Below are 56237 nucleotides of genomic sequence, written 5' to 3'. Positions count from 1 at the left end.
CGAGTGGCGCTTCGAGGAGCGGGTCGCCGAACTGGAGGCCGACCTCGAGGAGTCCCGCGAGCTGCGCGCCAAGCTGGAGCAGCGGCTGCGCGCCAAGCGCACCGAACTGGCCGGGCTGCGCAACGAGCACGCCTCTCTGCTGCGCCGGTACGCCACCGCCGAGACCGAGCGGGCGAGCGTCCTGGAGGAACGCCGCGTGCTGGAGATCGAGGCGACGGCTCCGGTACGGGCCGCGCTGCCCGCGGGGGCGGCTCAGGCGGCGGACGCTCCGGCGGAGGCGGACGAGGAGGCTGCCACCACCGCAGCCGGGGGCCTCGCCGTCGACGAGCAGAGGGCGATTCCCGCCGTGTTCTCGCCGGAGGGTTCCCGGCTGTTCCTGCGGGCCGCGGCGGCGCTCGCCCGGCTCGACAGCGACTCCGCCCCGGACCCGGACGGGGGCGGCGACGGCGACGGCGTACCGAAGGGCGACGACGCGGAGCCCGCGGGGGACGACCGGAAGGACGACCAGCGGGAGCAGTCGGAGGAGGCCGAGGAGGACGAGCCGCAGCAGGAGCGGTCCGAGGCGGTCACCGGGCACGAGCGGGCGACCGCCGGCACCTCCACGGAGGCCGGCACCTCCACGGAGGCCGGCACCTCCACGGAGGCCGGCACCTCCACGGAGGCCGGGACCTCCACGGCGGTCGGCACCGAGGCCGAGCGCCTTCCGCAGCCTGCCACTTCGGGGCACTACACCGTGCCGACCGCCGTGGCCGTGGCACCGCAGACGCCGGTGCGGCGCCCGCTGTCCGAAGGCGGGTTCGACTTCTTCGGTACCAAGCAGGGGACGTCACGTGCCGCCCTGGAGGCCGTGCAGAACGAGGACCTGGCCGATGTCGTCGGCCAGGAGGCTCTCGCGCTGCACAAGGCCGAGGCGGAGGCCGGGTACAAGCCCGCGGACGAGGAGTCGCGCGGGATCGGCCAGGTCATCGACCTGACGGCGCATGACGAGACGGAACAGATCGATGTGCAGGGGCTGCGGAGCGCGGTTTCCTGACACAGCACTTCTTCCTGACGCAGCACTTAAAAGGCCCCCGGCCACGGCTGGGGGCCTTTCCGCGTCATGTCACGCCATCCAGCGGTCCGGCCGCGCGTCCCTGCGTCCCGTCCGTGACCGCTCCGCCTGTGCCGCCAGCAGCTCGCGTGCCTCGGCCGCGTCGCGCAGCCGTGCCCGCACCGTCTTGTTCGCGCCCGTGTCCACACACACGTCGGCCACGCCCCTGGCCCGCTCCCACGGCCCCTGCGTCATCCGTACGCTCTGCACCTTCGCGTGCGGCACCAGGGCGAGGCTGCGCCGCAGCAGCCCGGACCGCGCAGCGAACACCGCGTCCGTGACGGCGAGCCCGTACCCGCGCCACCACACCGGCACGCACCACCGGGCCCGGCGCGGCGACGGCGACAGGGCCGCCTGCCCCGGCACGGTCACTCCGGGCAGCACGCGCGCGACGACCACCTCCGCGATCTCGCGCGGGGCGACCGGCACCAGCACCGAGTTGGAGGACCCCGCCACGTCCAGCTCCACGCGCACCCAGCCGCGCCGCCGCCACAGCAGCGGCTCCACGATCCGCACGGTCTGCACCCGCCCGGGCGGCACCGTCTCATGGGCCCGGTCCAGCAGGCCGTGGTCGATGCGCAGCCCGTCGGGCGACTCGGCCACCGTCCAGTCGTACTCCCCGACGAACCGCCCCACGCTGCTCGCGCCCGCGGCACCCAGCAGCGGCAGGGCGACGGCCAGGACGGTCCACACGCTCTCCGTGGCCAGCCACAGCACCGGCGGCACGACGAGCGCCGCGGCCAGCGACCCCCACGTCGCCCCGCTCAGCAGCAGCGACACCGCCAGGACGCCGGGCGGCACCCGCAGCATCTGCCGGGACGGCGCCTCCCCGACCTCGTGCGCGGTCTCCGGCGCGAATCCCGCCGCCCGGGCGAGCAGTTCGGCCCGCAGCGCACGCGCCTCGTCCGCGCCCAGGAAGGCCAGCTCGTCCTTTGTGTCGGTGCCTATGACGTCGAGTTTGAGCTTGGCGACGCCCGCGACCCGCGCGAGCAGCGGCTGGGTGACGTCGATGGCCTGGATCCGCTCCAGCCTGATGTGCGCGGTGCGGCGGAAGAAGAGGCCGGTGCGGATGCGCAGTTCGGTCTCGGTCACGGCGAAGTGCGTGAACCACCAGGAGCAGAAGCCGTACAGGGCCGCCGCCGGGACGAGCACGGCGAGGCCGATGAGGAGCGTGGTCGTGGTCAGCCGGGTCAGATGGCGCTGTGCCCCGTCCGGGTCGTGCACGGCCCAGCCGATGAGGACGGCGACGGGGGCCCAGGCCCGCCTCAGCGGGGTGACGGGGTGCAGCCGCCGCTCGGCGATCCCGTTCCCGGCCTCGGCGGGCTCGGCGGGCTCGGCGGCCTCAGCGGCGTCGGGCGCTGTCACAGCCCCGCCGATCGGGCCTCGCCCAGCTCGGTGAGCCGGTCGCGCAGCCGTTCGGCCTCGGCCGGGTCCAGGCCCGGGATGGTCGCGTCGGTCGCCGCGGCGGCCGTGTGCAGCTGCACGCTGGCCAGCCCGAAGTGCCGCTCCACGGGCCCGGAGGTGACCTCGACCAGCTGCATCCGCCCGTACGGCACGACCGTCTCCTCGCGCCACAGCACACCGCGGCTGATCAGCAGGTCGTCGGCGCGCTCGGCGTACCGCCAGGAGCGCCAGTTGCGGCCGATCAGCACCCAGCCCCAGGCCATCAGCGCGAGTGGCGGCAGCGCGAAGGCCGCCCAGGCGGGCCCGGCCACCAGACCTGGCACCAGCCCGGCGGCCAGGCTGATCAGCCCCAGCCACACCACCAGCAGCAACCGCCGCATCTTGAGCAGCCCCGGCGGCAGCGCGATCCACACCGGCCCGTCTTCGACGGCTGCGGCGCCTTCGGCAGCCTCTGCGGCCCCTTCTGCGGCTTTCGCCGCGCTCTGCGCCTCCACGGCGCCCGGTGCCCCCGCCGCGCCCTCTGTCCCCGTCGGCCCCGTGTCCTGCGGGCTCCCCGTCTCCATGAGGCCAGCGTACGTAGGAGAGACTGTGTCCATGACTCCTACGACGGAGACCATGGTCGGAATCGGCGGCGCCGCGGAGAGCACCGACATGGTGCTCAACATCGGGCCGCAGCACCCGTCCACGCACGGTGTGCTGCGGCTGAAGCTCGTGCTGGACGGCGAGCGCATCACGCACGCGGAGCCCGTGATCGGCTATATGCACCGCGGCGCGGAGAAGCTGTTCGAGGCACGCGACTACCGCCAGATCATCATGCTCGCCAACCGCCACGACTGGCTGTCGGCCTTCTCCAACGAGCTGGGCGTCGTGCTCGCCGTGGAGCGGATGCTCGGCATGGAGGTCCCCGAGCGCGCGGTGTGGCTGCGTACGCTGCTCGCCGAGCTGAACCGGGTGCTCAACCACCTGATGTTCCTGGGCTCGTACCCGCTGGAGCTCGGCGGGATCACCCCGATCTTCTACGCCTTCCGGGAGCGTGAGGAGCTCCAGCACGTCATGGAGGAGGTCTCCGGCGGGCGGATGCACTACATGTTCAACCGCGTGGGCGGTCTCAAGGAGGACCTGCCGGCCGGCTGGACCACGCGCGCGCGTGCCGCCGTCGCCGACGTCCGTTCCCGGATGGACCGGTTCGACGACCTGGTGCTCGGCAACGAGATCTTCCGGGGCCGCACCCGCGGGGTGGGCACGCTCTCGCCGGAGGCCGTGCACGCGTACGGGGTGAGCGGGCCGATCGGCCGGGCCTCGGGCGTCGATTTCGACCTGCGCCGGGACGAGCCGTATCTCGCCTACGGGGAGCTGGGCGACGTCCTGAAGGTGGTGACCCGGCAGGAGGGCGACTGTCTCGCCCGCTTCGAGTGCCTCCTGGAACAGACGCACAACGCGCTGGACCTGGCCGACGCCTGCCTCGACCGGCTCGCCGAGCTGCCGCCCGGGCCGGTCAACCAGCGGCTCCCCAAGGTCCTGAAGGCACCCGAGGGCCACACGTACGCCTGGACCGAGAACCCGCTCGGCATCAACGGCTACTACCTGGTCAGCAAGGGCGACAAGACCCCGTACCGGCTGAAGCTGCGCTCGGCCTCGTACAACAACATCCAGGCGCTGACGGAGCTGCTGCCGGGGACGCTGGTCGCGGACATGGTGGCGATCCTGGGGTCGATGTTCTTCGTCGTGGGCGACATCGACAAGTAGCGTCCCGGGCCCCGCGAGCAGTGTCCCCGGCTCTGCGAGCAGCGTCCGGGCCCTGCCCTAGAGCGGGTCCTCGATCCCGACCGGCTGCACCAGCCACCCGAAGTCGCCCAGACCCCCCGCCGCGGTGAGCTCGGCGGCCTCTCCGGCGCTCGCGAGGGCGCGTACGTAGGCGGCGGGGTCGGTGGACGCCAGCGTGAGCGGGGGACGTGCGCCGCTCACGCCGAGGACCCGCAGCGCCTCGCGCTGCGGGAGCAGCCGCCCGCCGGGCAGCGCGCACGCGTCGAGTGCCACATGGGCCGTGATGTCGCACGAGCCGTCCGGCACGGCCGCCGTCTCGCGGCCCTCCCGGAATCCGGTGAGCGTCCCGAACGGCGGCCGCGTGTCCGCCGTGTGCGCGTAGTCCACGGCGACGGCGAGCCCCCGGTCGAGCGTGGCGACCGCCGAGGCCCAGGCCTCGTCCCTGGGCAGGCCGATCTCGGCCCGCAGCCCCGTCTCGCCGGGCAGCGGCCACCAGCGCGCCAGCCACCGCGCCTGCGCCCCGTCGACCGGCTCCCCGAGCCGCTCGGCCCCGTCACCCCGGACCAGCACCAGCCGCGCCACGCCCGCGGGGTCCACCTCGGCGACCTCCACCGGCACGTTGTCCAGCCACTCGTTGGCGAACAGCAGCCCGGTCACGCCCTGCGGCGGCTCGGCCCGCCACTCGATCCGGTGATCCAGGTCCGCGGGTCGCCCGGCGACTTCGACGGCGTACGCGCGCGTGCGGGCCGCCACGTCGGCCGGGAGCGCGGCGAGCACCCCGGCGGCCAGCTCGCCCCGCCCGGCCGCCATGTCGACGAAGTCCAGCGTCGCGGGCCGTCCCAGCGCCTCGTCGACCCGGCACAACAGCTCCGCCACGGCCCGTGCGAACAGCGGCGACACGTGCACGGACGTACGGAAGTGCCCGGCCGGCCCCTCGGCCCGGCGGTAGAAACCGCCCGGCCCGTACAGGGCCTCCTGAGCCGCCGCGCGCCACCCGCGCCACCGGAGCCCCGCCGGTCCCTCGTCCCTCGTCACTGCTGTCACGGGGCCAGGCTATGCGGACACAACGAACGCAACTCCACCTTGCGGAGTACACGCGCCCGGTGCGGATCGGCCCTCCGGTTGACCCCTGCACCTATCCCGCTTCCCTACGCTGGGTTACGTGCAGCGCCTCTATGACTTCCTCCGCAGGCACCCGATGTGGGTCGACGGCTCGTGGGCCGTGGTCCTCCTCGGGATTTCCGTGGTCGGCGGAGCGTCGGGCGGATTCGGCTCCCCGGCCGTCGCCGTTCCGCTCTCGCTGTTGTTGTGCCTGGTGATCGCGCTGCGCCGCCGCATGCCGGAGAAGATGCTGCTGCTCGCGACCGCGGTCGGTCTGGCCCAGCTGATCACCGATGTCGAGATGGGCCCCCACGACTTCGCCCTGCTGGTGATCGTCTACACGGTGGCCGCGGAGGGCGCGCGCTGGGCTTCCCGTTTCGCGCTGGTCGCCGGCCTGTGCGCGGCCCCCGTGGCCCACCTGCGCTGGCCGAACGACCAGACGAGTGTCGCGACCGGCATCGCCGCGGCGGTGTTCATGACCGTGCCCTTCGCCCTCGCCTGGGTGCTCGGCGACTCCATCCGCACCCGCCGCGCCTACTTCGCGCAGCTGGAGGAGCGTGCCGCCCGCCTGGAGCGGGAGCGCGAGGCACAGTCCAAGGTCGCCGTCGCCGCCGAACGCGCCCGCATCGCCCGCGAGTTGCATGACGTCGTCGCGCACAACGTCTCGGTGATGGTGGTGCAGGCCGACGGCGCCGCCTACGTCCTCGACGCCGCCCCCGACCAGGCCAAGAAGGCCCTGGAGACCATCTCCTCCACCGGCCGTCAGGCCCTCGCCGAGATGCGCCGCCTGCTCGGCGTGCTGCGCACCGGGGAGCACGAGGAGGGCGGCGAGTACGTGCCGCAGCCCGACGTCCAGCAGATCGAGGACCTCGTCGAGCAGTGCCGCGGGCACGGACTGCCCGTCGACTTCAAGGTCGAGGGCACCCCCCGCCCGCTGCCCAGCGGCGTCGAGCTCACCGCCTACCGCATCGTGCAGGAGGCGCTCACCAACACCCGCAAGCACGGCGGACCCAACGCGGGCGCGAGCGTGCGCCTGGTCTACTTCGACGACGGCCTCGGCCTGCTCGTCGAGGACGACGGCAAGGGCGCCCCGCACGAGCTGTACGAGGAGGGCGGGTTCGACGGCCAGGGCCACGGCCTGATCGGCATGCGGGAACGGGTCGGCATGGTCGGCGGCACCCTGGACGCCGGCCCGCGCCCGGGCGGAGGATTCCGCATCAGTGCCCTGCTGCCGCTCAAACCCGCCGGCTGACCACGGCACACGCCCCTCGCTGACACCTGTAACGCTCCCACCTGCAAAAGAGACTGGAAGAGGCTCCGATGACGATCCGCGTGATGCTCGTCGACGACCAGGTGCTGCTGCGCACCGGTTTCCGGATGGTGCTCGCCGCCCAGCCGGACATGGAGGTCGTGGCGGAGGCGGGCGACGGTGTCGAGGCCCTCCAGGTGCTGCGCTCGACCGAGGTCGACGTGGTGCTGATGGACGTGCGCATGCCAAAGCTGGACGGGGTGGAGGCGACCCGCCGGATCTGCTCGGACACCGACCCGCCGAAAGTGCTCATCCTGACCACGTTCGATCTCGACGAGTACGCCTTCTCCGGACTGAAGGCGGGCGCCTCCGGCTTCATGCTCAAGGACGTGCCGCCCGGGGAGCTCCTCGCCGCGATCCGCTCCGTGCACAGCGGGGACGCGGTCGTCGCGCCCTCCACCACCCGGCGGCTCCTGGACCGCTTCGCGCCGATGCTGCCGGGCACCGCGAAGGAGCCCCAGCACCAGGAGCTGGAGCGGCTCACCGGACGCGAACGCGAGGTCATGGTGCTGGTCGCGCAGGGCCTGTCCAACGGCGAGATCGCGGCCCGGCTGGTGCTCTCCGAGGCGACCGTGAAGACACACGTGGGCCGCATCCTGACCAAGCTGGGGCTCCGGGACCGGGTGCAGGTGGTGGTGCTCGCCTACGAGACGGGACTGGTACGGGCCGGCGGGCACGCCTGACCCGGGCACGCCTGACCCGGGCACGCCTGACCCGGGCACGCTTGCTCCGGACACCGGGCCCGCTACCTGAGGATCCCCTCCAGGAACTCGCTGCCGAGCCGGGCGACCACCGTCACGTCCAGCTGGTGCAGGACGTACCGCCCGCGGCGGCGGGTGGTGAGCAGGCCCGCCCTCTTCAGCACGGCCAGATGCCGGGATATCTCCGGGGCCGTCATGCCGTGCGCCTGCGCCAGCTCACCGGTGGTGTACGCGCTGCGGGCCAGATTGCGGCAGATGCTCATGCGCACGGGGTGGGACAGGGCGGTCATCCGCAGGGCCAGCTGCTCCAGCGTGGGCGGGGCGGCGAGCTCGGGGGAGCCGACCGGGTAGTGCAGCACCGGCTGCCAGCCGTACCGGTGCAGGACCGTCAGATGCGGCCAGCCCAGGCTCGTCGGGACCAGCAGCAGGCCGCCGTCGCCCGTGGTCGTACGGCCCTCGCCCAGCTTGTCGACCGCGATGTCGCCGGCGGCCTCGTCGAGCGTGACCGCCGGGGACACCGCGGCGAGCGCCTCGGCCAGGCCCTTGTGCCTGAGCAGGTCCGTCTTGTGGCGGGCGTCCGCCGCCAGCTGGTGGCGCAGCCGGGCCCAGGCCTCCGCGAAGAACGCCGCGTCGCAGTCCTGGAGGAACTGCCGCAGCCAGGCCCGGATCCTGGGCGGGTCGGCCAGCAGCCGCTCGCTGAACCGCAGCTGCTGCGGCCCCCGCGCGGCGGCCAGGTCCAGCGACCGGCGGCGCAGCTCCGGGTCGGTCAGCGAGGTGGGCCCGCACGAGCCGTACCCGACGGCACAGGTGAACTCCAGTGCCGCGTCGACGAACTGCTCGTCCGTCAGCTTGTCCAGCAGGTCCAGTTCCTCGGCGAGCGTGGCGCCCGGCAGTGTGCTGCGGCCCGGGAGGCCGGCGAAGGGCATGAACAGGTCCGAGAACGTCGTCCGCCACAGGAAGTCGGCCTCGCACATCCGGTCGGCCAGATGCGGGTCGAGCCGGGCGGTCACTCCCGTCACCCAGCCCTGCAGGCCCGGGTGGTGTCCCGGCTCGGACAGCGCGTGCAGCGCCATGCCCAGCTCGGCCAGGGGCGAGGGCACGACGGCGACCTGCTCCGGCCTCAGCCCTGCGATGTCGATGTGCACGCTCATGACCTCATGGTGCACCCCGCCACTGACAACGCTCCGCTCGATTGACGGGCCTCGTCAATCGACGCGACGCCGCCCTCGGCACGGGCGCACGGTGGGACCACCGGGGCAGCCGCGGAGCCTTCGGACCTCCATCACCCCGTCCCGCAGAGGCGATCCACCATGAGCATCGCGCAGCAGTACCTCCTCGACAGCTACCGCGCCCACTCCCTCGGGGAGCCCGCCCCGCCCGCGCCGGGTACGCACGACGGGCAGGTCGTACGGGAGTGGCGCGACGAACGGCAGTTCCGGGCGGTCCTCGCCGGGCGCCCGGCCCGCCGGCGGAAGCGGATCCGGCACGCCCTGGGCCGGTGGCTGCCCTCCAGGCGCCGTGCTACCGGCTGATCCGCCCGGGCAGCCGGGCGACGAAGTCGGCGACGGCCGTCTTCACGTCCTCGGCCGTCCACTCAAGACCGGCGGACCGCACCTGCACCTCCGTGCGGGCCAGGCCCGGGCCGCCCCGGTCCCAGGCGAAGGAGAACAGGGCGGTGCCGGTCTCCTCGGCCGTCCGCACCGCCGCCTCCGAGAGGACGTCGGCGTCGTAGGGCAGCCACACCTGGAAGTCGTGGGTGTGCGGCACCTCCGGGTGCACGCGCGCCCACGGCACCCCGGCCGCCGCGAACCCCTCGCGCAGGGCGGCGGCCACCACGCGCGCGTGGGCGACGAACTCCGGCAGGCGGGGCAGTTGCCGCTCCAGCCCGGCCAGCGCCGACAGGGCCGCCGGGAACTGCTGGAAGACCAGGCCGCCGTAGCGGTGCCGCCAGGCCTTCGCCTCCTCCACGAGCTCCCCCGGCCCGGCGAGCGCCGCACCGCCGAAGCCCTCCAGCGACTTGTAGAACGACACGTAGACGCTGTCGGCCAGGCCCGCGATCTCCTCCAGGGGCCGGCCGAAGTGGACCGTGGACTCCCACAGGCGGGCCCCGTCGAAGTGCACCACCGCGTCCCGCTCCCGGGCGGCCGCCACCACCTCGGTGAGCTCCTCCCAGGAGGGCAGCACGAAACCGGCGTCCCGCAAGGGGAGTTCCAGCATCAGCGCACCGAAGGGCTCCTCGAAGTCGCGCACCTCGGCTGCGGTGGGCAGCCGCGGCTCGCCCGTCACGCGCACCGGGCGCAGGCCGCCGACCTCGCTGAACGCGTTCCGCTCGTGCACCTCGGGATGGCTGAGCGAGTGCAGGGCGACGGTCGGGTTGCCGGTGCGGCCCGCCCAGCAGCGCAGCGCCACCTGCTGGGCCATCGTGCCCGTCGGGAAGAACGCGGCGGCCTCGGTGCCGAGCAGCCCGGCGACCTTCGTCTCCAGCGCCTCGACGACGCCGTCGCCGTACACGTCGGACCGCTCGTCCAGGTCGTACAGGTCCTGCACGCCGTCCAGCTCCGCCAGTCGCTCCCGGAGCGTCTTGTGGAAGGCGAAGCGCGCGAACACGCGCTGTGCGCCCCGGTGGGCGGCCAGCCGCCGCTCACGGAGCTGTGACCTGAGGTCCTCGTCCGGCCGGTCCTGCTCCGGCAGTTGCCCGGCCGCCCGCTCGTCCTGCTCGTCCCGTTCCGCCGTGTCGCTCATGGCCCGGATCATCCCCCGCGCGCGTGCGGCCGGGCACCCGGATTTCCGTACGCCCGTGCAGGGGTTCCCCTGCGCCCGTGCCCGCGTGTGATGCACACCCTGTGGACGACCGAACACCCCTCGAACCGATCGCGTTAACATGACGAGAAATCGTCCGGTACCCGGAGCGGACTGGAACGGGAAGGCCGCCGTCGAGTGAACACAACCCCACAGCCAGACCCCAGGGACCGCCCCGCGCGGCTCACCGTCGGCGTCGTCGGCGCCGGCCGCGTGGGACCCGCACTGGCTGCGTCCCTGCAGCTCGCCGGGCACCGCCCGGTCGCCGTCTCCGCGGTCTCGGAGGTCTCCCGGCGCCGCGCCGCGCAACTGCTGCCGGACGTGCCGGTGATGCCGCCCGCAGAGGTCCTCCAGCGGTCCGAGCTGGTCCTGCTGACGGTTCCGGACGACGCCCTGCCCGAGCTGGTCGCGGGCCTCGCCGACACCGGGTCCGTACGGCCGGGACAACTGCTCGTCCACACCTCCGGGCGGTACGGCGCGCGGGTGCTCGACCCCGCCCTGCGCGCGGGCGCCCTGCCGCTGGCCCTGCACCCCGCGATGACCTTCACCGGCACGCCCGTGGACGTCCAGCGGCTGGCCGGCTGCTCCTTCGGCGTCACCGCGCCCGAGGAGCTGCGGCTGGCCGCCGAGGCCCTGGTCATCGAGATGGGCGGCGAGCCGGAATGGATCGCCGAGGAGAACCGGCCGCTCTACCACGCGGCCCTCGCGCTCGGCGCCAACCACCTGGTCACCCTGGTCGCCCAGTCCCTGGAGCTGCTGCGCACGGCCGGCGTCTCGGCCCCCGACCGGATGCTCGGCCCGCTGCTCGGCGCGGCCCTGGACAACGCCCTGCGCTCCGGCGACGCGGCCCTCACGGGCCCGGTCGCGCGCGGCGACGCGGGCACGGTCGCCGCGCATGTCACCGAGCTGCGCCGGCACGCCCCGCAGGCCGTCGACGGCTACCTGGCGATGGCCCGCGCGACCGCCGACCGGGCCCTGGCCCACGGCCTGCTGAAGCCGGAGCTCGCCGAGGACCTCCTCGGGGTACTCGCCCACGGGACCGACGGCACCGAAGGGGACGCCCGATGACCACGACCCTGCTCAGCACCGCCGCCGAACTGCACGCACGCGCGCGTGGGGGCCGCCGCGCCGTGGTGATGACCATGGGCGCGCTGCACGAGGGGCACGCCACGCTGATCCGCACCGCGCGCGCCCTCGCCGGACCCGACGGCGAGGTCGTCGTCACCGTCTTCGTCAATCCGCTCCAGTTCGGCGCGGGCGAGGACCTCGACCGCTACCCGCGCACCCTGGACGCCGATGTGAAGCTGGCCGGGGAGTCGGGCGCCGACGTCGTGTTCGCCCCGGCCGTCGACGAGGTCTACCCCGGCGGCGAGCCCCAGGTCCGCATCACCGCGGGCCCCATGGGCGAGCGGCTGGAGGGCGCCTCCCGCCCCGGCCACTTCGACGGCATGCTCACGGTCGTCGCCAAGCTGCTGCACCTCACCCGCCCCGACGTCGCCCTGTACGGCCAGAAGGACGCCCAGCAGCTCGCGCTGATCCGCCGCATGGTGCGGGACCTGAACTTCGGCGTGGAGATCGTCGGCGTCCCCACCGTCCGCGAGGAGGACGGCCTGGCCCTGTCCAGCCGCAACCGCTACCTCTCACCCGCCGAGCGGCGCACCGCCCTCGCGCTGTCCAGCGCCCTGTTCGCGGGCCAGGACCGGCACGCCGCGCAGGAGGCGCTGCGCGCCCGGGCCCGCGAGGTGCCCGCCACGCGCGCGCGTGCCGAGGCCCTCAGCGCCATAGGCGAGTCCCGCGCGGCAGCGGACGCGCACGCCGTCGCGACGGCCGTCCCGGGCAGTCCGGCCGCCGTCCGCGCGGCCGCCCGCCAGGTCCTCGACGACGCCGCCCGCCTCGATCCGCCGCTCGTGCTGGACTACCTCGCCCTCGTCGACCCGTCCGACTTCACCGAGATCGGGGACGACTTCACCGGCGAGGCGGTCCTCGCCGTCGCCGCCCGGGTCGGGACGACCCGGCTGATCGACAACGTTCGCCTCACCTTCGGAGCCGCCTCGTGAGCAGCACAGGCATACGACTGCACGCGCCCGCCCCCGGGTGGTCCATCTCCGCGGACGTCGTCGTCGTCGGCTCCGGTGTCGCCGGGCTCACCGCCGCCCTGCGCTGCGAGGCGGCCGGCCTCACCACCGTCGTCGTCACCAAGGCCCGCCTGGACGACGGCTCCACCCGCTGGGCCCAGGGCGGCATCGCCGCGGCCCTCGGCGAGGGCGACACCCCCGACCAGCACCTGGACGACACCCTGGTCGCGGGCGCCGGCCTGTGCGACGAGGAAGCGGTCCGCATCCTCGTCACCGAGGGCCCCGACGCCGTCCGCCGCCTCATCGAGACCGGCGCCCAGTTCGACGAGTCCTCCGAGGGCGGCCTGGAACTCACCCGCGAGGGCGGCCACCACCGCCGCCGCATCGCCCACGCCGGCGGTGACGCAACCGGTGCCGAGATCTCCAGGGCCCTCGTCGAGGCGGTACGCGCGCGTGGTCTGCGCACGGTCGAGAACGCGCTCGTCCTGGACCTCCTCACGGACGCCGAGGGCCGCACGGCGGGCGTCACCCTGCACGTCATGGGCGAGGGCCAGCACGACGGCGTGGGCGCGGTCCACGCCCCTGCAGTGGTCCTGGCGACCGGCGGCATGGGCCAGGTCTTCTCGGCGACGACCAACCCGTCCGTCTCCACGGGTGACGGCGTGGCCCTGGCGCTGCGCGCGGGCGCCGAGGTGAGCGACCTGGAGTTCGTCCAGTTCCACCCGACGGTCCTCTTCCTGGGCTCCGACGCGGAGGGCCAGCAGCCCCTGGTCTCCGAGGCGGTACGCGGCGAGGGCGCCCACCTGGTCGACGCCGACGGCGTGCGCTTCATGCAGGGGCAGCACGAACTGGCCGAGCTCGCCCCGCGGGACATCGTCGCCAAGGGCATCACGCGCCGCATGCAGGAGCAGGACGCCGAGCACATGTTCCTCGACGCCCGGCACTTCGGTGCCGACATGTGGGAACACCGCTTCCCGACGATCCTCGCCGCCTGCCGCGCCCACGGCATCGACCCGGTCACCGAGCCCATCCCGGTCGCCCCGGCCGCCCACTACGCCTCCGGCGGCGTCCGCACCGACTCCCGGGGCCGTACGACCGTCCCCGGCCTGTACGCGTGCGGCGAGGTCGCCTGCACCGGTGTGCACGGCGCCAACCGCCTGGCCTCCAACTCCCTTCTCGAAGGCCTCGTCTACGCCGAGCGCATCGCGGCCGACATCGCGGCGAACGGCCTGGAAGCGCGCGTGCCGCAGCCACTGCCGCACCCGGAGACCCCCGAGCATCCCCTGCTCACCCCGGAGGCCCGCTTCACGATCCAGCGGATCATGACGAACGGGGCCGGTGTCCTGCGCTCCGCCGAGTCCCTCACCAAGGCCGCCGACCAGCTCCAGCAACTGCACACCGACGCCCGCGACGCCCTCGCCGAGAACGGCAAGACGGCGGAGGCAGGCGTCGACACCTGGGAGGCCACCAACCTGCTGTGCGTGGCCCGAGTCCTGGTCACCGCGGCCCGGCTGCGCGAGGAGACCCGCGGCTGCCACTGGCGCGAGGACCACCCCGAGCGCGACGACACCACCTGGCGGCGCCACGTCGTCGTACGCCTGAACCCCGACCGCACGCTGGCCGTGCACACCACCGACACCACACACTTCCCTACGACCCTCCCGCCCCAGGCCCCCCAGGAGCAGTGACCGACGTGAGCACCCCCGACCTTCCCCTCGCCTCGTCCGGAGGCTGCGGCGACGGCTGCGCCTGCGGCGCGGACGAGGAGGCATACCTGGAGTGCGGGCTGGACCCCGCACTCGCCCAGCTCCTGGCCGACGCCGGCCTCGACCCCGTCGAGGTCGAGGACATCGCCAACGTGGCCCTCCAGGAGGACCTCGCCCACGGCGTGGACGTGACGACGGTGGCGACGATCCCCGAGGACGCGGTGTCCACCGCCGACTTCACGGCCCGCGAGGCGGGCGTCGTGGCCGGCCTGCGCGTCGCCGAAGCGGTCATCTCGGTCGTCTGCGAGGAGGAGCTCGAGATCGAGCGCCACGCGGAGGACGGCGACCGCGTCGAGGCGGGCCAGAAGCTCCTGTCGGTCACCACTCGCACCCGTGACCTCCTCACGGCCGAGCGCAGCGCGCTGAACATCCTGTGCCGTCTGTCGGGCATCGCGACGGCCACGCGCGCGTGGGCGGACGCCCTGGCAGGCACGAAGGCCAGGGTCCGCGACACCCGCAAGACGACACCCGGCCTGCGCTCCCTGGAGAAGTACGCGGTCCGCTGCGGCGGCGGCGTCAACCACCGCATGTCCCTCTCGGACGCGGCCCTCGTCAAGGACAACCACGTGGTCGCCGCGGGCGGCGTCGCCGAGGCCTTCAAGGCGGTCCGCGAACGCTTCCCCGAGGTCCCCATCGAGGTCGAGGTCGACACCCTGCACCAGCTCCGCGAGGTCCTGGCCGCCGGCGCCGACCTGATCCTCCTGGACAACTTCACGCCGGGCGAGTGCGAGGAGGCGGTAGCCCTCGTCCAGGGCCGCGCCGCCCTGGAGGCCTCGGGCCGCCTGACCCTCGACAACGCCAAGGCCTACGCGGACACCGGCGTCGACTACCTGGCCGTCGGAGCCCTCACCCACTCCTCGCCGATCCTGGACATCGGCCTGGACCTGCGGCCGGCGGAGTAGGGGAGCGGGTACGGGCCATGCTGCTGACGATCGACGTAGGCAACACCCACACCGTCCTGGGCCTGTTCGACGGCGAGGACATCGTCGAACACTGGCGCATCTCCACGGACGCGCGCCGCACCGCGGACGAACTGGCGGTCCTCCTCCAGGGCCTGATGGGCATGCACCCGCTCCTCGGCGACGAACTCGGCGACGGCATCGACGGCATCGCCATCTGCGCGACCGTCCCCTCGGTCCTGCACGAGCTCCGCGAGGTGACGCGCCGCTACTACGGCGACGTCCCGGCGGTCCTCGTCGAACCGGGCGTCAAGACGGGCGTCCCGATCCTCATGGACAACCCCAAGGAGGTCGGCGCGGACCGCATCATCAACGCGGTCGCGGCGGTCGAGCTCTACGGCGGCCCCGCGATCGTCGTCGACTTCGGCACGGCGACGACGTTCGACGCGGTCAGCGCGCGCGGCGAGTACGTCGGCGGGGTCATCGCCCCCGGCATCGAGATCTCCGTCGAGGCCCTCGGCGTCCGCGGCGCCCAGCTCCGCAAGATCGAGGTGGCCCGGCCGCGCAGCGTCATCGGCAAGAACACGGTCGAGGCGATGCAGTCGGGCATCATCTATGGCTTCGCCGGCCAGGTCGACGGGGTCGTCAACCGCGTGGCCCGCGAGCTGGCGGAGGACCCGGAGGATGTCACGGTCATCGCGACGGGCGGTCTGGCACCGATGGTCCTGGGCGAGTCGTCGGTCATCGACGAGCATGAGCCGTGGCTGACGCTGATCGGGCTGCGACTGGTGTACGAGCGGAACGTGTCGCGCATGTGACGACGCGCCGTCGCTGGGGCCGGGTGGGTGCGCGGCCCGGCGGAGCGGGGTGACGCTGCGCCCACCCGTGCCGCCTGGGGGGACCTCCCACGCCTTGAGGCACTGGGGCAGGCGCGACTGCCCGCATCTTGGGGCAATCACGACGCAGCCGCACCAGCCGACGGCGCGGTCCCGACCCACCAGCCCGCCGCAGGCGCCCGCGCCCGCCCACCCGGGTGGTCCCTCACGCCACACGCGCCCGATATGCGGGATTTGTCTGATTAGCGCGTATCGTCGCAGCATGCCCACGCCATACGGATCCCGCGGCGGCATGGCGTTCGGCGTGGAGGAGCTGCGTGTGCTCCGCCGCGCTCTCGCCCTCGCCCTCCACCCCACCTCCGCCTCGGCCGACGACGTCCAGGACTGCCTCCGCCTCGCAGAGTCGCTCGACGAGGCGATGCGGGAGGGAGCCAGGCTGCGTGCCTTCCTCGTGGCCGACCTCGGCCGGTACCGCGCCGCCCTCCCCGGCACCGCCGCCGGCTACCTCACGCTCCTGGACGAGGCACTGGGTGCCGGATACCGCCCCCAGACCGACGACCTCGCCGCCCTCGGCGCCCTGTGCGGCAACCCCACCGCAGCCGCCCTCCTGGACCGCTGCCATCTGCTCACCGGGCAGCAGCCCGTGCGCGCCGCCCGCTCGCCCATCCCCTCCCCGCTCGCCCAACCGCCCGCCCGCCCGGCCGCCCCCGGCGTTCCGGCCGTTCCCACCGTCCCCGCCTCCCGCTCGCGCCTCCGTCTCCTGCCCGTCCCCGGCGGCCTCTCCGCCGTCGCCGAGGACACTCCGGAGAAGCAGCCGGAGAAGAAGCCCGCGCGGAAGCCGGCGGCTCCGAAGCCCGCCCCCAAGCCCACCCCGGCCCCCGCCCCGGGCACCCCGAAACCCGGCCGTCCGATCCCCACCCCGGGCGAGGTCTTCCCGCGCCGCAAGCCCACCCCGCCGCCACCCCCGTCCAACCCCCAGCAGCTCGCCGCGGGCTGACGTGGCTAGTCTGGATCCATGGACTACGTCTCCGCGCTCCTGCCCCCGGTCGTCATGGCCATCTTCTTCATCGGCGTGATCCGGGTGATCGTGAAGACACAGGGCGGTGCCAACAAGGCCAAGGAGGACGCGGCCGTCGACGCCGCCCTCGCGCGCGTGGAGGGCGCCCGGCAGTCCTCCGCGACGCCCCCGAAGGCCGAAGCCTGACCCGAGCGTGCCGCCCCCGGGCGCAGCGCTCCGACGGCGTACGACTCCGTGCGGCCGGCCCCGGCGAGGCCCGCACTTTCGAGTCGTACGCCCTTTTTGTTCCCGTTCGCCGGTGAAGCGCACGTCCGCCACGCCATTACCCAGATCTCCCACTATTGTTCTGAGGTGTGCCTCGCCCATTGGGAGAACTCGAAGACGCGGTCATGTCGCGGGTGTGGAAGTGGAACCGCCCGGTGACCGTTCGAGAAGTCCTGGAAGATCTTCAGAAGGAGCGGTCCATCGCGTACACCACCGTGATGACCGTTTTGGACAATCTCCATCAGAAGGGCTGGGTGCGCCGCGAGGCGGAAGGCCGCGCCTATCGATATGAGGCGGTCTCCACACGAGCCGCCTACGCCGCCTCCCTGATGAACGAGGCCTGGTCGCAGAGCGACAACCCCGCAGCGGCTCTCGTCGCCTTCTTCGGCATGATGAGCGAGGAACAGCGAGAGACTCTCCGCGATGCCGTACGCATCGCCCAGGTCCCGGAAACCCAGAAACCGACCGGACCGTCGGAACTGGCCGAACCGCCGGAACGAAGCGAACCCTCGGAACGAACGGAACCCCCGGAACGAACGGGACCGCCGGAGAACCCCGCCTCTGCTCAGGACCCCGGCGGGCGATAGCGTCCCGGTCATGTCCGCGAAGAGCCCTGAAGCCCCCGCAAAAGCCATCACCGTCCGCCGGGCACGTACCAGCGATGTCCCGGCCGTGCGCCGCCTCCTCGACGCCTACGTCCGCGGCGGCATCCTGCTCGACAAAGCAACGGTGACGCTTTACGAGGACATCCAGGAGTTCTGGGTCGCGGAACGCGACGACAACGCAGAGGTCGTCGGCTGCGGCGCCCTGCACGTGATGTGGGAAGACCTCGCCGAAGTCCGCACTCTCGCCGTGAAGCCCGGCCTGAAGGGCGCGGGTGTCGGGCACCAGTTGCTGGAGAAGTTGCTCCACACCGCCCGCTGGCTCGGCGTTCGCCGTGTTTTCTGTCTGACCTTCGAAGTGGACTTCTTCGCCAAGCACGGCTTCGTGGAGATCGGCGAGACGCCTGTCGACACGGATGTCTACGCGGAGCTGCTGCGTTCCTATGACGAGGGTGTCGCGGAGTTCCTCGGACTCGAACGAGTGAAACCGAACACCTTGGGCAACAGCCGGATGCTTCTGCATCTGTGATCACCAGGACGGACACACAAGCCAGTTGCAAGCCAGTCGCAAGACCAGGGTGCCCTATGTCCGAAACGCGCACGTTTTCGGACGGGGGTGGGGGCGCCGGTCTCTGCCGAGGGTTTGTGTTTTTCCGGCAAAAGCGGTTTGCTTTCCGAGGTACTGCAGTACTGCATATAACAGGGGACGGCGATACGGCGGACGCCGGCACACCCCGGCCCTGAAGATATCGATGAAAGGAAATCCGGTGGCACAGAAGGTTCAGGTCCTTCTTGTCGACGACCTCGACGGCGGCGAGGCGGACGAGACCGTCACGTTCGCGCTGGACGGCAAGACGTACGAGATCGATCTCACCACCGCTAATGCGGACAAGCTCCGCGGCCTTCTCGAGCCTTACGTGAAGGGCGGTCGTCGTACCGGAGGCCGTGCTTCGGGCGGGCGCGGAAAGGCGCGTGCGGCTTCGAGCGGCAGCCAGGACACCGCGGCCATCCGCGCCTGGGCGAAGGAGAACGGTTACGAGGTCAACGACCGCGGCCGTGTTCCCGCGACCATCCGCGAGGCCTACGAGAAGGCCAACGGCTGAACAGCGGCACTACCGACCCTGCGCGCGCGAGGCCGGCGGCTGGGCAGACGCGCGCCGCAGCCGGACCCGGTGGCACTGTGTGGCCACGGTGTTCACCAGCCGTACGAGATCGGGGGCGTCTCCACCACCCCCCAACGCCGACAGCGTCGGCAGCGAGGTCTCGACCTCGCATCCCGGCTCGGGGGGCCGCAGCCAGATGGCGGCCCCCTGGGAACCGAACCGGCCCAGGGGAAGCGGCCGGCCACGACAGGAGCCGGACGCGGGGGACAACGCGCCGTCCGCCTCGGAAGCCGACGGCGCGAACCCCTGCCGGGCCCGCCCGGTTCCCGGCGCCATGACCCCCTCGGCGACGCCCTCCTCACGGGCCCCTGCTCCACCCGCCCCACACAGGAACGCCGCACCACCCTCACAGGGCAGCCTCCCGCCGCTCCCGCCGGGCACCGCCCCACCCGCCTCGCGCGGCATCAAGTCGCCCGCCTCGCGGAAGCATGGCGCACCCGTGCCGCAGGACAGCCCCCCGCCCGCTTCGTCAGGCAGCGGCCGGCCGCACTCACGCCGCAGGGCCCCGCCCGCGTCGCGGAAGCACGGCGCACCTCTGCCGCAGGGCAGTGCCCCGCCCGCTTCGCGGAGCCACAGCGCGTCCGTCTCGCAAGGCAGTGGCCCACCCCTGTCACCCGACCCCGAGCCGCCCGCCCGGCGCAAGAACAGGGCGTCCGTCTCGCAGGGCAGCCCCCTGTCCCTCTCGCTCGGCCCCGAGCCGCCCGCCCCGCGCAAGAACCACGCGTCGGCCCCCTGCGGCGGCACCCCGCCGCCCGCCGCCCCCAGGCACAGCCGCTCGCCCCTCTCGCAGGCCGGAGGCGGATCCGGCCATGGTGGCCGGGGCGCCTCCATCGTGGTGCCCGTTCCGATCGCCGTCAGGTCGAGCGGCAGTGTTCCCCACTCCAGCCACTCCAGCAGCCCGGGCAGTTCCTCCGCCGTGCCCGCCGCCACCAGGAATCGCATCCGGTCGCCGAGCACGGCCACCGGAGAGCCCGATGCCAGGCGCCGCAGGGCCGCGTGTCCCGCCTCGACGGGCACCTCCAGGACGTCGTAGCGCACCCCCACCACCAGTCGCAGAGGATCGCCGGGCACCGTCGGCCAGCCCAGTTCGTTCTCGTACCACCGCCGGACCCGGCAGCTCGCGTCGAGCGGGCGACGGGGGAGCGGGACGGGGAGGGGGGCGCCGAACATGCCAAGTGCAACAGCCGGAAGGATGTGCGGGTTACGCTGAGTGGCGTCACGAGGGCACACCGTGGCCGAATGGGGGCGTGCGGGGGGCGCGGGAAGGCGCAAGGTTGTTCGCCCGTAGCGGAGGGAAGGGGGGCGCTCGGCATGGACTTCCGGTCCGTGCGGGTAAGACATCCCTAGTGGGAGGGGGCGACACGCAGGAAAGGCTGTCTCACGTTCGCCATGGGCGTACTGACGAAGGGGGTAACTGCCTGGCCTGCGGGAACATCGTCTCGCACCATCGGGTTGGAGCAGATGTCGGCGTTCGGGGTCAGGAGGCCAAGGACGGTGTCGGCAGTTGGAATGAGCGGTCCCCGCTTGCGGGACTAAGCTGCGGAAGGACAGGGAGGGGAAGTTCCCCCCACTGCCTGACCGCTCTGAGGAGCGATTAACGATGTTCGAGAGGTTCACCGACCGCGCGCGGCGGGTTGTCGTCCTGGCTCAGGAAGAAGCCCGGATGCTCAACCACAACTACATCGGCACTGAACACATCCTCCTGGGCCTGATCCACGAGGGTGAAGGTGTCGCCGCCAAGGCCCTTGAGAGCCTCGGGATTTCGCTCGAGGCGGTCCGCCAGCAGGTGGAGGAGATCATCGGGCAGGGCCAGCAGGCCCCGTCGGGTCACATCCCCTTCACCCCCCGTGCCAAGAAGGTCCTGGAGCTGTCGCTCCGCGAGGCCCTTCAGCTGGGCCACAACTACATCGGCACGGAGCACATCCTGCTCGGCCTGATCCGCGAGGGCGAGGGCGTCGCCGCCCAGGTCCTGGTCAAGCTGGGCGCAGATCTCAACCGGGTGCGGCAGCAGGTCATCCAGCTGCTCTCCGGTTACCAGGGCAAGGAGACCGCCGCCGCCGGCGGGCCTGCCGAGGGCACCCCCTCGACGTCCCTGGTCCTCGACCAGTTCGGCCGGAACCTCACCCAGGCCGCTCGTGAGTCCAAGCTCGACCCGGTCATCGGGCGCGAGAAGGAGATCGAGCGGGTCATGCAGGTGCTGTCCCGCCGTACCAAGAACAACCCGGTCCTGATCGGTGAGCCCGGCGTCGGCAAGACCGCCGTCGTCGAGGGCCTCGCCCAGGCCATCGTCAAGGGCGAGGTGCCCGAGACCCTCAAGGACAAGCACCTCTACACCCTGGACCTCGGCGCGCTGGTCGCCGGCTCCCGCTACCGCGGTGACTTCGAGGAGCGCCTGAAGAAGGTGCTCAAGGAGATCCGCACCCGCGGCGACATCATCCTGTTCATCGACGAGCTCCACACGCTCGTCGGTGCGGGTGCCGCCGAGGGCGCCATCGACGCGGCCTCCATCCTGAAGCCGATGCTGGCCCGCGGTGAGCTGCAGACCATCGGTGCGACCACGCTGGACGAGTACCGCAAGCACCTGGAGAAGGACGCGGCCCTCGAGCGCCGCTTCCAGCCCATCCAGGTCGCCGAGCCGTCCCTGCCGCACACGATCGAGATCCTCAAGGGTCTGCGTGACCGCTACGAGGCGCACCACCGCGTCTCCATCACGGACGAGGCGCTGGTCCAGGCCGCCACGCTGGCCGACCGGTACATCTCGGACCGCTTCCTGCCGGACAAGGCGATCGACCTGATCGACGAGGCCGGATCGAGGATGCGCATCCGCCGGATGACCGCGCCGCCGGACCTGCGCGAGTTCGACGAGAAGATCGCCGGTGTCCGCCGCGACAAGGAGTCCGCGATCGACTCGCAGGACTTCGAGAAGGCCGCCTCCCTGCGCGACAAGGAGAAGCAGCTCCTGGCCGCCAAGGCCAAGCGGGAGAAGGAGTGGAAGGCCGGCGACATGGACGTCGTCGCCGAGGTCGACGGCGAGCTGATCGCCGAGGTCCTCGCCACGGCCACGGGCATCCCGGTCTTCAAGCTGACCGAGGAGGAGTCCTCCCGCCTGCTGCGCATGGAGGACGAGCTCCACAAGCGGGTCATCGGCCAGAACGACGCCGTCAAGGCGCTGTCGAAGGCGATCCGCCGTACGCGTGCCGGTCTGAAGGACCCGAAGCGTCCCGGTGGCTCGTTCATCTTCGCCGGCCCGTCCGGTGTCGGTAAGACCGAGCTGTCCAAGGCGCTCGCCGAGTTCCTCTTCGGTGACGAGGACGCGCTGATCTCCCTCGACATGTCGGAGTTCAGCGAGAAGCACACGGTGTCGCGTCTCTTCGGTTCGCCCCCCGGTTACGTGGGCTACGAGGAGGGCGGCCAGCTGACGGAGAAGGTCCGCCGCAAGCCGTTCTCGGTCGTCCTCTTCGACGAGGTCGAGAAGGCCCACCCGGACATCTTCAACTCGCTGCTGCAGATCCTGGAGGACGGTCGCCTGACCGACTCCCAGGGCCGGGTCGTGGACTTCAAGAACACGGTCATCATCATGACGACCAACCTCGGCACCCGGGACATCTCCAAGGGCTTCAACCTGGGCTTCGCGGCCTCGGGTGACACGAAGACCAACTACGAGCGCATGAAGAACAAGGTCTCGGACGAGCTCAAGCAGCACTTCCGGCCCGAGTTCCTCAACCGCGTCGACGACGTGGTCGTGTTCCCGCAGCTGACCCAGGACGACATCCTGCGGATCGTCGACCTGATGATCAGCAAGGTGGACGAGCGCCTGAAGGACCGGGACATGGGCATCGAGCTCGCCCAGTCCGCCAAGGAGCTCCTCGCCAAGAAGGGCTACGACCCCGTGATGGGCGCCCGGCCGCTGCGCCGGACGATCCAGCGCGAGATCGAGGACAGCCTGTCGGAGAAGATCCTCTTCGGCGAGCTGCGCCCCGGTCACATCGTGGTCGTGGACACCGAGGGCGAGGGCGAGACCAAGACCTTCACCTTCCGGGGTGAGGAGAAGTCGGCCCTGCCGGACGTCCCGCCGATCGAGCAGGCGGCCGGTGGCACGGGACCGAACCTGAGCAAGGACGTGTAAGCGTCACGGTCGAGTGAGAGGGGCCGGTGCTGAAAAGCACCGGCCCCTTTTCCATGCCCTGAGAGCGGACGAGTTCCCGCCCTACGACAGCTGCCCGTCGTAGTCCGGCAGCTTGAACGTCTTCTCGGCGTGGCCGCCGGAGAGGTCGGTCGCGCTGTTGCCGATGTTCGCGATGATCGTGTAGCCCTTCTTCTCGACGTCGACGCGCTGGGCCGTCTTGTACTCGGCGACGTTCTTGAAGAGGTCGATGAAGTTCCGGACGTAGAGGCCGGAGACCTGGTAGCCGGCCTGCTTGAGGTTGTACTCGGTGAACGAGTAGATGATGTCCGGGCGCGCGGTCACGAAGAACAGGGCGACGCCGCGTTCCTGGGCGTATCTCGCGGCCTCCAGGACCGGCTTGTTGGCCGGCTGCGGGTAGCTGAAGCCGAAGTCGGTCTCCAGCGTGGTGTTGTCGATGTCGAAGACGATCGCCTGCTTCTCGCCCGGCCTGGCGGCAGCGATCCGCTGCTTCAGATAGGGCAGCGCCTGGTTCATCACCGTCTGGCAGTCCTTCTGCCAGGTCGCGTAGTCGACGTCTGCGGCGGCGGCCGTGGTGACCGCCGTGGTGGCACCTGCACGGGCCGCGGCGTCGGCCGGTGCGGCCATCGCCACGAAGGCGGCCGCCGAGACTGCGGTCACTGATGCGCGGCGCAACCAGGGGCGTCGGGTCTGCATGTCGTGGGGTTCCTCTCACGTCCGTGACGCTGCCAACATGTCGTGTGCATGTTCGTGGGCGAGGGTGGCGCGAGGGGAACCGTAGGGTTACCGGACGGTAGGTGGATAGAGGCGTGCGCCACATTTCCGGAATGGCCGAAGAGGCTCTCCGGTGACATGCCGCACAGGCGATATGTCCGTTACTAGGCGGAATAGTGCTGAACGGATAGGGAGGAAAGGGATTCTTGGCCCGTGGAGCGCGCTGAAGTGCGGTGTAGTGCCCTGATTCGTCCCGAATGAGAGTCATGTCAAGAGACGTAGAACACTGAGCGAAGTTACTAACTTAGGCCGTAGATCACGCTTTTGGGAGTTTGTCGGACTTCGGGTTACCAAGGGATGGCCATTCGGCGAGCGACTGTGCGCCGGGTGGTTTTCACCGTCCCCTTCCCCGCGAGGTTTCGATGTCCCAGCGCGTCACGTCCCGTTCTTCCCGTACGTCCCAGCTCCGCACCCGTGCGACCGTGCTGGCCGCCGGCCTCGGTGTCTCGGTCGCACTGGGAGCAGGGGTCGCGTCCGCCGCCGACACCACGGCCGCGTCCGGTGCCGCCGGTGCCGTCCAGGCGCAGGCCGCCGCCCAGGCCAAGGCCGCCAAGGCCGAGGCCGCGAAGGCTGAGAAGGCCGCTCAGGCCACCGCCGCGAAGAAGGCCGCCGCGAAGAAGGCGGCCGCCGCCAAGAAGGCCGCGGTGCAGAAGGCCGCGAAGAAGGCCACGCCGTCCTGGGTCGACCCGGTGAAGAAGTACACGCTCTCCGCGAGCTTCGCCCAGGCCGGTGGCATGTGGCAGTCCAAGCACAGCGGGCAGGACTTCGCCGTGCCGAGCGGCACCCAGGTCGTCGCCGCCCACGGCGGCACCGTCGTCAAGGCCGGCGGCAACGGCGCCGGTGACGGTCCCGCGTACGGCAACGCCGTCGTGATCAGGCACGGCAACGGCACGTACTCGCAGTACGCCCACCTGTCGAAGGTCGAGGTGAGGGTCGGCCAGGTCGTCAAGACCGGCCAGGAGATCGCCCGGTCCGGCAACACCGGCAACTCCAGCGGTCCGCACCTGCACTTCGAGATCCGTACGACCCCGAACTACGGCTCGGCGGTCGACCCGGTGAAGTTCCTGCGCGCCAAGGGCGTCAAGGTCTGACAGCCGGACGCGGCCCGGCTGCGCTAGGAGCCCCGGGATCCTTCGTGGGCCTGGGTCACCAGGTCCGTGGCGACCTCGAGGACGGCTTTGTTCTTGTCCTCGGGGTCGCCTTCCAGGTCCTGGAGCAGGAACATCCCGGCGTGCAGCGTGAAGATCGCGCTGACGCAGCGGACCTGGTCGACCAGGTCGGCCTCCGGGTCGATGATGATGTCGCGCAGACCGCGGATGCGCTCCTTGAAGGAGTCGCCGATCCGCAGCTCCCGCACCGTCGCCTGGTTGTCGTGCATGAAGCGGAACAGCGGCGCGGCGCCGGCCAGGGTCTCCGCGTAACGGCGGATGATCTCCTGCTTGGTGTCGAGCGTGTGCGGCTGCTGCCGCCCCCACTCGATCAGCTCCTCGATCGGCTTCGTGAGGTCCTCGAAGATGCTGACGAGGATCTCTTCCTTCGTCTTGAAGTGGTAGTAGAGCGCCGCCTTGGTGACCTCCAGGCGTTCCGCGATCTCGCGCAGAGAGGTCTTCTCGTAGCCCTGCTCCGCGAAGAGTTCGAGGGCCACGTCCTGGATGCGCTGGCGGGTGTCCCCGCGGCGCCGATGCCTGGTGCCGTCCATGGTGCCGCCCATCCTCCTACGCCGCTCCCTTTCCATAAAACTTACTTGACGCCCGGCAAGTTCCGCGGCTAGCTTCCGAGTGTAGTCACTAGCCGGTCGACAAGTAAGTAGCGGTAGCTGGGGGAGTGGGAAAGCAATGGCGGACACGACGGACACACCGGCGGTCGGCGCCGACACCGGGGGGAAACAGCCGAAGAGCGTGCGGGTCGTCCTGCTCGCGCTGATGATCGCGATGATGCTCGCGATGCTCGACAACATGATCATCGGTACGGCGATGCCGACGATCGTCGGTGATCTGGGTGGCCTCGAACACCTCTCGTGGGTGGTCACCGCGTACACGCTCGCGACCGCGGCCTCCACCCCGCTGTGGGGCAAGCTCGGCGACATGTACGGCCGCAAGGGCACGTTCATGACGTCGATCGTCCTGTTCCTGATCGGCTCCGCGCTCAGCGGCATGGCCCAGAACATGGGCGAGTTGATCGGCTTCCGTGCCGTCCAGGGCCTCGGTGCCGGCGGTCTGATGGTCGGCGTCATGGCGATCATCGGTGACCTGATCCCGCCCCGGGAGCGCGGCAAGTACCAGGGCATGATGGCCGGCGTCATGGCGCTGGCGATGATCGGCGGCCCGCTGGTCGGCGGCACGATCACCGACCACTGGGGCTGGCGCTGGGCGTTCTACATCAACCTGCCGCTCGGCGTGGTCGCGCTGGTCGCCATCAGTGTGGTGCTGCACCTGCCGAAGAAGCGGTCCGAGGCGCGGATCGACTACCTGGGCGCCGCCCTGCTGACCGTCGGCATCACCGCGATCGTCCTCGTCACCACCTGGGGCGGCACGGAGTACGCCTGGAGCTCCGCGCGGATCATGGAGCTGATCGGCATCGGTGTCGCCGCGCTCGTCGGGTTCGTGTTCTGGCAGACCAGGGCGGCCGAGCCCGTGGTGCCGCTGCACATCTTCCGCAGCCGCAACTTCACGCTGATGTCGGTCATCGGCTTCATCACCGGGTTCGTGATGTTCGGCGCGACGCTGTTCCTGCCGCTGTACCAGCAGTCCGTGCAGGGCGCCTCCGCGACGAACTCCGGGCTGCTGCTCCTGCCGATGCTCGGCGCGATGCTGGTGACCTCGATGGTCGCCGGCCGGGTCACCACGAACACCGGCCGGTACAAGGTGTTCCCGATCCTCGGCAGCGTCCTGATGACCGTCGGTCTCTACCTGCTGTCCACGATGGACACGGGGACCTCGCGGTTCACGTCCGGCGTCTTCATGGCCGTGGTCGGCTTCGGCATGGGCTGCCTGATGCAGATCACCATGCTGGTCGCGCAGAACAGCGTGGAGATGAAGGACATGGGCGTCGCGTCCTCGTCGACCACCCTCTTCCGCACCCTCGGCTCCTCCTTCGGCGTCGCGATCATGGGCGCGCTGTTCAACAACCGCGTCCAGGACGTCATGGCCGAGCGGGCCGGTGCGCTGGGCTCCAAGATCACCGAGCAGTCGGCGCAGCTCGACGCCAAGAGCCTGGAGAAGCTTCCGGTACTGGTCCGGGAGGCCTACCAGCACGCGGTGTCGGCCGGCACGCACTCGGCGTTCCTGCTGGGAGCCGTGGTGGCGGTGTTCGCCCTGGCGGCGGCCGTGTTCGTCAAGGAGGTCCCGCTCAAGGGCGCGGGCCCGAAGACGGACGACGACCCGGACGCCCCGGCGGCGCAGCCGCCCGTGGCGGAGACCGTCTGAGCGGACCGCAGGACGAAGGCCCCCGAGGTTCTCACCTCGGGGGCCTTCGTCCTGCGGCCGGTCGCACAGGCCTCGCTGTCAGACCCTCGTGCCACCATCGGATCCATGGACAAGATGCGGCAGGTGCGCCTCGCCAAGGACGCCATGGACCGGGACTGGGCCGATCCGGACCTGGACCTGGGCGCCGTGGCCGCACACGCCGGGTACTCGCGGTATCACTTCATCCGCGCCTTCAGGGAGGCGTACGGCGAGACCCCCGGGCAGTACCTCACGCACCGCCGCATAGAACGCGCCGAGGACCTGCTGCGTACGGCGAACCTCTCGGCGACGGAGATCTGCCACCTGGTCGGCTTCAGCAGTGTCGGCACGTTCTCGGCCCGCTTCAAGGCGTGGACCGGCCTGACGCCCAGCGAGTACCGGACGAAGCACGTGGGCCGCGGAGCGGCACTCATACCGGGCTGCTACGCCATGCTGTGGGCCGGCGGCTTCCGGCCCGCTCCCACCCCGGGGCAACAGCGCAATTCCGGAGAAGCGGGCTGACACCCCCGCTGCCTACCGTGGCAGGGCAGGCACGAACCGGCCGCCGACCAGCAGGAGCACGCCATGATCAAGGGTCTCGCCATCACGACCGTCTGGGTCCTCGACCAGGACCGGGCCAAGGAGTTCTACACCGAGAAACTGGGGTTTGAGGTCCGTACGGACATGACCATGGGCGAGGGCGGCATGCGCTGGCTCACCGTCGGCTCGCCGCGTCAGCCCGACGTCGAGTTCACGCTGATGGTGCCCGGCGGGGCCGGGATGGACCCCGAGTCCGCCGAGATGCTCCGGAAGCTGGTGTCGAAGGGCGCGCTCGGCGCCGGCGTGCTGACCACCGACGACATCCACGGCGACTACAAGAAGCTCAAGAACCGGGGCGTGGAGTTCCTCCAGGAGCCGCAGGAGCGCCCGTACGGGACGGAGGCGCTGTTCCGTGACGACTCCGGCAACTGGTTCTCCTTCACACAGCCCAGGGAGGGCGGACTCGACCTCGACCAGGACTGGACCTGCTGACCACCCCACGGGCACGCCCCGCGGACACGACCTAGGGCAGCATCGGATAACTCCCCGTGTTCGTCGGCGCGTGCTCCGGCAGCCACAGCACCGCCACCGCGCCCTCGGCCGGTACGCCCTCCGGCGCGCCCGGCGTGCGTACGTTCCGGAAGGTCAGCCGGGCGCCCATCACCCGGGCCTGCCCGGCCGCGATGGTCAGGCCGAGGCCGTGGCCGTGCCCGGCCCGGTCCTTGCTGCCGGTGCGGAAGCGGCTCGGTCCCTCGGCGAGCAGGTCCTCGGGGAAGCCGGGCCCGTGGTCGCGGACGCGGATGACCCGGCCCTCGACGGTGACCTCGATGGGCGGCTTGCCGTGCCGGGCCGCGTTGGCGAGGAGGTTGAACAGCACTCGTTCCAGGCGCCGCGGGTCGGTGGTGACCGCCGACTCGTGCACGATCCGCACCTCGGCGTCCGGGTCCTTCGCCGCCACCCGCCGGGCGACGAACTCGCCCAGCATGATGTCCTGGAGCTCCGCCCGCTCCGAGGCCCCGTCCAGCCGGGCCACCTCCAGTACGTCCTCCACGAGCGTGCGCATCGCCTTCGCTCGGTCCAGCACCAGCTCGGTCGGGCGGCCGGGCGGCAGCAGTTCGGCGGCGGTCAGCAGCCCGGTCACCGGCGTGCGCAGCTCGTGCGCGATGTCGGCGGTGACCCGCCGCTCGGCCTCGATCCGCTGCCGCAGCGTGTCCGCCATGGCGTCCACCGCGCTCGCCAGGTCGTCGGTCTCGTCCCGGACGACCCCGCCCATGGCGTCCCGCACGCGCACGTCAGTCTCCCCGCCCGCGAGCTGGCTGGCCGCGACGGCCGCCTTGCGCAGCCGCCGCGAGAGATGCCCGCCGATGAGCACGCCCAGCGCGCTGCCGCCGAGGACGACCGCGATGGAGCCGATGAGCAGGGCCTGGTCGAGGTCCTGGAGGATGTCCGAGCTGCGGTCGGTGAAGCCCGAGTGCAGGGACATGACATGCCCGTTCTTCAGCGGCACGGCGGCCCATATGTCGGGCACGTCACCGGGCCGGTCCGCCACGTACGTCGCCCGCTGGCCCGCCTCCACGCGCTGCCGCAGCGCCACCGGCAGATTCGGGTCGTCGATCTTGGTGTTGGGGAAGTTCATCCGCCCCGACAGCTCGAAGTTGCGCTGGGCGATCAGGATGCGCTCGTCGGCCAGGTCACGCGCGTTGTCCAGCATCGACACTCGGGCGGCGTTGTGCACGACCAGGCTCAGCGCGACCGCCACCAGCGCCCCGACCAGCGCGATGGCCGCGCTCAGCTTCCATCTGAGGCCCGTGCGGATGCCCGCGCGCTCCAAGCCCGTGGCGATCAGGCGCCGGAAGTGCCCGCTCATAACCCCTGCTCAGGCCTTCAACTTGTAGCCGAAACCGCGGACCGTCTCGATGCGGTCCTGGCCGATCTTCTGCCGCAGCCGCTGCACGTGCACGTCGACCACGCGGGTGTCCCCGCCCCAGCCGTAGTCCCACACCCGCTCCAGCAGCTTGTCGCGGGAGAGCACCGTGCCCGGTGCCGTGGAGAACTCCAGCAGCAGCCGCATCTCGGTCGGCGTCAGCGCCACCGGCTGCCCGGCCCGGCGGACCTCCATGCCCTCGGTGTCGACCTCCAGATCCCCGAAGGTCAGCACCCCGCCGCCGGCCGGGGAGGCCGGCTCCTCCGCCCGGCCGCCGCCCGCGTGCCCGAACCGGCGCAGCACGGCACGGATCCGGGCCACCAGCACGGCACCGTCGAACGGCTTGGTCACATAGTCGTCGGCCCCCGCCTCCAAGCCCAGCACGACGTCGATGGAGTCGGCCCGCGCCGACAGCATGATGACCGGCACGGTCGACTCGTCCCGGATACGGCGGCACAGACTGACCCCGTCGAGGCCGGGAACCATGACGTCCAGCAGCGCGATGTCCGGGCGGTCCGCCCGGAACGCCTCCAGGCCCGACAACCCGTCGGGCATGGCGGTGACCACGAAGCCATCCCGTTCCAGGGCGAGCTGCGTGGCCTCACGGATGACGTCGTCGTCCTCGACGAACAGGACATGGGTCTGGTCTGCCATCCCGGTGCTCTCAGTCCTCGTGTGATTCGTGGGGTGCGTTCTGCCGCGTTCCCTCTGGGGGACGCGCGATCCGGTCGATGCGTTCACCGGGGCATCGGTCCGAGCGGCCCGATCGGTTCACACGCCCTGCGCCCACGTCAGCTCGCGGGCTCCGGCGACGGGGTGTCGCCGCCGACCTTCCCGTAGTCGTTGTGCGTGCGGTACTCCTCGTCGAACCGGCCGGAGGTCCATCTGTATGTGATCACGTTCTCCCCGGAGGGGCTCGACACCGGGTCGCCCTTCTCGTAGACCTGCTTGGTCACGACCAGGTCGCCGCGGTCGATCTCCGCGTAGACCGGGGGCTCCTCGGCCTTGAACACATTCTTGTACGAGCCGTCCTCCTCGCGGTACACGTAGCTGCCCACACCCACAGCGTCACCGCAGCTGAGGACGTTGACGACGACGTCGTCGCCCGATCCGCCGGTGAGGTTGCCGTAGGACACGTCGACGGGGTACTCGTCGGCGACGCACGGCTTCAGCTCGCGCTTCACCTCGGGGGAGACCTTCGGGTCGTCCTTGACGAGCCGGACCGCGTCGACCGCGTCGGGCGTCTTCGACGGCGCGGCGGACGGTGTGGCCGCGGCGGCGCCCGCCACCGAGTCGGAGTGCGCCGGGCCCTCGTCACGGGCGCCGGTGCCGCCCGCGCCGCACGCGGACACGAAAAGGCCGAGGGCGGCGAGCACGGCCAGGGCCGTACTCACCGCCTGGATGCTGCCCGGGGTCCGTGCAGACCCCTCGCCGGTCAGGCCGCGCACCGCTCCCGCTCCTCACGCTCCAGCGCGCGTGCGTCCAGGTCGCGGGACTCCAGCTCCTCGCGGAGCCGGGCGAGCGCCCGGTGCAGCGTGCTCTTGACCGTTCCGGCCGACATGCCGAGGGCGGCGGCCGTCTCCTCTGTGGACATCTGCTCCCAGTGTCGCAGTACGACGACACTGCGCTGCTTCGGGGCGAGCACCTTCAGGATGTCCATCAGCAGGGCGCGGTCCGCGTGCTGCTCGGTGGAGTCGTCGACCGAGGCGTCCGGGAGCTGCTCGGTCGGCACCTCCTCCAGCTTGCGGGCCCGCCACCACTCCGTCCGCGTGTTGATCATCACCCGGCGCAGGTAGGCGTCCGCCAGCCGCTTGTCCTCGATGGTCTCCCAGCGGCCGTACGTGCGGACCAGCGCGGTCTGCAGCAGGTCCTGCGCGTCCGTCGGGTCCGGCACCAGGCGGCGGGCACTGCGCAGCAGCGCGTCCTGCCGCGTGCGGACGTACTCCTCGAACTCGAGCACCTCGCCCTGCGCCATGGTGAACCGCCTCCCGTTTCCCCGTTACGGCCGGCTTCCCGCCGTCCGTGCACTGCCTGTGTTCCTTGGTCGTCCCGTGTCTTCCGGGAACGGAATTGAAGGTACGGAGGCGTTGTCACGGCACTGTCCGAAGCAGCCTTCGGCTAGCACTCGGCTGTCCGTCGGTTGTGTAACGGCCGTGGGAACGGGGAAGAGGGGCGGGCGTGTTGGGGTGGATTCGGGGTGATATGTCCACCCCGATCACTGTGACAGGCGACGACCCGCGGCTGTGACGTGTCTGTACGTCAGGTCAGCGGAAGCCGGTACAGCCCGTCCGCCAGGGGCTCCACCAGACCGTCGGCGACGAGGCCGTCCAGGGCGCGGGCCCGCTGCACCGGCTCGTGCCACACCCGGTCCAGCGCCGACTGCGGAACCGGACCGTGGGCCTCCCGCAGTACGGCGAGCAGCCGCCCGCGCACCTGCCGGTCGGTGCCCGCGTACGTCTGACCGCGGCGCGGCGGCCCGTCGTGCTCCGGCTTGCCCGCCAGCCGCCAGGCGCACTGCGCGGCGATCGGGCAGCGGTGGCACGACTCGCTCTTCGCCGTGCACACCAGGGCCCCCAGCTCCATGGAGGCGGCGGCCCAGCGGGCGGCGGTCGGCGCGTCCTCGGGCAGCAGCGCGCGGGCGAGTTTGCGCTCGGCGGCGGTGGTGGCGTTCGGCGGGTACTGCATGCCGGTGACCGCGCGGGCGAAGACCCGGCGCACGTTGGTGTCCAGCACCGGGTGCCGCTGCCCGTAGGCGAAGGAGGCGACGGCGGCGGCCGTGTACTCGCCGATGCCGGGCAGCGCCAGCAACTGGGCGTGGTCGGCCGGTACGTCACCGCCGTGCCGTTCCGTTATGGCGACGGCGGCGCCGTGCAGCCTGAGGGCACGGCGCGGGTAGCCGAGCCGGCCCCAGGCGCGGACGGCCTCGCCGGGCGCCTCCTTGGCCAGGTCGGCGGGGCGCGGCCAGCGGGCCAGCCACTGCTCGTAGACGGGCAGGACGCGGTTCACCGGCGTCTGCTGGAGCATGAACTCACTGACCATCACCCCCCACGCCCCGGCCTCGGGGCGCCGCCACGGCAGGTCACGGGCGTTCTCGTCGAACCAGTCGATGACGGGGGCGTGCAGGCTCTCGCCGGAGGGCGGGCCGGAGGCGGGGTCGGCGGGGCTGGTGTGCGGGGGCTTCGTGGGAGCAGTCATGGCCATTCGATCCTGCCACGCGGGGGCCGCGATCCGGGCACACCACCACCCGGGAGGGACAGGCGTACCTGACGATCGACAGCAGTGCCGCCCTGCCGACCGCCTATAGCTTGGGCGAATGGAACGTCCTCGTCCCGCCGGGGCACTGGGCGGATACGTCCTGCTCTGGGCGGCCCTCGCCCTGCCGGCGCTCACGGCGGACCGGCTCGGGCTGAACGAGCCGCGTCCGGCCTGGCAGCAGGCGGCCGGTGTGGCGGTGCTGGCGGTCGCCGCCGCCCTGTCCCAGCGGCTGCCGCTCGTGGCCTTCGGGCTGGTGGCCGCCCTGAGCCTGGCCGCAGCGCCGGCCATGTTCACCGTCTCCTACGGCCCCGCCCTCGGCGTGTTCGCGCTGCTGCTCGGGCTGCGGGCGGGCCGGGCGCGCCCCGCGGTGCTGTGCTTCGCGGCCGTCGGCTGCGCCGGCACCGCCCGGATCGTGCTCGTCGGCGTCGACCCGGCCCCCGAGTGGCTCGTCATGACGGGCACGCTGCTCTTCGGCTGCGTCTTCCCCTGGCTCGGCGGTCGCTACTGGCGGCAGAGCCGCGAGCTGGCCGAGGCGGGCTGGATGCGCGCCGCCCGGCTGGAGGACGAGGCCCGCTTCGCCGAGGAACGCGCCCGGCTGCGCGAACGGGCCCGGATCGCCCAGGACATGCACGACTCCCTCGGCCACGAGCTGAGCCTCATCGCCCTGCGCGCGGGCGCCCTCCAGGTCGCCCCCGGACTCGCCGGCGAGCACCGGAGCGCGGCGGCCGACCTGCGCGCGGCCGCCGCCGACGCCACGGACCGGCTGCACCGCATCATCGGCGTCCTGCGCGAGGACGACGACGAGCCCGCGCCGCTGGCCCCGGCGGGCGAGACCCTGGAGCAACTCGTCGCCCGCGCCGCGGAATCGGGCCTGCCGGTGCGCTGGGAGCCCGCCGGGCCGGGCGGCCCGGCCCCGGAGCCCGGCGGGGTCGCAGAACGGCTGCTGCACCGCGTGGTCCGGGAGGCGCTGACCAACGCGGCACGGCACGCACCGGGCGCTCCCGTGACCGTGGCGCTGACGGGACGGGCCGCGGGGACGGGACGAGCCGCGGGAACGGGACGAGCCGCGGGAACGGGACGAGCCGCGGGGACGGGACGGGCCGCGGGGACGGGACGAGCCGCGGGGACGGGACGAGCCGCGGGGATGTCCGTCACCATCACCAACGGCCCGCCCACCCAGGAGAGTTCCCGCCCCACGGGCGGCGGTACGGGCTTGCCCGGGCTGCGGGCCGCCGTGACCTCCGTGGGCGGCACGTTCGAGGCCGGACCGCACGAGAAGGGGTTCCGGGTGTCGGCGTACGCGCCCGACACCCCCGAGCCGCAGGCCACCTCCGAGACCCCGGGCCCCGCGCCCTTCCGGCACGCCCGCCGCCGGGTCGCCGTCGGCTTCGGTACCGCGGCTGGTGTGGGCGTCGTTCTGGTCGGCGTGGCGTTCGGCTGGTACGCGTACGCGGAGAAGCACTCGGTGCTCGAACCCGCCGCGTACGCGAAACTGCGCCTGGGCACCCCGGCGGCCGAGGCCGAGCACCTGCTGCCCGAGCGTGATGTGAACGACCCGCCCGACGACCGGGCCCCCGCCCCACCCGGGGGAGCCGACTGCCGCTACTACCGGGCGAGCGGCGAACTGTTCGTCTCCGTCGACCACTTCAGACTGTGCTTCGCCGCCGGCCGGCTGGTCGCCAAGGACGTGGTCCCGCGCATCGGCCTGCCCGGCGAAGGCCGAGAGGAATACGAGGAGTTCTCACAGTGATCCGCGTTCTGCTGGCCGACGACGAGGCCATGGTCCGGGCCGGGGTACGCGCCATCCTCGGCAGCAGCGGCGTGACGGACGTCGTCGCTGAGGCGGGCGACGGCCGCGAGGCGGTCGAGCTGGCCCGCGCCCACCGCCCGGAGGTGGCCCTGCTCGACATCCGCATGCCGCGCCTGGACGGCCTCACGGCGGCGGAGGAGATCGTACGGACCGTGCCCGGCACGGCCGTCGCGATGCTCACCACCTTCTCCGAGGGCGCCTACGTGACCCGCGCCCTCGGCGGCGGCGCCACCGGCTTCCTGCTGAAGTCCGGGGACCCGTACGAACTCATCGCGGGCGTACGGGCGGTGGCCGCCGGCGCCGCGTTCCTCTCACCCAAGGTGGCCCGGTACGTCATCGACGAGGGCCTCGGCGGCGGCCGGCTCACCCGTGAGGCACAGGCACGCGCGCGCGTGGCAGTGCTGAGCCCCCGCGAACGCGAGGTGCTCGGCCTGGTCGGCGCGGGCCTGTCCAACCCGGAGATAGCCGTCCGGCTCCACCTCGTCGAGGGCACGGTGAAGGCGTACGTGAGCGCGGTCCTGGACCGGCTGGGCGTGCGCAACCGCGTGCAGGCCGCCATCGTGGCGTACGAGGCGGGGCTCGTGGAGGCGTGACGACCCGAGAAGCGCGCGACGGCGGTAGAGGAGCGTGACGACCCGAGGAGCGCGCGACGACCGGAGATGAGCGTGACGACCGGAGTGGCACGCCGACGGGGGGCGCGTTCCGGTCCGGGGACGCGCATGCCGACCGCCTCAGCGCCGCGCGTGCGAGCCGTACGACCCGACGGGCGCCCCGCCCGGCCCGGTGAACCACCGCACGGCCGGTGCCGACGAGGTGCGCAGCGCCCCGGCCAGCCGCGTCGCCGGGCCCCTGCCCAGCCGTACGGCGGCGAGGGCCACGAGCGTGCCCAGCGCCAACCCCGCGAGGACGTCGTGCGGATAGTGCACGCCGACGAAGACCCGGGAGAAGGCCATGAGCAGGGCGAGCGGGGCCGTCACCCACAGGAGCGCGCGCCGGACCAGCGCGAGGGCGACCGCCGCCGCGCCCGCGATCGTGGCGTGGTTGGACGGGAAGGACCAGTCGCCGTGCGGCGGGCACGCGGCGAGGGACGCGGCCGCACCGGCGACCGCCCGGCACGGACGCTCTTCCGTGACCGCGGACTTGAGTACCTCGCTGCACACGTACGCCACGGCCGTGGCCACAGGTGCGAGGGCCGCGAGCGCGAACGCGTGGGGAGTGCCGCGGCGGGCACGCCACCAGGCCGTGGCGAACAGCGCGACGAAGACCAGCAGTCCGGCCTCCGTCCATATGCCGGCCCCGTGCTGTACCCACATCGGGGTGTCATGGGCGAAGTCGGTGATGTCGCGGTAGAGCGCGCTGTCCTCGAAGGTCATGGTCACGGACGGTAGGCGGCAGGCCGGTACCGTCACACCCAGCGATCGTCGCGTCCCGAACCTGACGAAAGACAGGGGTGGCCTCCGGGATTCCGAGATGATGATCCGGAAAAGTTGTGGCCCCGAGCGGCGGGTGGGACAGGCGAACGCGCTGATCTCTCGTAAGGTTTGGGCCGTGGGATCTCTGCGCAATCCGGTCGGGCCGCTTCCCTCCTCCATCTACTGGCGTCGGAGGGTCGTACTGGTGTCTGTGGTCGCCCTGTTGGCGCTCCTGATCACCTGGATCGTGACCATGGGCGGCGGAGGCGGCAAGGACGGCGACGACGGCGCCAACGGCAAGAATCCCTCGCCCTCCACCATCACGCCCGGCCCGTCGAGTTCGGGCCCGGCCATCAGCCAAGCGCCCGGCGGACGTGACGATTCGGGCGACGGGGGCTCCGGCGGCTCGTCGTCCGGGTCCGGGGGCGGGTCCGGCGACGGCTCCGGCGACGGCTCCGGGGACGGCTCCGGCGGCGGTTCCGGCTCGGGCGGCTCCGGAGGGGCGGACGGTGCCGGCGGTTCCGGCGGTGGTACGGCGGTGGGCGGTGTCGGCGTGGGCGACACCCTGCCGGCCGGTTCCACGCTGCCCAACTGCACCGCCAGCGTGGTCAAGTTCAGCCTGCGCAGCCGGCACAACACCTACGACCCCGAGCAGCGGCCCACGTTCCTGCTGACCGCGCGGAACATCTCCGGCAGCGACTGCAAGATCGATCTCGGACCGAAGAACGCGGTGTTCACGATCACCCCGGCGAGCTCCGACGACGACTACTGGTCCTCCGAGGACTGCCCGAAGGCCGCCGCGCACCAGCTGTACCGCGTGCCCGCGGGCAGCGGCATCACCTACACCGTGAACTGGGACCGCAAGCCGAGCGCCCCCGAGTGCGCCACGCCTGCGGCGGGTTCGGCCGGGGCGGGCACGTACCTGGTGGAAGCCAAGGCTCCGGGCTTTGCGAAGGTGCGGACGTCCTTCGTGCTGTCGGCCGACTAGGGACAGCGGCAGGGAATCCGGCAGCAGAGACGCCCCGGCAGCAGAGACACCTGAGGGCGGTACCCGCACCGGGTACCGCCCTCAGCCGTTCCAGCCCGTCCCAGCCGTGCAGCCGCTAGACGTACCGCTCCAGGATCGACGACTCCGCCAGCCGCGACAGCCCCTCCCGGACGCTGCGCGCCCGGGCCTCGCCGACGCCGTCCACCGTCTGGAGGTCGTCGACGCTCGCGGCGAGCAGCTTCTGCAGGCCGCCGAAGTGCTCGACCAGGCGGTCGATGATCGCGCCGGGGAGCCGGGGCACCTTGGCGAGCAGACGGAAGCCGCGCGGCGACACCGCCGAGTCCAGCGTCTCGGGCGAGCCGGTGTAGCCCAACGCCCGGGCCACCGTGGGCAGTTCGAGAAGCTCGGCGTGGGTGAGGGCGTCCAGTTCGGCCAGTGCCTCGTCGACCGTGCGGGAGCGCTTGGCGGTGGGCTCGGGCACGTAGTCCCGGACGACCAGCTCGCGCTCGGGCTCCACGCCGGCGATCAGCTCGTCGAGCTGGAGGGCCAGCAGCCGGCCGTCCGTGCCCAGCTCCACCACGTACTCGGCGATCTCCGTGGCGATGCGGCGCACCATCTCCAGGCGCTGGGCGACCGCCGAGACGTCCCGGACGGTCACCAGGTCCTCGATCTCCAGCGCCGACAGCGTGCCCGCGACCTCGTCGAGGCGGAGCTTGTAGCGCTCCAGGGTCGCCAGGGCCTGGTTGGCGCGGGACAGGATCGCCGCCGAGTCCTCCAGGACGCGGCGCTGGCCGTCCACGTACAGGGCGATCAGCCGCATCGACTGGGAGACCGAGACGACCGGGAAGCCGACCTGCTTGCTGACGCGGTCCGCGGTGCGGTGCCGGGTGCCCGTCTCCTCCGTGGGGATCGTCGGGTCCGGGACCAGCTGCACGCCGGCGCGCAGGATCTTCGACAGGTCCGAGGACAGCACGATGCCGCCGTCCAGCTTGCACAGCTCGCGCAGACGGGTCGCGGTGAACTCCACGTCCAGCACGAAACCGCCGGTGCACAGCGCCTCGACCGTCTTGTCGGAGCCGAGGACGATGAGTCCGCCGGTGTTGCCGCGGAGCACGCGCTCCAGGCCGTCGCGCAGGGCGGTGCCGGGTGCCACGGCGCTCAGCGAGGCGCGCATCAGGCCCTCGGTACCGGCACTCCCGCCGGACTTTCCGGGAGCTGATGCCCGGTCGTTGGCTGCCACTGCACTCCTCCGGTCGCAGGTTCTGGGCGCCCCCGTGTCGCGCGCTCGGTTCGCACGGACGGGCGAGACCAGGGCAAAGTCTACCGGCGACCCTCCTCGTCCCGGGGGGCCTCTCTGCGACGGGACCGGGGGAGGACCCGCAGGGCGTCCCCTATGTCCGCTACTTCCAGAACCTTCATGCCCGAGGGGATCTTGCCCGGGTCGCCCGGTACGAGGGCGTGGGTGAAGCCCAGGCGGTGGGCTTCGGCCAGCCTGCGCTGCACGCCCGTGACCCGTCTGACCTCGCCGGCGAGGCCGACCTCCCCGATCGCGACGAGGTTCTTGGGGAGAGGTGTGTCACTCGCCGCGCTGGCCAGGGCGAGGGCGACGGCCAGGTCCGCGGCGGGCTCCGAGAGCTTCACACCGCCGACCGTCGCGGAGTAGATGTCCCTTTTGCCCAAAGCGCTGATCCGGCCGCGCTGTTCCAGCACCGCGAGCATCATCGAGACGCGGGAGGTCTCCAGGCCCGAGGTGGTGCGGCGCGGGGAGGGGATCTGCGAGTCGACGGTGAGCGCCTGGACCTCGGCGACCAGCGGGCGGCGGCCCTCCAGGGTGACGGTCAGGCAGGTGCCCGGGACCGGTTCGGCCCGACGGGTCAGGAAGAGTCCGCTCGGGTCGGCCAGGCCCGTGATGCCCTCGTCGTGCAGCTCGAAGCAGCCGACCTCGTCGGTGGTGCCGTAGCGGTTCTTGACGCCCCGGACGAGGCGGAGGCGGGCGTGCCGGTCGCCCTCGAAGCTCAGGACGACGTCCACCAGGTGCTCCAGCAGGCGCGGACCCGCGATCGCGCCGTCCTTGGTGACGTGGCCCACGAGCAGCGTGGACATGCCGCGCTCCTTGGAGGCCCGGATCAGGGCTCCCGCGACCTCCCGCACCTGGGCCATGCCGCCGGGCGCGCCGTCGATCTCCGGTGAGGCCACCGTCTGCACCGAGTCCAGGATCAGCAGCGACGGCTTCACCGCGTCCAAGTGGCCGAGCACCGCCGCCAGGTCCGTCTCGGCGGCCAGGTAGAGGTGGTCGTCGATGGCGTGGATGCGGTCGGCGCGCAGCCGGACCTGGCTCGCCGACTCCTCGCCCGTGACGTACAGCGTGCGGTGCTCGTCGCTCGCCGACTTGGCCGCCACGTCCAGCAGGAGCGTCGACTTGCCGACGCCCGGCTCGCCCGCGACCAGGACCACCGCGCCGGGGACCAGTCCGCCGCCGAGCACGCGGTCCAGCTCGGGCACACCGGTGGAGCGGGCGGTGGCCTGGCGGCCGTCCACCTGGCCGATGGGGAGGGCGGAGGTGGTGACCCGCCCGGGCGTCGTCGTACGGACCGCGGGCGCGCCGTACTCCTCGACCGTCCCCCAGGCCTGGCACTCGGGGCAGCGGCCGAGCCACTTCGCCGTCTGCCAGCCGCACTCCGTGCAGCGGTAGGACGGGCGGTCCTTGGTGGTCTTCGTACGGGCAGCCATGGACGAAACCGTAGCCGCCGGCACTGACAACGCGGGGGCCGACCGGGGCGGCCACCTGTGCGCCAGGGCCCCGCCACCCCCTGCCGGTGGCGGAACCACTGGTTCATGTCCCCGATTGAGGGATCGTTTCACCCGTACGGATTAAATGTGCTCAAGCCGCCGGAAGGTGCCACCCACGGCCGCCTACGGTCGCCGAATGATGAGCAGTACTCCGGAGATCTCGACCCGCTCCACCCGCACGGCCGGCCCGCACCGGGCGCACCGGGAAGCGCGTGACCGCGGGGCGGCGCGCACGCTGGCGCAGCGGCCGCCCGCGCGCTACGAGCCCTACCTGGACGGCCTGTTCACCTACTGCCTGTCCGTGCTGTGCGACCACGACGCCGCGACCGCCGCCCTGGGCGACGCCCTCGCGCTCGCCGAGCGCCGCGGCAAGCACGTCCCCGAGGCCCCCGCCGACCGCCGGGCGTGGCTGTACGCGCTGGCCCGCTGGGCGTGCCTGCGCAAGCTGGCCGAGGCCAAGCAGAAACGTCAGAGCAGCCACGCCGCGGGCCGCCCCCAGCGCGCCGACCGGCCGTCCGGCCCGGCCGTCTCCGAGGAGGTCCAGGAGCGGCGGCGGCGCGAACTGGCCCTGCTGGCCTGGCCGGAGGCCGCCGGCACCACCCCGGAGCAGCGCGAGGCGCTCGAACTGGCCGTGCGCCACCACCTCGCCGGCCAGGAGGTCGCCGCCGTCCTGGGCATGGCCCCGGCCGCCGCCCGCGATCTGCTCGCCTCGGCCGCCTGTGAGGTGGAACGCACGCGTGCGGCCCTGGCCGTGGTCGAGACCGGGGCGTGTCCGAGCGTCGCGCACCTCGTCGGGGACGACCGGCCCGTGCTCGGCTCGACCCTGCGCCGCGAACTCGTCCGGCACGTCGACGACTGCCCGCGCTGCCGCCGCACCGCCGAGCGCGCCATCCCCGGCCGCTGGCCCGGCACCAGCGTCACGCCCGCCGAACTTCCCGTCCTGCAGGCCCCGCGCGCGGCCCTGCACGTCGCCATGACCCACCCCTCACGCGCGCGTGGCGCCGGACCCCGCTTCGACCGGCGCGGCTACCCGATGGACCCCAAGGACCGCGCCGCACGAAGGGACCGCCTGCGCGCGCGTGCCGTCACCACGACCGTCGTCGCCACCGTCGTGGCCGCCCCCGTGCTCGCCCTGTGGGCCGCCTACCGGGCCACTCCCGTCGGCGAGGGCCAGGACGGCCGCTCCGCCTCCGCACGCCAGGCGGACACCCCGTTCGCCCTGGACGGAGAGATGGCCGGCGGCGGCTACGAGAACACCGGCAACGCGAGCACCAGACCCGGCCCCCACTTCGGCAAGGACGGCAAGGCCGACGTCTCCGTGGAGGTCCTCGGCGTCGCCGGCGCCGGCCGCAAGAGCGCCCTGGACGTCACGGCGGACAACAGCGGCGACACCACCCTCGTCACCCTCACCGCCACGGGCCCGGACCCGGTCCGCTGGTCGGCGACCACAGGAGCGGACTGGCTCTACCTGAGCCAGTCGTCGGGAACGCTCCGGCCCGGCGAGTCGTTGACGATCAAGGTGTACGTCGACCATCTGCGGGAGCCCTCCGGCCCCTGGCACGCGCAGGTGGCGATCGCGCCGGTGGGCGCCGTCGTCCACATCGAGGGCTACGGCACCGCGCCCAGCCCCTCCGACCCCGGCCCGCGACCGGACCCCCGCCCCGGCGACCCGGGCGACCCGCCCCCGACCCGGCCCGACCCGACGCCCACGACCTCGGCCCCACCGGACCCGACGCCGACCACCCCGCCCTCGTCACCCGACCCGGACCCCACCCCCACGGCCCCGAGCCCGGACCCGACGGACCCGACGCCTCCGCCCTCGGACAGCGGCGACCCGAGCCCGTCCACGCAGTAGACGGTCAGTGCGACAGCCGGTCAGCCGGCCGGATCGGCCGGATGCGGCGCCAGCAACGGCAGCTGCGAGGCCAGCCGCTCCTCGCACAGCTCCACCAGCCGGTCGTAGCCGGCCTTGCCCATCAGCTCGATCAGCTCCGGCCGGTAGGAGACGTACACCGGCTCGCCCGCGCCGTGCGCCGAGGTCGCCGAGGTGCACCACCAGTGCAGGTCGTGGCCGCCCGGCCCCCAGCCGCGCCGGTCGTACTCGCCGATCGACACCTGGAGCACCCGCGTGTCGTCGGGCCGGTCGATCCACTCGTAGGTCCGCCGCACCGGCAGCTGCCAGCACACGTCCGGCTTGGTCTCCAGCGGCTCGCGGCCCTCCTTCAGGGCGAGGATGTGCAGCGAGCAGCCCGCGCCGCCCGCGAAGCCGGGCCGGTTCTGGAAGATGCACGAGCCCTGGAAGGGGCGCGTCTGCCGGTCGCCGTCCTCGTCCTCGGAGATCCAGCCGTTGCTCGTGCCCTCGGCGTGGTGCTGCCAGATGTCCGGGGTGAGCCTCGCCACATGCTCGGCGACCCGCTTCTCGTCGTCCTCGTCGGAGAAGTGGGCACCCAGCGTGCAGCACCCGTCGTCCGCGCGGCCGGCCTGGATGCCCTGGCAGCCGCTGCCGAAGATGCAGTTCCAGCGAGAGGTCAGCCATGTCAGATCGCAGCGGAAGACCTGCTCGTCGTCCGCCGGATCAGGAAACTCCACCCACGCGCGGGCGAAGTCGAGGCCCTTCTCGTCGGGGCCCTTCTCGTCGGGCCGCGGTACGCCCGATGATTTGTCGCGCTTCGCCTTTTTCGTCTTTGGCACGAGTCCAGGGTACGGGCCTTCTCCCCCCACCGAGGACGGCGGACGGCACGGCTGGCAGTAGCGTTCCGTCCATGAGACTCGGTGTCCTCGACGTGGGATCGAACACGGTGCATCTGCTCGTGGTGGACGCGCATCCCGGCGCGTGCCCGTTGCCCGCGCACTCGCACAAGGCGGAACTGCGCCTCGCCCAGCTCCTCGACGACGGCGCGATCGGCCCCCAGGGCGTCGACCGGCTGATCTCGGTCGTCCACGAGGCACTCCAGGCCGCCGAGGACAAGGGCGTCGAGGACCTCCTGCCGTTCGCCACCTCAGCCGTGCGCGAGGCCCGCAACGCCGACGACGTCCTCGCGCGCGTGCGCACCGAGACCGGCGTCGAGCTCCAGGTCCTCACCGGCGAGGAGGAGGCCCGCCTCACGTTCCTCGCCGCCCGCCGCTGGTTCGGCTGGTCGGCCGGGAAGCTGCTGGTCCTGGACATCGGCGGCGGCTCCCTGGAGATCGCCTACGGCATCGACGAGGAGCCCGACGCGGCCGCGTCCCTGCCGCTGGGCGCCGGCCGCCTCACCGCCGGGTGGCTGCCCGGCGACCCGCCCGCCCCGGACGACGTGCGCGCCCTGCGCCGCCACGTCCGGACCGAGGTCGCCCGCACGGTCGGCGAGTTCAGCCGCTTCGGCCCGCCCGACCGCGTCGTCGCCACCTCCAAGACGTTCAAGCAGCTCGCCCGCATCGCCGGAGCCGCCCGCTCCGCCGAGGGCCTCTACGTCCAGCGGGAACTCAAGCGGGAGTCCCTGGAGGGCTGGGTCCCGAGGCTGGCCGGTATGACGGAGGCGGAACGAGCCGAGCTCCCGGGCGTCTCGGAGGGCAGGGCGGGCCAGCTGCTGGCGGGTGCCCTGGTGGCCGAGGCCGCGATGGACCTCTTCGGCGTGGAGCGCCTGGAAATCTGCCCGTGGGCACTGAGGGAGGGCGTGATCCTGCGCCGCCTGGACCACATGGAGTCGGTGTGAGCCCGCAGGGAGGGCGGGGCCGTCTATGGCAAACACCACAACGGCGAATAGGCACCCCGCTCCACCCCGACCACACCCCGTAATCTGTCCTGCATGGCAGAGCCAGCCGTAAGGATCCCGGACGCGAAGGTCGCCCTGTCGACGGCCTCGGTCTACCCGGAGTCGACGGCCACGGCCTTCGAGATCGCCGCGCGCCTCGGCTACGACGGGGTCGAGGTCATGGTCTGGACCGACCCCGTGAGCCAGGACATCGAAGCCCTGCGCAGACTCAGCGACTACCACCAGATCCCGGTCCTGGCCGTCCACGCCCCCTGTCTGCTCATCACGCAGCGCGTCTGGTCCACGGACCCCTGGACCAAGCTCCAGCGGGCCCGCGCCGCGGCCGAGAAGCTCGACGCGAGCACGGTCGTCGTCCACCCCCCGTTCCGCTGGCAGCGCCAGTACGCCAAGGACTTCGTCGCGGGCATCTGGCGCATGGCGAACGAGACGGACGTACGGTTCGCCGTCGAGAACATGTACCCCTGGCGCTACCGCGACCGCGAGATGCTGGCGTACGCCCCCGACTGGGACGTGACGAAGGACGACTACCGTCACTTCACGATCGACCTCAGCCACACCGCGACGGCCCGCAGCGACGCGCTGGCCATGGTCGACCGCATGGGTGACCGCCTCGGCCACGTCCACCTCGCCGACGGCAGGGGCTCGGCCAAGGACGAGCACCTCGTGCCCGGCCGCGGCACCCAGCCCTGCGCCGAGGTCCTGGAGCGGCTCGCCCTGACCGGCTTCGACGGCCATGTCGTGATCGAGGTCAACACCCGCCGCGCCATGTCGAGCGCCGAGCGGGAGGCCGACCTGGCGGAGGCGCTGGCCTTCACCCGCCTGCACCTGGCCTCGGCGGCGAAGGTGCCGAGGCGATGACCGACCTGCCCCCGTCCGGCCCCCCGAACGCCACCGGCACGGGAACTGGCACCGGCACGGGAACTGGCACCGGCACGGGAACTGGCACCGGCACGGGCACGGGGACCGGCACGGGCACCGGGACTGGCACCAGCCCCGGCACCAACCCCGGCCCCGGCCCCGGCACGGGCACGGGGACCGGCACCGGGACTGGGACTGGCCCCGGCCCCGGCACCAACCCCGGCCCCGGCACGGGCACGGGGTCCGGCACCGGCACCGGGGCTGGGACTGGGACCGGCACCAGCCCCGGCCCCGGCCCCAACCCCGGCCCCGGCACGGGCACGGGGTCCGGCCCGGGGACCGGCACCGGCACGGGGACCGGCACCGGCACCGGGACTGGCCCCGGCCCCGGCCCCGGCACCAACCCCGGCCCCGGCACGGGCACAGGGTCCGGCACCGGCACGGGGACCGGCACCGGGACTGGCCCCGGCCCCGGCCCCGGCACCAACCCCGGCCCCGACACAGGGCCCACCGCCCGCCGCCGGGGCCGCCCCCCACGCGCGGAGTCGGCCGACACGAGGGACCGCATCCTGACCGCCGCCCGCGAGGAGTTCTCCGAGCGCGGCTACGAGAAGACGTCCGTCCGCGGCATCGCCAAGGCGGCCGGGGTCGACTCGGCGCTCGTGCACCACTACTTCGGGACGAAGGAGCAGGTCTTCGAGGCGGCGATCACCCTCTCCTTCGGACCCGCCCTCGACGCACCGAAGGCCATCGAGGAAGGCCCCCTCGACGGCGTCGGGGAGCGTCTGGCCCGCTTCTTCTTCGGCGTCTGGGAGAACCCGGCGACCCGCGCGCCCCTGCTCGCCATCGTCCGTTCCGCCGTCACCAACGACACGGCGGCCGCCGTCTTCCGCCGTATCGTCGCCACCCAGGTGCTGCGCCGCATCGCGGGACGACTGGACCTGCCGGACGCCGAGCTGCGGGCCGAGCTCGCCGCCGCCCAGCTGGTGGGCACCGCGATGCTGCGGTACGTCATCAAGATCGAGCCACTGGCCTCGGCGGACCCCGAGCAGATCATCGCGCGCCTGGCACCGGTCGTGCAGGGCCATCTCACCGGATCCTGAGCAGCCGCCGGCCGAGACATGCGTCCCGCATTCCGGACACTCCGTCCCGCCCTCTGGATGACCGGCGTACGCTCGGTAGCAGTCAGAAGTCTCCGAATCCTCTGACGCCGTCTCTGAAGGAGCGAGCGACGATGCCCGAGCTGAGGTCCCGCACAGTCACCCACGGCCGCAACATGGCGGGCGCCCGCGCCCTTATGCGCGCCTCCGGTGTACCGGGTGCGGACATCGGCCGCAAGCCGATCATCGCGGTCGCCAACAGCTTCACGGAGTTCGTGCCGGGCCACACCCACCTCCAGCCGGTCGGCCGGATCGTCAGCGAGGCGATCGTCGAGGCCGGCGGCATCCCGCGCGAGTTCAACACGATCGCCGTCGACGACGGCATCGCGATGGGCCACGGCGGCATGCTCTACAGCCTGCCCTCCCGCGACCTGATCGCGGACAGCGTGGAGTACATGGTCGAGGCCCACTGCGCCGACGCCCTGATCTGCATCTCCAACTGCGACAAGATCACGCCGGGCATGCTCAACGCGGCCCTGCGCCTGAACATCCCGACGGTCTTCGTCTCCGGCGGCCCGATGGAGTCCGGCCGGGCCACGCTCGTCGACGGCACGGTCCGCACGCTCGACCTGGTCGACGCGATGTCCGAGGCCGTGAACGAGAAGATCTCGGACGAGGACATCCTCCGCATCGAGGAGAACGCCTGCCCCACCTGCGGCTCGTGTTCCGGCATGTTCACCGCCAACTCGATGAACTGCCTGACGGAGGCCATCGGCCTCTCCCTCCCCGGCAACGGCTCGGTCCTGGCCACCCACACGGCCCGCAAGCAGCTGTACGTCGACGCCGCCAACACGGTCATGGACATCACCCGCCGCTACTACGAGCAGGACGACGAGACGGTCCTGCCGCGCAACGTCGCCACGTTCGCGGCCTTCGAGAACGCCATGGCCCTCGACATCGCGATGGGCGGCTCGACCAACACGATCCTGCACCTGCTGGCCGCGGCCCAGGAGGCCGGCGTCCCCTTCGGCCTGGAGGAGATCGACGCGGTCTCCCGCCGGGTCCCCTGCCTGGCCAAGGTGGCGCCGAACGTCGCCAAGGACCGCACGTACTACATGGAGGACGTGCACCGCGCCGGCGGCATCCCCGCCCTCCTCGGCGAGCTGCACCGCGCGGGCCTGCTCAACGAGGACGTGCACGCGGTCCACAGCCCGTCCCTGTCCGACTGGCTCAAGACCTGGGACGTGCGGGGCGGCTCCCCGTCCCCCGAGGCGGTCGAGCTGTGGCACGCGGCCCCCGGCTGCGTCCGCTCCGCCGAGGCCTTCTCCCAGTCCGAGCGCTGGGAGGCGCTCGACGAGGACGCCGAGGGCGGCTGCATCCGCTCCGTCGAGCACGCGTACTCCAAGGACGGCGGCCTCGCGGTCCTCAAGGGCAACCTCGCGGTCGACGGCTGCGTGGTGAAGACGGCCGGCGTCGACGAGTCGATCTGGACCTTCGAGGGCCCGGCGGTCGTCTGCGAGTCGCAGGAGCAGGCCGTCGAGAAGATCCTGCTGAAGCAGATCAAGGAGGGTGACGTCGTCGTCATCCGCTACGAGGGCCCCAAGGGCGGCCCCGGCATGCAGGAGATGCTCTACCCGACCTCGTACCTGAAGGGCCGCGGCCTCGGCAAGACCTGCGCCCTGATCACCGACGGCCGCTTCTCCGGCGGCACGTCCGGCCTGTCGATCGGCCACGCCTCGCCCGAGGCGGCCGCCGGCGGCACCATCGCCCTCGTCGAGGACGGCGACCGCATCCGCATCGACATCCCGAACCGCACCATCGAACTCCTCGTCGACGACGCCGAGCTGGCCCGCCGCGAGCAGGCGCTGAACGGCGTGTACGCCCCGAAGAACCGCGACCGCAAGGTCTCGGCGGCACTGCGGGCCTACGCGGCGATGGCGACCAGCGCCGACAAGGGCGCCGTGCGAGACGTCACGAAGCTGGGCTGACCACTCCACGCACAAGGGCCGCCCCCGGTGCACAAGGGCCGCCCCGGTCTCCCGGGAGCGGCCCTTCCGCACACGCGCTACCACCCCGACGGATCACGCCCGCTCACGGCGAAGACCGACCCGTCCGGCGCACCGGCATAGACACGGTCGCCCACGAGCACGGGCTCGGGAAGCGCGGCCGGAACCCGGTCCGACCGTTCGCCCAGCCGCGGGGACGTCTGCCCGACGAGCTTCCCGCGCCGCGCGTCGACGGCGAGCAGCCGCCCGTCCGGCGCGGTGACGTACACGTACCGGTCGTCGGCGACCGGCGTCGACCCCCGGACGGCCCCCGTCTGCAGACTCCACCGCTGCTTGCGTGCCTCCAGATCGACGGCGACCAGCGCCCCACCCGTCGCCATGAGGTGCACGACGTCCCCGCGCACACTCCCCGCCACCTGCTGCAACGGAATGCGCAACGGCACCCGCACACGCGTCCGGCTCTCCGGGTCGTAACGGACCACGGCCCGCGCCTCCCCGCGCACCGCGTCGACCGCCACGAACACGACCGCCCCGTCCACGGTCCCGAGAGGCTGCAACGCCCCCTCCAGCCGCGCGTCCCACCGCACGTCACCCGTGCCCGGGTCCACCGCCGTGACCGTCGTACGGGCCCCATCGCCAGACGTACTCGCCGCGTAAGCCAGCGGATCCCCGGGGAACGAGACGAAATACGGCACGTCCTGCCCGGGAATCGGATGACTCCACTTCACCTCACCGGTGGTGCTCTCGACCCCGCTCACCGTCCCGTCGGCGGCCGTGACCAGCAGCATGCCGCCGACGGCCCGCAGCCCGCCGTACGCGGGCAGCTCCTGCCGCCGCTCCACGTCACCCGAGCCGGGATCGAGCATCGTCACCCGCCGCCCCTGGCCCAGCCCGGCCGGCACGAGCCCACCCGACACGACCGGAGCCCCGCTCGGCGGCCCGCTCGCGCCGGCCCCGTCCAGAGGATGCCGCCACAGCAGCCGCCCGTCGGCAGGATCGAGAGCGAAGACCAGCCCGGTCTGCGCACACAGCAACTTCCCCGCCGCGTACGAACACTGAGGCATGCTCTTCCCGGACAACGGCGGCGCCTCCCACGCCGTGAACGCGGCCGCCGTGGTCCGCGGGGCGGCGACCTCGGACGCCGGCCCGCCACCGAGCAAGGGAACCGACACGAGCACACCGAGGACGGCCAGCCCGAGGGCCCCGGCACCGAGCGCGGCCCGCTTACCGACCCGCACCCTGGACCGCCGCGACGGCTCCTCGCCCCCGCCGCCCTGCTCGGCAACGGCTGGTGCCGCCTCCTCCACCCGCTGCGCCGGTATGAACGCCTGGGTGTCGTACGAGGCGGCCACCGACCGCAGTTCCCGCATCAACTCGTCGGGGGAGGGCCGGTCCTCGGGCTCCTTGGCCAGACACCGCAGCACGAGCGGCACCAGCTCTTCCGGTACGCCGGCCAGCTCGGGCTCATCGTGCACGACCTGGTAGGCGACGATGTACGGACTGTCGGAGTCGAACGGCCCCCGCCCGGTCGCCGCGTGCACCATGACGGACCCGAGGGCGAACACATCGGCGGCGGGCCCGACTTCCCTGGGCCGCCGGAACTGCTCGGGCGCCATGAAGGGCGGCGTCCCGATCAGCTTCCCGGTCTCGGTGCGCAGTTCGCTGTCCTTCGGCCGGGAAATGCCGAAGTCGATGACCTTCGGCCCGTCCTCGGCGAGCAGGACGTTGCTCGGCTTCAGGTCCCGGTGCACGACCCCGACCCGGTGGATGTCACGCAGCGCCTCGGCGAGCCCGGCCATCAGCCGACGCAACTGCGCAGGGGCCAAGGGCCCGTTCCGCTTCACCTCTTGGGCCAGCGTCGGGCCCGGGATGAACAGCGTGGCCATCCAGGGCCGTCCGGCCTCGGGGTCGGCATCCACGACGGGCGCGGTGAAAGCCCCGCTGACTCGCCGGGCCGCCCCGACCTCCTGTCGGAAACGCCCCCTGAACTCAGGGTCCTTGGCGAACTCCGCGTGCACGACCTTCACGGCGACCTTCATCCCGGACGTACTCCGGGCCAGGTGGACGACCCCCATGCCGCCCGAGCCCAGACAGGACTCAAGCCGGTAGTGACCGGCGTACTCAGGAAGTTCCGCTTCCGGGCCCGCTCCGACGTTCCGCTGTGGCGCCATGGGACCACCCCCGTGCTGTTCGTCCGCGCGCGCGACGCACGGAGCCTAGTCGATGACTCGTACGGGACAGAGGCGGCTTGCTAGCCTCCGCTGGCGAATCACGCACAGGTGTTTGATGGCGTGATTCAGGGGAATCAACGGGACCCCATGGAAGCCATGGGGTGCAACGGGGGAGGTTTTCATGTCAGTCGAGCCTGTCGAAGAGGCCGAGCGCGGCAAGCCGCTCGTCACCACACTGGCCGCGGCGGCCACGTATTTCTCGATCGCACCGGGCGTCAGCCTCAACGTCCGCAGCGGTCCCGGCACCGGCTACCCGATCGTCAAGGTCCTGCCCGAGGGCTCCCGAGTCCTGATCCACTGCCAGACACCCGGCACCACGGTCACGGGCCCGTACGGCACGACGAACATCTGGGACAACATCGCAAGCGGCCAGTACGTCTCGGACGCCTACGTCAGGACGGGCAGCGACGGCTACATCCGCCCCCGCTGCGGGTGACCTGCGGTAGCAGGGCCGGGGTTGTCCGGTAGCTCGGCGTTGTCGCTGGGGCCGGGTGGGCACGCACCTCGGCGCGCCAAGGTGCCGCCGCGCCCACCCGTGCCGCCCCAGCGGCACGACTGCCCGCAGCTAGGCGGACCCGCACCCGCCCACGGCGAGAAGGGGACGTGTCGGGGGGTGTCCGCCCGCAGCGGTTGGCGCGTCAACGCGAGTTGGTTGGTGTGGGACCCCATCGCGCCGTTCCGAGGACGGACACCCCCGGCGCGGCCCCGACCCACAGCCACCGCGCAGGCGCTACGCGCACTCCCACCGAAGCAGCCACAGGCCGCCGCAGGCATACACCGACCGCACCCCCCGAGCCATAATCGACCGGTGAGCGCAGAGAACGGTCCCCTCGCCCCCCGCCCCGAGCCGATCCGCTTCTTCGGCACGACCTGGCTGGACCACGACAACGGCTACACCGCCCGCCGCATCGGCGTCGCCCTCGGCTCGCTGGCCACCGCAGTCGTCTCCTGCCTCGTCCTCCGCCTCGCCTACCAGGGCCTCCAGATCGCCGCGATCGGCAGCTTCGTGACCCTGCTCATGGTCGTGATGTTCGCGATCTGCAGCGCGCTGGCCTTCCGCCACACCTGGGACGGCTTCACCCGCCGCCCCGACCCCGACCGCCAGGCTTCCCTCCGTGGCCTCCTGGCCATCGGTTTCGTCGGCTCCCTCCTCGCCTACTTCGTCCGCTCCCTCACCGAGGCCCCCGGCGAAAAACTGCACCGCGAGGAGTACGAGACGGCCCGCAAGCACCACGAGAAGCGCATGACCCGCCGCTCGGGCAACCCGTCGAAAAAGCGCCGCCCCGCATAACCCCCCGGCCTCTCACCGAAATCTCACCAGCCCCCGACCCCACCACCGGCCACCATGGCCGTATGACCACACCCCCCTCGGCCCACCACCCCACCCGCACCGCCCGCGCCCACTCCTTCAACACCGCCGCAGCCCAATACGCGGCCAACCGCCCCTCCTACCCCCCAGCCCTCTTCGACGCGATAGAAGCCCTGGCCGACCGGCCCCTCCCCGGCTCCCGCGTCGCAGACATCGGCGCAGGCACCGGCATCGCGACCGCCCTCCTCCACGCCCGGGGCGCGCACGTCGTCGCCGTGGAACCCGGCGACGGCATGGCGGCCCAGTTCCGCAGCACCCTCCCCGACGTCCCGATCGTCCGCGGCACCGGCGACGACCTCCCCCTCGCCGACGCCTCCGTCGACTTCGTCACCTACGCGCAGGCCTGGCACTGGACCGACCGGTCCCGATCCGTCCCGGAGGCCCTGCGCGTCCTGCGCCCCGGCGGCGCCCTCGCCCTCTGGTGGAACACCGACGCCCTGGACGTGCCGTGGATCGCCGAAGCCGCCGCCCGCACGGAACGCCACTTCGGCATCGACACGGCCGCCGAACGGCGAAACGTCAACGCCCGCGCCGCCGACCCCACCGGCCGCCTCGACTTCACCCGCCGCACGGTCCGCTGGAGCCGCCGCATCCCGGTCGACACCCACCTCGCCAACATCGGCAGCCACTCGGTCTTCCTCGTCCACGGAGAGGACCACACCGCGGCCTTCCTGGCCGCGGAACGCGAACACCTCCTCAAGGCCTTCCCGGACGGCATCGTCGAAGAGGTCTACGACGTGATCCTCCTCCTGGCGAAGACACCTGCTTGACGCACCGCACCCCCAGGAGCATTATTCATCACATGATGAATAATGCTCCCGACCCCCCACGCCACGGCGCCGGAACCTCCACCGAACCCACAGCCGTCCACGCCAAGAACCTCACCGTCACCCGCGGCCCCCGCACGGTCCTCCACAACCTCGCCTTCACCGTCCCCCGCGGCCAGATCACGGGCCTACTGGGCCCCTCCGGCTGCGGCAAGTCCACCCTCATGCGCGCCATCGTCGGCACCCAGGCCAAGGTCACCGGCACCCTCGACGTCCTCGGCCACCCCGCCGGCCACCCCACCCTCCGCACCCGCATCGGCTACGTCACCCAGGCCCCGTCCGTCTACGACGACCTGACCGTCCGTCAGAACCTCGACTACTTCGCGGCGATACTCGACCCCGGCCGGCCCGCCGCCGACCGCCGCCACGACAACGTCACCCGCGCGATAGCCGACGTCGACCTCACCACCCACGCAGACGCCCTGGCCGGCAACCTCTCCGGCGGCCAGCGCAGCCGCGTCTCCCTGGCCGTCGCCCTCCTCGGCACCCCCGAGCTCCTGGTCCTCGACGAACCGACCGTCGGCCTCGACCCGGTCCTGCGCCGCGACCTGTGGACCCTCTTCCACGACATCACGGCCAGCCGCGGCGCGACCCTCCTCGTCTCCTCCCACGTCATGGACGAGGCCGAGCGCTGCCACCGCCTCCTCCTCATGCGCGAGGGCGAGCTCCTCGCCGACGACACCCCGCAGGCCCTGCGCACCCGCACCGGCGCGGACACGGTCGAGGAGGCCTTCCTGCACCTGGTGGACGAGGCCAGGGCCGCAGCCCGCACCAAGGAGACGACCCGATGACCACCACGATCACCCCCACCCGGCCGCGAGCCCTGAACGCGTCCCGAACCACAGCCACCGCCACCCGCGTCCTACGCCAGCTGACCCACGACCCCCGCACCATCGCGCTGTTGATCCTCATCCCCTGCGTGATGCTGTTCCTGCTGCGCTACGTCTTCGACGGCAGCCCCCGCACCTTCGACAGCATCGGCGCATCCCTGCTCGGGATCTTCCCGCTGATCACGATGTTCCTGGTGACCTCCATCGCCACCCTGCGCGAACGCACCTCGGGCACCCTCGAACGCCTCCTCGCCATGCCCCTCGGCAAAGGCGACCTCATCGCCGGCTACGCCCTCGCCTTCGGCACGCTCGCGATCATCCAGTCCGCCCTGGCCACGGGCCTCGCGGTCTGGTTCCTCGGCCTCGACGTCACCGGCAGCCCCTGGCTCCTCCTCCTGGTGGCCCTGCTCGACGCCCTCCTCGGCACGGCCCTCGGCCTCTTCGTCTCGGCCTTCGCGGCGTCGGAATTCCAGGCCGTGCAGTTCATGCCGGCGGTGATCTTCCCCCAGCTCCTCCTCTGCGGCCTGTTCACACCCCGCGACAACATGCACCCCGCCCTGGAGGCCGTCTCCGACGTCCTCCCCATGTCCTACGCGGTGGACGGCATGAACGAGGTCCTCCGCCACACGGACATGACCGCCACGTTCGTACGCGACATCCTGATCGTCGCCGGCTGCGCCCTGCTGGTCCTGGCCCTGGGCGCGGCGACCCTACGACGCAGAACGGCATGAGCCGGCCGCGCCCCCCCGCGCGCGGCATCCCGCCCAACGGACAACCAAGCCGCCGCCCCCTCGCCGATGCGACGATGTACCCCGGACGACGCACCCCCGGAGGCACCCCGCGCCATGACCCAGAAAGTCGCAGTCCTCGGCACCGGCAAGATCGGCGAAGCCCTGATCAGCGGAATGATCCGAGCCGGCTGGACCCCGGCCGACCTCCTGGTCACCACCCGCCGCCAGGAACGAGCCGAGGAACTCCACACCCGCTACGGCGTCACCCCGGTCACCAACCCGGAAGCCGCGAAGATCGCCGACACCCTGATCCTCACGGTAAAACCGCAGGACATGGGCACCCTCCTCGACGAGCTCGCCCCCCACGTCCCGGCCGACCGCCTGGTCATCAGCGGCGCCGCCGGCATCCTCACCGCGTACTTCGAGGAACGCCTCGCCCCCGGCACCCCGGTCGTCCGCGTCATGACGAACACTCCCGCCCTGGTCGACGAGGCCATGTCGGTCATCTCCGCCGGCACGCACGCCACCGCCGACCACCTGGCCCACACCGAGGAGATCTTCGGCGCCGTCGGCAAGACGCTCCGCGTCCCGGAGTCCCAGCAGGACGCCTGCACGGCCCTCTCCGGCTCCGGCCCGGCCTACTTCTTCTACCTGGTCGAAGCCATGACCGACGCGGGTATCCTCCTCGGCCTGCCCCGCGACAAGGCCCACGACCTGATCGTCCAGTCCGCGATCGGCGCCGCGACGATGCTCCGCGACAGCGGCGAACACCCCGTCAAGCTCCGCGAGAACGTCACGTCCCCCGCCGGTACGACGATCAACGCCATCCGAGAACTCGAGAACCACGGCGTACGAGCCGCCCTCATCGCCGCCCTCGAAGCCGCCCGCGACCGCAGCCGCGCCCTGGCCTCCGGCAACAACACCTGAGCAGCGCGGGCGTCGGGGCCGACCCGCCCCCGGCGCCCGCACCCCCTCACACCCTCAACACGTCGGCCCCACCCGCGTCCGCCGCCGCTTCCGGTACGGCAGGCAGCAACCCGATCGCGCGATAGGCGGCATCCACCGTCGGCCGAGCCATCCCCCGGGCCCGCTCCGCACCGTCCCGCAGCACGCGCTCCACATAACCGGGATCCGCGCACAACTCCTTGTGCCGAGCCTGCACGGGCCTGAGCACCTCGACCACAGCCTCAGCGGTGTCCTTCTTCAACTCTCCGTACGACGCGTAGGCACCGCTCAGCTCCTCAGGACTCCCACCCGAGCACGCGGCGAGGATCTCCAGCAGGTTGGCGAGCCCCGGCCGGGCCTCCCGGTCGTACACGACCTCCCGCCCACTGTCGGTCACGGCCCGCATGACCTTCTTCCGCACCACGTCCGGCTCGTCCAGCAGATAGACGATCCCCGGCCCGACGTCATCGCTCTTGCCCATCTTCGACGTCGGGTCCTGCAGGTTCATCACCCGCGCCGCCACGCCCGGCCGCGTGGCCCGAGGCACCACGAACGTATGCCCGTACCGCTGGTTGAACCGCACCGCCAGATCCCGCGTCAGCTCCACGTGCTGCACCTGGTCGTCCCCCACGGGGACCTCATCAGCCCCGTACGCCAGGATGTCCGCCGCCATCAGCACGGGATACGTCAGCAGCGACAGCCGCACACTCCCGCCCCGCCGCTGTTCCCGCGCGGACTTCTCCTTGTACTGGATCATCCGCCGCATCTCACCGTCGGTGGCCACGCACTCCAGCACGTACGACAGCCGCGCATGCTCGTCCACGTGGCTCTGCACGAACAGCGTGCAGAGCTCCGGATCCAGCCCGGACGCCAGCAACAAGGTCGCCGCCCGCCGGCTCAGCCTGCGCACCCGCGCGGGATCGTGGTCCACGGTCAGCGCGTGCAGATCGACGACGCAGAACAAGGCGTCCGCCTCGTGCTGGTCGACGGCGGCCCACCGCCGCATGGCTCCCAGGTAGTTCCCCAGCGTCAGATGCCCCGTCGGCTTGACCCCGCTGAAGACCCGTGTCATCTCTCCTCCACCTCCTGGCCGAGACCGCCGCTCCGGCGGCCGCCCCCCGGTGGTCCTGGAGGGAGAAACAAGAACGGCCGCCGAAGCGGCGGCCGTTGAGTGCATACGTGAGGACGGCCGCCGTCAGGCGGCCCACCACAGCTGGCTACACGTACGCGTCGTCATGCCCCTCAGACTACGCCTCCGGGGTGCCGTCCGCCCTTGAGTTGACACGCCCAGACCCCATCCGTAGTGTTCTCCGAGTTGCCCGACGTGAGCGCCGACCCTGGTCGGTCCCCGGGCAGCCAATCCGCAAGCACCAACCACTACTCGACGAAGTAGTTCTGTCGTCGTTTCATTGGCATGCGTATTTGCGGAAAGAGGAATCCCCGTTCGAAAGGACGCGGCCCCCGATTGGCTCGGGAGCAGGGGAATCCGCTAAAGTCTCACTCGTCGGAACGGTCCAACAGCCGCGAAGACAAGCCCCACTGACGGGGAATCGGGCCCGAAAGGATCTGATAGAGTCAGAACCGCCGGAAAGGGAAACGCGGAAGCGGAAACCTGGAAAGCACCGAGGAAATCGGGTCGAGAAAAGATCTGATAGAGTCGGAAACGCAAGACCGAAGGGAAGCGCCCGGAGGAAAGCCCGAGAGGGTGAGTACAAAG

51 protein-coding genes and 3 pseudogenes (1 of these 54 running past the window's edge) are annotated in these 56237 nt (G+C 72.1%); 34 read left to right on the top strand and 20 right to left on the bottom strand.

Translation table 11 applies throughout. The annotated features are described in order from the left end of the window. Positions 1–1033: the 3' portion of a hypothetical protein gene (locus AC07F0_RS35690; protein WP_478984058.1), read on the top strand. 239 nt of this gene lie to the left of the window's left edge; only the last 1033 of its 1272 coding nucleotides appear in the window; its start codon lies beyond the left edge, outside the window; its stop codon occupies positions 1031–1033. A gap of 69 nt (positions 1034–1102) precedes the next feature. Here the strand turns inward: AC07F0_RS35690 and AC07F0_RS35685 are convergent, their stop codons facing one another. Beyond that, positions 1103–2455 (bottom strand): PH domain-containing protein, encoded by a 1353-nt coding sequence (locus AC07F0_RS35685; protein ID WP_478984057.1) that lies wholly within the window; start codon positions 2453–2455, stop codon positions 1103–1105. Beyond that, the gene (locus tag AC07F0_RS35680) at positions 2452–3057 is read right to left on the bottom strand and encodes a PH domain-containing protein (RefSeq protein ID WP_478984056.1); all 606 of its coding nucleotides are present in this window, start codon (positions 3055–3057) and stop codon (positions 2452–2454) included. Before AC07F0_RS35680 ends, AC07F0_RS35685 begins: the two co-directional genes overlap by 4 nt. Positions 3058–3088: 31 nt before the next feature. Here AC07F0_RS35680 and AC07F0_RS35675 point away from each other — a divergent pair, with 31 nt between their 5' ends. Continuing rightward, a complete protein-coding gene (locus AC07F0_RS35675) occupies positions 3089–4240 on the top strand; it encodes an NADH-quinone oxidoreductase subunit D (RefSeq protein WP_436729722.1) in 1152 nt (383 codons plus the stop codon). A gap of 57 nt (positions 4241–4297) precedes the next feature. Here the strand turns inward: AC07F0_RS35675 and AC07F0_RS35670 are convergent, their stop codons facing one another. Continuing rightward, positions 4298–5302, bottom strand: a complete 1005-nt coding sequence (locus AC07F0_RS35670; RefSeq protein WP_478984055.1) for an SAM-dependent methyltransferase — start codon at positions 5300–5302, stop codon at positions 4298–4300. A 118-nt stretch (positions 5303–5420) separates the two neighbouring features. On the opposite strand from AC07F0_RS35670, the gene AC07F0_RS35665 reads away from it, so the two are divergent. After that, positions 5421–6611 carry a sensor histidine kinase gene (locus AC07F0_RS35665; RefSeq protein ID WP_478984054.1) on the top strand — a complete coding sequence of 397 codons (1191 nt, stop codon included), beginning with the start codon at positions 5421–5423 and terminating at the stop codon, positions 6609–6611. Between the two features lie 68 nt (positions 6612–6679). Continuing rightward, positions 6680–7351, top strand: coding sequence for a response regulator transcription factor (locus AC07F0_RS35660; protein WP_436729725.1), 672 nt, complete (start codon positions 6680–6682; stop codon positions 7349–7351). 62 nt (positions 7352–7413) lie between these two features. Here the strand turns inward: AC07F0_RS35660 and AC07F0_RS35655 are convergent, their stop codons facing one another. Next, entirely contained in the window at positions 7414–8520 is a 1107-nt protein-coding gene (locus AC07F0_RS35655) for a DUF5937 family protein (RefSeq protein WP_478984053.1), read from the bottom strand. Between the two features lie 159 nt (positions 8521–8679). Here AC07F0_RS35655 and AC07F0_RS35650 point away from each other — a divergent pair, with 159 nt between their 5' ends. Next, entirely contained in the window at positions 8680–8901 is a 222-nt protein-coding gene (locus AC07F0_RS35650; RefSeq protein WP_478984052.1) for a hypothetical protein, read from the top strand. Here the strand turns inward: AC07F0_RS35650 and AC07F0_RS35645 are convergent. Then, positions 8891–10111 (bottom strand): threonine aldolase family protein, encoded by a 1221-nt coding sequence (locus AC07F0_RS35645; RefSeq protein WP_478984051.1) that lies wholly within the window; start codon positions 10109–10111, stop codon positions 8891–8893. The two genes, AC07F0_RS35650 and AC07F0_RS35645, sit on opposite strands and share 11 nt — an antisense overlap. A gap of 195 nt (positions 10112–10306) precedes the next feature. Between AC07F0_RS35645 and AC07F0_RS35640 the strand changes: the two genes are divergently transcribed. From AC07F0_RS35640 to AC07F0_RS35595, 10 genes are all read left to right on the top strand, one after another. Then, complete coding sequence (locus AC07F0_RS35640) at positions 10307–11236, top strand: Rossmann-like and DUF2520 domain-containing protein (RefSeq protein WP_436729729.1); 930 nt, start codon at positions 10307–10309, stop codon at positions 11234–11236. Next, positions 11233–12225 (top strand): pantoate--beta-alanine ligase, encoded by a 993-nt coding sequence (panC, locus tag AC07F0_RS35635; protein ID WP_478984050.1) that lies wholly within the window; start codon positions 11233–11235, stop codon positions 12223–12225. Before AC07F0_RS35640 ends, panC begins: the two co-directional genes overlap by 4 nt. Beyond that, positions 12222–13931 (top strand): L-aspartate oxidase, encoded by a 1710-nt coding sequence (locus AC07F0_RS35630; RefSeq protein WP_436729731.1) that lies wholly within the window; start codon positions 12222–12224, stop codon positions 13929–13931. The genes panC and AC07F0_RS35630 overlap by 4 nt, the downstream gene beginning before the upstream one ends. A gap of 5 nt (positions 13932–13936) precedes the next feature. Then, a complete protein-coding gene (gene nadC / locus AC07F0_RS35625; protein ID WP_478984049.1) occupies positions 13937–14911 on the top strand; it encodes a carboxylating nicotinate-nucleotide diphosphorylase in 975 nt (324 codons plus the stop codon). 17 nt (positions 14912–14928) lie between these two features. Further along, positions 14929–15726 carry a type III pantothenate kinase gene (locus tag AC07F0_RS35620; RefSeq protein WP_356922573.1) on the top strand — a complete coding sequence of 266 codons (798 nt, stop codon included), beginning with the start codon at positions 14929–14931 and terminating at the stop codon, positions 15724–15726. Between the two features lie 280 nt (positions 15727–16006). Continuing rightward, positions 16007–16741: a hypothetical protein gene (locus AC07F0_RS35615; protein ID WP_478984048.1), complete on the top strand. Its 735-nt coding sequence runs from the start codon at positions 16007–16009 to the stop codon at positions 16739–16741. A gap of 18 nt (positions 16742–16759) precedes the next feature. After that, positions 16760–16948, top strand: coding sequence for a hypothetical protein (locus AC07F0_RS35610; protein WP_338782107.1), 189 nt, complete (start codon positions 16760–16762; stop codon positions 16946–16948). Between the two features lie 203 nt (positions 16949–17151). Further along, the gene (locus AC07F0_RS35605; protein ID WP_478984119.1) at positions 17152–17613 is read left to right on the top strand and encodes a BlaI/MecI/CopY family transcriptional regulator; all 462 of its coding nucleotides are present in this window, start codon (positions 17152–17154) and stop codon (positions 17611–17613) included. Positions 17614–17623: 10 nt separating this feature from the next. Continuing rightward, the gene (locus tag AC07F0_RS35600) at positions 17624–18157 is read left to right on the top strand and encodes an amino-acid N-acetyltransferase (RefSeq protein WP_399415662.1); all 534 of its coding nucleotides are present in this window, start codon (positions 17624–17626) and stop codon (positions 18155–18157) included. Positions 18158–18395: 238 nt separating this feature from the next. Continuing rightward, positions 18396–18731 (top strand): histone-like nucleoid-structuring protein Lsr2, encoded by a 336-nt coding sequence (locus AC07F0_RS35595; protein ID WP_010048839.1) that lies wholly within the window; start codon positions 18396–18398, stop codon positions 18729–18731. A gap of 9 nt (positions 18732–18740) precedes the next feature. Here the strand turns inward: AC07F0_RS35595 and AC07F0_RS35590 are convergent. Both AC07F0_RS35590 and AC07F0_RS35585 read right to left on the bottom strand, forming a co-directional pair. After that, a pseudogene (locus AC07F0_RS35590) lies at positions 18741–18968 on the bottom strand (SCO3374 family protein); the annotation flags it as partial. A 597-nt stretch (positions 18969–19565) separates the two neighbouring features. Next, positions 19566–19961, bottom strand: a pseudogene (locus AC07F0_RS35585) (SCO3374 family protein); the annotation flags it as partial. A gap of 430 nt (positions 19962–20391) precedes the next feature. On the opposite strand from AC07F0_RS35585, the gene AC07F0_RS35580 reads away from it, so the two are divergent. Continuing rightward, the gene (locus AC07F0_RS35580) at positions 20392–22917 is read left to right on the top strand and encodes an ATP-dependent Clp protease ATP-binding subunit (protein ID WP_436729547.1); all 2526 of its coding nucleotides are present in this window, start codon (positions 20392–20394) and stop codon (positions 22915–22917) included. A gap of 81 nt (positions 22918–22998) precedes the next feature. Here AC07F0_RS35580 and AC07F0_RS35575 read toward each other — a convergent pair whose 3' ends face one another. Beyond that, a complete protein-coding gene (locus AC07F0_RS35575; RefSeq protein WP_478984047.1) occupies positions 22999–23631 on the bottom strand; it encodes an HAD family acid phosphatase in 633 nt (210 codons plus the stop codon). Between the two features lie 440 nt (positions 23632–24071). Here AC07F0_RS35575 and AC07F0_RS35570 point away from each other — a divergent pair, with 440 nt between their 5' ends. After that, positions 24072–24800, top strand: a complete 729-nt coding sequence (locus AC07F0_RS35570; protein ID WP_478984046.1) for a M23 family metallopeptidase — start codon at positions 24072–24074, stop codon at positions 24798–24800. 23 nt (positions 24801–24823) lie between these two features. Here AC07F0_RS35570 and AC07F0_RS35565 read toward each other — a convergent pair whose 3' ends face one another. Continuing rightward, on the bottom strand, positions 24824–25420 hold the full coding sequence (locus AC07F0_RS35565; protein WP_478984045.1) for a TetR/AcrR family transcriptional regulator: 597 nt from the start codon (positions 25418–25420) through the stop codon (positions 24824–24826). Positions 25421–25544: 124 nt separating this feature from the next. On the opposite strand from AC07F0_RS35565, the gene AC07F0_RS35560 reads away from it, so the two are divergent. The 3 genes from AC07F0_RS35560 (at position 25545) to AC07F0_RS35550 (ending at position 28184) form a co-directional block, all read left to right on the top strand. Beyond that, positions 25545–27134, top strand: coding sequence for an MDR family MFS transporter (locus AC07F0_RS35560; protein ID WP_478984044.1), 1590 nt, complete (start codon positions 25545–25547; stop codon positions 27132–27134). Between the two features lie 114 nt (positions 27135–27248). Next, the gene (locus AC07F0_RS35555) at positions 27249–27674 is read left to right on the top strand and encodes a helix-turn-helix transcriptional regulator (RefSeq protein ID WP_478984117.1); all 426 of its coding nucleotides are present in this window, start codon (positions 27249–27251) and stop codon (positions 27672–27674) included. A 63-nt stretch (positions 27675–27737) separates the two neighbouring features. Next, positions 27738–28184 (top strand): VOC family protein, encoded by a 447-nt coding sequence (locus AC07F0_RS35550; protein WP_478984043.1) that lies wholly within the window; start codon positions 27738–27740, stop codon positions 28182–28184. A gap of 31 nt (positions 28185–28215) precedes the next feature. Here AC07F0_RS35550 and cseC read toward each other — a convergent pair whose 3' ends face one another. The 5 genes from cseC to AC07F0_RS35525 form a co-directional block, all read right to left on the bottom strand. Further along, complete coding sequence (gene cseC, locus AC07F0_RS35545; RefSeq protein WP_478984042.1) at positions 28216–29559, bottom strand: two-component system sensor histidine kinase CseC; 1344 nt, start codon at positions 29557–29559, stop codon at positions 28216–28218. Between the two features lie 9 nt (positions 29560–29568). After that, positions 29569–30270: a two-component system response regulator CseB gene (gene cseB / locus AC07F0_RS35540; protein WP_436729539.1), complete on the bottom strand. Its 702-nt coding sequence runs from the start codon at positions 30268–30270 to the stop codon at positions 29569–29571. A 137-nt stretch (positions 30271–30407) separates the two neighbouring features. Next, positions 30408–31064, bottom strand: coding sequence for a hypothetical protein (locus AC07F0_RS35535; RefSeq protein ID WP_478984041.1), 657 nt, complete (start codon positions 31062–31064; stop codon positions 30408–30410). Beyond that, on the bottom strand, positions 31052–31591 hold the full coding sequence (locus AC07F0_RS35530) for a SigE family RNA polymerase sigma factor (protein WP_003992025.1): 540 nt from the start codon (positions 31589–31591) through the stop codon (positions 31052–31054). Before AC07F0_RS35530 ends, AC07F0_RS35535 begins: the two co-directional genes overlap by 13 nt. A gap of 284 nt (positions 31592–31875) precedes the next feature. Next, a complete protein-coding gene (locus tag AC07F0_RS35525; RefSeq protein ID WP_478984040.1) occupies positions 31876–32811 on the bottom strand; it encodes an HhH-GPD family protein in 936 nt (311 codons plus the stop codon). A 118-nt stretch (positions 32812–32929) separates the two neighbouring features. On the opposite strand from AC07F0_RS35525, the gene AC07F0_RS35520 reads away from it, so the two are divergent. Then, on the top strand, positions 32930–34621 hold the full coding sequence (locus AC07F0_RS35520) for a histidine kinase (protein WP_478984039.1): 1692 nt from the start codon (positions 32930–32932) through the stop codon (positions 34619–34621). After that, positions 34618–35274: a response regulator gene (locus AC07F0_RS35515; RefSeq protein ID WP_478984038.1), complete on the top strand. Its 657-nt coding sequence runs from the start codon at positions 34618–34620 to the stop codon at positions 35272–35274. The genes AC07F0_RS35520 and AC07F0_RS35515 overlap by 4 nt, the downstream gene beginning before the upstream one ends. Before the next feature lie 138 nt (positions 35275–35412). Here AC07F0_RS35515 and AC07F0_RS35510 read toward each other — a convergent pair whose 3' ends face one another. Then, a complete protein-coding gene (locus AC07F0_RS35510; RefSeq protein ID WP_478984037.1) occupies positions 35413–36054 on the bottom strand; it encodes a phosphatase PAP2 family protein in 642 nt (213 codons plus the stop codon). Between the two features lie 175 nt (positions 36055–36229). On the opposite strand from AC07F0_RS35510, the gene AC07F0_RS35505 reads away from it, so the two are divergent. After that, complete coding sequence (locus tag AC07F0_RS35505; RefSeq protein WP_478984036.1) at positions 36230–37081, top strand: hypothetical protein; 852 nt, start codon at positions 36230–36232, stop codon at positions 37079–37081. Positions 37082–37196: 115 nt separating this feature from the next. On the opposite strand, the gene disA is transcribed toward AC07F0_RS35505, so the two are convergent. Together disA and radA are read right to left on the bottom strand one after the other, a co-directional pair. Next, positions 37197–38321 carry a DNA integrity scanning diadenylate cyclase DisA gene (disA, locus tag AC07F0_RS35500; RefSeq protein ID WP_274818155.1) on the bottom strand — a complete coding sequence of 375 codons (1125 nt, stop codon included), beginning with the start codon at positions 38319–38321 and terminating at the stop codon, positions 37197–37199. Between the two features lie 80 nt (positions 38322–38401). Then, a complete protein-coding gene (radA, locus tag AC07F0_RS35495) occupies positions 38402–39811 on the bottom strand; it encodes a DNA repair protein RadA (RefSeq protein ID WP_086564614.1) in 1410 nt (469 codons plus the stop codon). A 196-nt stretch (positions 39812–40007) separates the two neighbouring features. Here radA and AC07F0_RS35490 point away from each other — a divergent pair, with 196 nt between their 5' ends. Further along, positions 40008–41726: a BACON domain-containing protein gene (locus tag AC07F0_RS35490; RefSeq protein ID WP_478984035.1), complete on the top strand. Its 1719-nt coding sequence runs from the start codon at positions 40008–40010 to the stop codon at positions 41724–41726. A gap of 20 nt (positions 41727–41746) precedes the next feature. On the opposite strand, the gene AC07F0_RS35485 is transcribed toward AC07F0_RS35490, so the two are convergent. Continuing rightward, positions 41747–42562, bottom strand: coding sequence for a DUF3109 family protein (locus tag AC07F0_RS35485; protein WP_436729531.1), 816 nt, complete (start codon positions 42560–42562; stop codon positions 41747–41749). A 71-nt stretch (positions 42563–42633) separates the two neighbouring features. Between AC07F0_RS35485 and AC07F0_RS35480 the strand changes: the two genes are divergently transcribed. The 4 genes and pseudogenes from AC07F0_RS35480 to ilvD all read left to right on the top strand — a co-directional run bounded on the left by AC07F0_RS35480 (position 42634) and on the right by ilvD (position 47569). Then, positions 42634–43563 carry a Ppx/GppA family phosphatase gene (locus AC07F0_RS35480; protein WP_478984034.1) on the top strand — a complete coding sequence of 310 codons (930 nt, stop codon included), beginning with the start codon at positions 42634–42636 and terminating at the stop codon, positions 43561–43563. Positions 43564–43656: 93 nt separating this feature from the next. Continuing rightward, positions 43657–44481: a sugar phosphate isomerase/epimerase family protein gene (locus AC07F0_RS35475; RefSeq protein ID WP_478984033.1), complete on the top strand. Its 825-nt coding sequence runs from the start codon at positions 43657–43659 to the stop codon at positions 44479–44481. A gap of 500 nt (positions 44482–44981) precedes the next feature. Continuing rightward, positions 44982–45584, top strand: a pseudogene (locus AC07F0_RS35470) (TetR/AcrR family transcriptional regulator); the annotation flags it as partial. Between the two features lie 131 nt (positions 45585–45715). Continuing rightward, positions 45716–47569 carry a dihydroxy-acid dehydratase gene (ilvD, locus tag AC07F0_RS35465; RefSeq protein ID WP_478984032.1) on the top strand — a complete coding sequence of 618 codons (1854 nt, stop codon included), beginning with the start codon at positions 45716–45718 and terminating at the stop codon, positions 47567–47569. Positions 47570–47646: 77 nt separating this feature from the next. Here the strand turns inward: ilvD and AC07F0_RS35460 are convergent, their stop codons facing one another. Then, positions 47647–49758, bottom strand: a complete 2112-nt coding sequence (locus tag AC07F0_RS35460; RefSeq protein WP_478984031.1) for a serine/threonine-protein kinase — start codon at positions 49756–49758, stop codon at positions 47647–47649. Between the two features lie 181 nt (positions 49759–49939). On the opposite strand from AC07F0_RS35460, the gene AC07F0_RS35455 reads away from it, so the two are divergent. The 6 genes from AC07F0_RS35455 (at position 49940) to proC (ending at position 54502) form a co-directional block, all read left to right on the top strand. After that, the gene (locus AC07F0_RS35455; RefSeq protein WP_436729526.1) at positions 49940–50254 is read left to right on the top strand and encodes an SH3 domain-containing protein; all 315 of its coding nucleotides are present in this window, start codon (positions 49940–49942) and stop codon (positions 50252–50254) included. A 372-nt stretch (positions 50255–50626) separates the two neighbouring features. Beyond that, entirely contained in the window at positions 50627–51109 is a 483-nt protein-coding gene (locus AC07F0_RS35450; protein WP_478984030.1) for an EamA/RhaT family transporter, read from the top strand. A gap of 62 nt (positions 51110–51171) precedes the next feature. Further along, complete coding sequence (locus AC07F0_RS35445; protein ID WP_478984029.1) at positions 51172–51957, top strand: class I SAM-dependent methyltransferase; 786 nt, start codon at positions 51172–51174, stop codon at positions 51955–51957. A gap of 32 nt (positions 51958–51989) precedes the next feature. After that, positions 51990–52805 carry an ABC transporter ATP-binding protein gene (locus AC07F0_RS35440; protein ID WP_478984028.1) on the top strand — a complete coding sequence of 272 codons (816 nt, stop codon included), beginning with the start codon at positions 51990–51992 and terminating at the stop codon, positions 52803–52805. Continuing rightward, positions 52802–53575 carry an ABC transporter permease gene (locus AC07F0_RS35435; RefSeq protein ID WP_478984027.1) on the top strand — a complete coding sequence of 258 codons (774 nt, stop codon included), beginning with the start codon at positions 52802–52804 and terminating at the stop codon, positions 53573–53575. Before AC07F0_RS35440 ends, AC07F0_RS35435 begins: the two co-directional genes overlap by 4 nt. Positions 53576–53689: 114 nt before the next feature. Next, positions 53690–54502, top strand: a complete 813-nt coding sequence (gene proC, locus AC07F0_RS35430) for a pyrroline-5-carboxylate reductase (RefSeq protein WP_356922602.1) — start codon at positions 53690–53692, stop codon at positions 54500–54502. A gap of 46 nt (positions 54503–54548) precedes the next feature. Here proC and trpS read toward each other — a convergent pair whose 3' ends face one another. Continuing rightward, positions 54549–55592, bottom strand: a complete 1044-nt coding sequence (gene trpS / locus AC07F0_RS35425; RefSeq protein ID WP_478984026.1) for a tryptophan--tRNA ligase — start codon at positions 55590–55592, stop codon at positions 54549–54551. Between the last annotated feature and the right edge of the window lie 645 nt (positions 55593–56237).

It is taken from the genome of Streptomyces sp. NPDC045955 (assembly GCF_056430805.1).
The sequence above is the reverse complement of the archived record's forward strand: the minus strand, read 5'-3'. Positions and strand labels throughout refer to the sequence as shown.

Excerpts from the sequence above, each read along its gene's own strand:
- AC07F0_RS35680 (WP_478984056.1), bottom strand. The coding sequence starts at position 3,057 with ATGGAGACGGGGAGCCCGCAGGACACGGGGCCGACGGGGACAGAGGGC.
- AC07F0_RS35675 (WP_436729722.1), top strand. The coding sequence starts at position 3,089 with ATGACTCCTACGACGGAGACCATGGTCGGAATCGGCGGCGCCGCGGAG.
- AC07F0_RS35660 (WP_436729725.1), top strand. The coding sequence starts at position 6,680 with ATGACGATCCGCGTGATGCTCGTCGACGACCAGGTGCTGCTGCGCACC.
- AC07F0_RS35655 (WP_478984053.1), bottom strand. The coding sequence starts at position 8,520 with ATGAGCGTGCACATCGACATCGCAGGGCTGAGGCCGGAGCAGGTCGCC.
- AC07F0_RS35650 (WP_478984052.1), top strand. The coding sequence starts at position 8,680 with ATGAGCATCGCGCAGCAGTACCTCCTCGACAGCTACCGCGCCCACTCC.
- AC07F0_RS35645 (WP_478984051.1), bottom strand. The coding sequence starts at position 10,111 with ATGAGCGACACGGCGGAACGGGACGAGCAGGACGAGCGGGCGGCCGGG.
- panC (WP_478984050.1), top strand. The coding sequence starts at position 11,233 with ATGACCACGACCCTGCTCAGCACCGCCGCCGAACTGCACGCACGCGCG.
- AC07F0_RS35620 (WP_356922573.1), top strand. The coding sequence starts at position 14,929 with ATGCTGCTGACGATCGACGTAGGCAACACCCACACCGTCCTGGGCCTG.
- AC07F0_RS35615 (WP_478984048.1), top strand. The coding sequence starts at position 16,007 with ATGCCCACGCCATACGGATCCCGCGGCGGCATGGCGTTCGGCGTGGAG.
- AC07F0_RS35610 (WP_338782107.1), top strand. The coding sequence starts at position 16,760 with ATGGACTACGTCTCCGCGCTCCTGCCCCCGGTCGTCATGGCCATCTTC.
- AC07F0_RS35605 (WP_478984119.1), top strand. The coding sequence starts at position 17,152 with ATGTCGCGGGTGTGGAAGTGGAACCGCCCGGTGACCGTTCGAGAAGTC.
- AC07F0_RS35600 (WP_399415662.1), top strand. The coding sequence starts at position 17,624 with ATGTCCGCGAAGAGCCCTGAAGCCCCCGCAAAAGCCATCACCGTCCGC.
- AC07F0_RS35580 (WP_436729547.1), top strand. The coding sequence starts at position 20,392 with ATGTTCGAGAGGTTCACCGACCGCGCGCGGCGGGTTGTCGTCCTGGCT.
- AC07F0_RS35575 (WP_478984047.1), bottom strand. The coding sequence starts at position 23,631 with ATGCAGACCCGACGCCCCTGGTTGCGCCGCGCATCAGTGACCGCAGTC.
- AC07F0_RS35570 (WP_478984046.1), top strand. The coding sequence starts at position 24,072 with ATGTCCCAGCGCGTCACGTCCCGTTCTTCCCGTACGTCCCAGCTCCGC.
- AC07F0_RS35565 (WP_478984045.1), bottom strand. The coding sequence starts at position 25,420 with ATGGGCGGCACCATGGACGGCACCAGGCATCGGCGCCGCGGGGACACC.
- AC07F0_RS35560 (WP_478984044.1), top strand. The coding sequence starts at position 25,545 with ATGGCGGACACGACGGACACACCGGCGGTCGGCGCCGACACCGGGGGG.
- AC07F0_RS35555 (WP_478984117.1), top strand. The coding sequence starts at position 27,249 with ATGCGGCAGGTGCGCCTCGCCAAGGACGCCATGGACCGGGACTGGGCC.
- AC07F0_RS35550 (WP_478984043.1), top strand. The coding sequence starts at position 27,738 with ATGATCAAGGGTCTCGCCATCACGACCGTCTGGGTCCTCGACCAGGAC.
- cseC (WP_478984042.1), bottom strand. The coding sequence starts at position 29,559 with ATGAGCGGGCACTTCCGGCGCCTGATCGCCACGGGCTTGGAGCGCGCG.
- cseB (WP_436729539.1), bottom strand. The coding sequence starts at position 30,270 with ATGGCAGACCAGACCCATGTCCTGTTCGTCGAGGACGACGACGTCATC.
- AC07F0_RS35530 (WP_003992025.1), bottom strand. The coding sequence starts at position 31,591 with ATGGCGCAGGGCGAGGTGCTCGAGTTCGAGGAGTACGTCCGCACGCGG.
- AC07F0_RS35525 (WP_478984040.1), bottom strand. The coding sequence starts at position 32,811 with ATGACTGCTCCCACGAAGCCCCCGCACACCAGCCCCGCCGACCCCGCC.
- AC07F0_RS35520 (WP_478984039.1), top strand. The coding sequence starts at position 32,930 with ATGGAACGTCCTCGTCCCGCCGGGGCACTGGGCGGATACGTCCTGCTC.
- AC07F0_RS35510 (WP_478984037.1), bottom strand. The coding sequence starts at position 36,054 with ATGACCTTCGAGGACAGCGCGCTCTACCGCGACATCACCGACTTCGCC.
- radA (WP_086564614.1), bottom strand. The coding sequence starts at position 39,811 with ATGGCTGCCCGTACGAAGACCACCAAGGACCGCCCGTCCTACCGCTGC.
- AC07F0_RS35490 (WP_478984035.1), top strand. The coding sequence starts at position 40,008 with ATGATGAGCAGTACTCCGGAGATCTCGACCCGCTCCACCCGCACGGCC.
- AC07F0_RS35480 (WP_478984034.1), top strand. The coding sequence starts at position 42,634 with ATGAGACTCGGTGTCCTCGACGTGGGATCGAACACGGTGCATCTGCTC.
- AC07F0_RS35475 (WP_478984033.1), top strand. The coding sequence starts at position 43,657 with ATGGCAGAGCCAGCCGTAAGGATCCCGGACGCGAAGGTCGCCCTGTCG.
- ilvD (WP_478984032.1), top strand. The coding sequence starts at position 45,716 with ATGCCCGAGCTGAGGTCCCGCACAGTCACCCACGGCCGCAACATGGCG.
- AC07F0_RS35460 (WP_478984031.1), bottom strand. The coding sequence starts at position 49,758 with ATGGCGCCACAGCGGAACGTCGGAGCGGGCCCGGAAGCGGAACTTCCT.
- AC07F0_RS35455 (WP_436729526.1), top strand. The coding sequence starts at position 49,940 with ATGTCAGTCGAGCCTGTCGAAGAGGCCGAGCGCGGCAAGCCGCTCGTC.
- AC07F0_RS35445 (WP_478984029.1), top strand. The coding sequence starts at position 51,172 with ATGACCACACCCCCCTCGGCCCACCACCCCACCCGCACCGCCCGCGCC.
- AC07F0_RS35440 (WP_478984028.1), top strand. The coding sequence starts at position 51,990 with ATGATGAATAATGCTCCCGACCCCCCACGCCACGGCGCCGGAACCTCC.
- AC07F0_RS35435 (WP_478984027.1), top strand. The coding sequence starts at position 52,802 with ATGACCACCACGATCACCCCCACCCGGCCGCGAGCCCTGAACGCGTCC.
- proC (WP_356922602.1), top strand. The coding sequence starts at position 53,690 with ATGACCCAGAAAGTCGCAGTCCTCGGCACCGGCAAGATCGGCGAAGCC.
- trpS (WP_478984026.1), bottom strand. The coding sequence starts at position 55,592 with ATGACACGGGTCTTCAGCGGGGTCAAGCCGACGGGGCATCTGACGCTG.